A 43,381-nucleotide genomic window follows, 5' to 3' on the forward strand; every position below is an offset into this window, starting at 1 on the left:
GCTCTTAGCCTAGAGCGCAGCCAAGGCAAAACCCCTAACCCTTAAGTTCATCCTCACGGGTATAACGATCGACCACTACACTAATCATCATATCGCCCTGCACATTCACTACGGTACGCACGGTATCCAGCAAACGGTCAATCGGCAATAAAATCACGATGGCCTCGGCCGGTAAACCGACCGATTGCAACACCATAATCATGGTCACCATACCGGCACTGGGAATACCGGGTGCGCCCAAGGACGCAATCATGGCGGTTAAACAGACAATCACTTGTTGACCGATAGTTAAATCCAGTCCCATTAAATTGGCAATAAATAACGCCGCAGCCGCTTCATACAGTGCCGTGCCATCCATATTCAATTGTGTGCCCAAAGGAATCACAAAACCGGCGGTGGCTGGGCGCACACCTAAATTTTCTTGTGCACATTTTAACGATAGCGGTAAGGTGGCTGAACTGGAACTGGTGGCAAACGCGGTAATCAGTGCACTGCGCGCACCTTTAAAAAAGATGATCGGATTCATTTTGCCAAATATCCACAACAACAGTGGCAACACCACGGCGCCATGAAAAATAGTGGTGCCAGTAACCACCATGGCAAACTGCAATAACCGATTGAGCACGGAAATATCTTCGGTTGAGATCAGTTTGGCCAAAAGCGCAAAAATACCAATCGGGGCTAAGCGCATCACCCAGATAATCATAAACATCATCATGTCAAAAAACTGCTGACTGAGTTGACGCACTGTTTTAAAGCGCTCGCCGCCATGCACCAATGCCACGCCAAAAAATAAAGCAAACACCACCACGGCCAAAATATTGCCTTCAGCAAACGCTTTAAATGGGTTCATGAGCGTGTTTTGAATAAAATGGGTTAAAAATGAACTGGGCGTTAAAGTGTCTGGAGTCTGATGGCTGCTCATGGCCTCTTGAAACAGTGCAATGTCTACGCCTTTGCCCACATCAAATAAATGCGTACTACTGAGCCCCAAAATAAGTGCCAAAGTGGTGGTGGTCACACAGCAAGCCAAGGTAATTTTCCAGACTTTACCCAACTGGCCACCAGATTGTAAATTAGAGACACCAACCACAATTGAGCTGAAAATCAATGGAATTAACAGCATTTTCAGTAAGCCAATAAAAATACTACTGGCAATGCCCAAGCCATACAAACTGGCTGCAAAAAACGCCGTTTCAGGGTAAAGATTTAAAACAAAGCCAAAGGCCACACCTAAAATTGCAGCAATTAAAATTTGGGTATTTAAGCTCATGAGAACATGCTTATATGGCGAATACGTGCAGGCACTATGCCATGCCTTTTTTTGAGAATCGAGCCATTTTTTGTCATCTATTCAAGCAGGCGCTAACTGAGACCAAGAGCTCAGTGAATTCAATTTTCTAAAATTTATAGATTTTCATACACCATAATCCGCAAGATCGATTGGATGAATTATCACGGCTACACAGGAATAAGGCTTGTGCATAAAAATAAAGAGTCAGAGATCAAAAAACCGGAAATTACTCCGGTTTTTGATCTGACTTAAACGGTATTACTGTGTTTCAATTTCGCGCACGCGAATTAAACCTTCTTGTACCGTACTACACACCAACTCACCTTTTTGCCACATACGGCCGAAGTTTAGACCACGTGAACTGGCGCTGACCGTAGCATCCATATCATAGAGCATCCATTCATCGACACGAAAGGGCTTATGGAAATACATCACATGATCAATACTGGCACACTGCAAACTTGGCGATAAAAAGCTTAAACCTTGTGGACGTAATGCCGTGGTCATTAAAGTAAAATCGGAATAAAAAGCGGCAATGGCTTGATGTAAAGAGACGTCATCTAAATTTTCAGGCACGGCACTATGGGTGCGTAAATAGTGCGCATAAGACGGCGCTTCAGGCTGTGGCTGAAACGGATTGCTGGGATTAATCGGGCGAATATCAATATGTCGATCACGCATAAAGCTGGCACGGACATTTTCCGGCACAAACTCCACCATGCTTTTTTTCAGCTCTGCTTCAGATTTTAAGCTGGCCACATCCGGATAATCCGGTTCAGAGATTTGATAATTCAACCCCTCTTCTGGCTCTGCAAATGAAATCATGGCAGTAAAAATAGTCCGGCCATGTTGAATGGCGCGCACTTGACGACTGACAAAACTTTTGCCATCTCTTAAACGATCAATTTCATATAAAATAGGCGCGTTAACATCGCCGCCATATAAAAAATAAGCATGTAAAGAATGTGCAGGACGGTCGGTGGTATAAGATGCTGCGCGTAAAGCTTGACCCAAAACTTGCCCACCAAAAACCCGCTTACCGACCAAGTTCCGACTGATGCCGCGGTAAACATTTTCTTCAATTTTTTCAAGACTGAGTAATTCAATTAACTCTTGGGTTAAGGTATTCATACACGACCTGTTTAATAGAGGATAGCCAGCAGCTAGGCAAAATTTAAATCAATCAGCAACGCTATGCTGACTATTTTGCCATAAATCCAGACCAAAACCCTAGAGTTAGACTGACTGATGTGTCACACGATTACAGAATCGATGCCACTAAAAATACCTTTTTTAACGATAAAAGTTAACAATCACCATGCATTTTGACTGAAAATGACCGAGTGTTTTAAATTACAATAGTGCAAAATCATTTTCCCCCTCAGTAAATCTGCGCTGTCGGTCATTAATCAGGAGTGTGTATGTCCAAGAGTGGCTTTGGTCAAATCTATCGTCGGCTTTCCAGTAAGCTGCTTGACCTTGTGGTAACTCCACATGTTCTTGGTGAGGTTCCCAGTGAATCCGTATCGACCGCAACAGCGATAGGCACACAACCGCCCAGCACAACGAAAGTGGTGTGTTATGTGTTGCAGAATTATTCACGCAGTAATGCCCTATTGATTGATGCGGAAACGCGTCGTTTACAACTTGCACCGGCATTAAATCCTTTGCTGCTTGGCACACATAAAGAAAAGGCTTCGATTCTTTTTTTACAGCACCACAATGAAAATAATCTGCTCAGTCCACCTACGCATGCTTTTCCGCCGCGTTTATTGCGTTTAATTGAAGTGATTGAGCAGCATCCGGAGATGGATGTGGAATTTATTCCAGTGACTGTACTGTGGGGACGCGCACCGGATAAAGAAGATTCTTGGTTTAAATTATTGTTTACCGACACGTGGGCAACCCCCAGCAAGGTCAAGCAATTGATGAATATTGGTCTACATGGCCGACAAGCCTATTTAGAGTTTCATCAAGGGCAATCCTTACGTGCTTTGATTGAGCATGCCAAAGCCACACATGCCAATCTCTCCCCTGCAACCTATATTATTAACACCCTAAACAATTACTTAGATGGTCAACGTGCAGTGGTACTCGGCCCCGATCTTTCTGATCGCCGCAATGTCATGCATTCATTGATTAAGTCAGAAGATGTGCAAGAGGCCATTCGCCGTGAAAGTTTGCGCAGCAAAATCAGTATGCTGGATGCCGAACGCCGTGCCATTGCCTATTTAAATGAAATTGTGTCCGATTACTCGCATTCTGCCGTGCGTTTTGCCGATATGGCCTTAACCCGTTTATGGACACAGTTGTATGACGGTGTTGAAGTGCATAATTTTAGTACCGTGCGCGAATTGGCCAAAGATTATCAAATCATCTATACGCCGTGTCATCGTAGTCACATCGACTATTTACTCTTGTCGTATGTGATTTACAAACGCGGCATGATGGTGCCGTACATTGCCGCCGGTGACAATTTGAATATGCCGTTTGTCGGTCAATTGCTGCGCGGTGGCGGTGCCTTTTTTATTCGTCGCACGTTCCGTGGCAATGGTTTATATACCACGGTGTTTAAAGAATACCTATACAGTATTTTGTCGCGCAATACGCCGCTGGAATATTTCATTGAAGGTGGGCGTTCGCGTACTGGACGACTGCTGCCACCGAAAACCGGTATGTTGGCAATGACCGTACACAGTCATTTACGCGGTAAATCAAAACCGATTGTGTTTTTACCGACCTACATTGGCTATGAACGCTTGATGGAAGGCTCGACCTATGTCGGTGAAATGCAAGGCAAGCCGAAAGAATCGGAATCAGTGATTGGTATCTTCAAAACCTTACGTAAAATTGAGCGTATCTTTGGCAAAGTGCATGTGAACTTTGGTGAACCAGTCTTTTTAGATGAGATGCTGCAAAAATATGGTGCCGATCAGATCAAAATTGAAAAAAATGATGATCCGATTCCGCAAATTGTCTCCGATGCCGTCAATGATTCAGCGCATGCGATTTTAGAAAACATTAACCGTGCCGTGGTGATTAATCCGGTTTCACTGTTATCGCTGATTTTATTGGCCACACCCAAACACACTTTAGATGAAGAAATCTGTATTAAGCAGTTAGAGGTTTATCAAAATCTGGTCAAGGCGCTGCCCTATGATGAACGCACCCAAGTGACGGCGTTATCGGGTAAAGAAATTATTGCCTATGGCTTGAAACTAAAACTGATTAAACGTATTAAGCACGTCTTGGGCGATATTATTGCCATTGAAGACAATCAAGCAGTACTGCTGACCTATTTCCGCAATAACATTTTACATGCCTTTGTTTTACCGTCATTGATTGCTGCTTTGGTGGAACACAATGGTTGCATTCGTCGCAGTGACTTACTGAATGTGATTCGTACGCTGTATCCGTTCTTAAAAGCAGAACTGTATTTAAAATGGCAAGATGAGCAACTAAACACTCAAATTTGCGCTTATGTGGAAGCTTTAATTCAGGCCCATTTGATTGCTGTAGATGCAGAGAATAATTTGGTCTCACCGGCACCAAATACAGAAGACCACAATCAATTGATGGTATTGGCTGCACCAGTGATGCAAAGTCTAGAGCGTTACTACATGACTTTGGCGCTGATCACGCAGCGTGGTTCGGGTAATATTTCTACCCGTCAGGTCGAGGAACTCAGTCATTTGGTTGGCCAGCGTTTATCGGTGTTGTATGAGTTCAACTCACCTGAATTTTTTGATAAAGCCCTGTTCCAAAGCTTTATTAAAGTGCTGACCCAGCAAGGCTATATCAGCACCAATGACGACAACGCCATTGTCTTTGATGAGAATTTTCAAAACGTGGCGCAGTACGCCAATTTGGTGCTGGATGATGTGACCTTACAGATGCTGCAACATATCACCACCTTTAGTGATGATGAGCTAAAAGAAACGTTAGATGCCGTGGCAGCACAACAAGCAAAACGTCGCTTAAAACGTAAGAAAAAATAATATTCAAATCATCCTTGGATGACTAAAAAGAGTCAGTAGATGCAGGTATTTCACTGCATTTGCTGACTCTTTTTTTTGGCCTTACTGCTCTTTTTGACTCAAACACCGGCTTAATACAGCGAGCCTGTTATAGGTCTACTTCTGCCAATAACTGTTTATAATCCTCAAAACAATCTTGATGCTGTAACTCAAAACCGCTCTTGGGCATACGTGTGGCGTAAACGCGTTTGCCGGTAAGCGCTTCACTGTCTAAAACCAACAGCGGCAAATTCAGCTGGCGCTGGAACCACTGGATGGTTTCATGTAAAGCCAATGGCCGATTGTTGCTGATGATATAAGAGCTTTCAGCATGTTCCACGTGAACCAAGTGCGCTAAGAAGCCTGCCAAATCTTCAATATGAATCTGATTGCTATAGTGAATGTTAGGATAATGGGTCGTGCTGTGTGCCAACTTCAGCATTCGCGTTACCGAGTTACCGTAAATACCGGTAGGCCGGATGATAATGCACTGCGCCGGATAAGCTTGCTGATAGAGCTGTTCCATCTGTAACAATAATGCGCCTTGGGCATCATTTGGTACACACGCGGAATCATCATCAATCCGTGCACCATTATTTTCTCCATAGACCCGAGTCGAGGACACCAGCACCAATTTTTGTACCGGATGGGTTTTTAAGGCCTGTAGAATGGGCTGTACTGAATCGACATAGGCCTGTTGATAGCCCTCAATACTGCTTTCAGCGGGCGATAACAACACATAGACCCAATCAATGGCGGCCACTTGCGCTAAATTGAGTTGATGAACATCTTGAATAAGATGATTGGCATAAGGATCTGTTTTTGGAGTTTGACTAATTGTGGTAATTTGGTGGCCATGCTGAAATAGTTGTTTGGCAACGCGCTGAGATGTTTTACCATAACCAATAAATAAAATATGCATTAAGCACCTGATGATATAACTTAAGTTGAGGGGACATGGCTGCAGTCCATCAATTGCAAGGGGTAGGAACTGCCTCTACTGCTTTACTTGAAAAATTAAACATTTTCAGCACAGATGACTTGTTGTTTCATCTGCCGCGTGACTATGAAGATCGTAGCACGATCATCGCCATGAACCAATTGACCGTGGGGCGCAGCTATTTACTCGAAGGTGTGGTGAAAGGTGTCGACTTCCCACCCGGCAAGCGTAAATCAATGGCGGTGCTGTTGCAGGATGATTTTGGTAAAGTCACCTTGCGCTTTTATCATGTGTATAAAGCCTTAACCGACCGTGCCAAACTTGGGCATCGGCTACGGATTTTTGGTGAAGTTCGCGTCGGTGCGCGTGGCTTAGAGCTTTATCATCCGGAAATTCAGCTGATTACTGAACACACGCCGCTACCTAAAACTGAACTGACCGCAATTTATCCTGCCACCGACGGTCTAACGCAAAGCAAACTGCGTGACTATGTCAAACAAGCCCTCAAACAGCACAGTGAAGATTTGCCTGAGCTACTACCGGAAAAGTTCACCAATGGTTATGCGCTGAAACAAGCGCTGCACTATATTCATCAGCCACCGGTCGATGCCAATATGCTGCAACTGGCCCAAGGCGCACACCCTGCCCAGCAACGCTTAATCTTTGAAGAACTGGTGGCACATCAAATTAGTTTATTGGCCCGCCGTGCCTATATTCAGCAAATTGCAGCCCCTTCATTTGTGGCCAGTCAAAAGTTTGCCCAAGCCTTATTGGCCAGTTTACCGTTTAGTCTGACCGCCGCACAAAAGCGCGTTTCCACAGAAATCATGCAGGATTTACAGCAAAACAAACCCATGCTGCGTTTGGTGCAAGGCGATGTTGGCGCCGGTAAAACCTTAGTGGCTGCAATCGCCGCCTGTCATACTTTAGAAGAAGGCTGGCAAGTGGCATTAATGGCACCGACTGAAATTTTAGCCGAACAGCATTATCTAAATTTTAAAAAATGGTTTGAGCCGCTTGGCTTAAGTGTGGCTTGGCTGTCCGGCAAACAAAAAGGTAAAGCGCGACTGGCTGCAGAACAAGCCATTAAAAATGGCACAGCGCAGTTGGTTATTGGGACGCATGCCCTATTTCAAGACACAGTCGGCTTTGCTCAATTGGGTTTGGTGATTATTGATGAGCAGCATCGTTTTGGTGTTGATCAACGTCTGGCACTGCGCAATAAAGGCGGCAACAATATGACACCGCATCAATTGGTGATGACCGCCACGCCTATCCCGCGCACACTAGCCATGTCGGCTTATGGCGATTTAGATACTTCAGTGATTGATGAATTGCCTCCCGGTCGCACGCCCATTCAAACCGTGACCATTCCTTTAGAGCGCCGCGAAGAAGTATTACTGCGTACCGTGAGTAATTGTATGGCCGGCAAACAAGCCTATTGGGTCTGCACCTTAGTGGAACAATCGGAAACTTTAGATGCTCAAGCCGCCGAAGCCATGTTTCAAGATATTCAACTGCGCTTTCCCGAATTAAATGTCGGTTTGGTGCATGGTAAAATGAAGGCGGAAGAAAAACAGGCGGTCATGCAACAATTTAAACACAACACCTTACAGCTGTTGATCGCCACCACGGTGATTGAAGTGGGCGTCGATGTACCCAATGCCTCAATTATGGTGATTGAAAATGCCGAACGTTTGGGACTGTCACAATTGCATCAACTGCGTGGACGCGTCGGCCGTGGTGCCACCGCCAGTTTTTGCGCACTGCTCTATAAACATCCACTGAGTCAAAATGGGCAGGAACGCTTAAGAATCATGCGTGAAACCAATGATGGCTTTATGATTGCCGAAAAAGATTTAGAAATTCGTGGCCCGGGAGAATTACTTGGTACCAAACAAACCGGTGACATGGGTTTTCGGGTGGCCAAACTAGAACGCGACAACCATCTGCTTAATCAAGCCCATTATGTGGCACAGCAAATTTTAACAGCAGACCCTGCCAGTGCAGATGCCTTGTTAAAACGCTGGCTGCCTGAAGCACCGCGTTATGCTTATATTTAAACATCTTTTAACGCCATTTTATCGGTGTCAGTTGTGTGGGGTTGACTCACAGCAACAGCATTCTCTGTGCGGTGATTGTTGGCAACAATTGCCGTGGTTAAAAAACCACGTACAGCGTCAAGAAAGACAGATTCAGGTGGCTTGCCACTATGACTATCCTATAGATCGGATCATTCAAAAATTTAAATATGAACAACAGCTACATTTTCAGGACCTACTGGCTGGTAGCCTGATTGCGCTACGCTTACCCAAGGTGCAAGCCATCGTTCCAATGCCCATCTCGCATGAACGGCTTGCACAGCGCGGGTATAATCAAGCCTTGCTGATTGGCAAAATTGTCGCACGGCATTTAAACATTCCCATTTGGCAGCCTGTGTCGCGGCATGATTTACATGCACAAAAAGGTTTGAGCCGTTTAGAGCGCATGCAAAATATCCAATCGCAATTTCAAATCAAGCCGCAGCTAAAACTACGCTATCGCCGTGTATTGATTATTGATGATGTGGTCACTACGGGCAGCTCCATTAACGCGCTTAGCCTGCAACTGGAACAATTGGGTTGCCAGAAAATTTATGCAGCCTGTATTGCCAGTGCAGAGCATTAAACACTTTTCTAGATTTTGATTTTGCTATTTAAGACAGCCTTACTCAAAAAACCAAACCCAAGCTTAAAGCCGATTCAGTACAGTACTATGCACGCGCTTGATGCGCTAAAAACTGCCTTACCCACGGTATAACAATTTCTGTGGTTAACGGTGCCAGTGTGGTCTGATCATCGTCTAAATCGACCCACTGCATGGCGGCAATTTCCGCATCCATTTGAGGCGACTGATCCAAGGTTACATAATATAGATAACTGATGAGTTGATGATCAGGCTCATTGGCGGTGGCTGTTTCAAAACGCCCCACGAACTGTTGAATCGTGGCCTGACACCCAATTTCTTCTTGAATTTCTCGCAGCATGCTCTGTTCAGGTAATTCTCCTGCTTCAAGCTTACCGCCAACTTGCATAAAACAAGCAGTATGACGTTTACGCACCACCAAAAGTTGCTGCTGTTGATTTAAAATAATGGCCGCCGCCACGGTAATCGTTTTCATCTTTATTTTACTAACTCTTGCTGATCGGCCACACCCCATTTTGGCTGCGGCGCTTGGAAATGTTCAAATTGCTGCAAAATATCAGCAATACAATCTGAAGCAATCATACTGTCCATAAAACGTGTATGGGTAAAACCTTTGGCGGTGGTTAACTGAATAAATTTAAGCAGATCATCATAAAAACCAGCGACATTTAAAAAAGCATACGGTTTGCCATGAATACCCAATTGTGCCCACGTCCACTGTTCAAAAATCTCTTCCAATGTTCCCGAACCACCCGGCAAAGCAATAAAGCCATCCGACAACGCTGACATTTTGGTTTTACGTTCATGCATATTACTGACCACATGCAATTCGGTTAAATGCGGATGTGCCAATTCGCGGTCCATCAAGGCATGCGGAATCACGCCAATTACTCGACCGCCGGCCTGTAATGCGCTATCGGCCAAAACGCCCATCAGACCTGAACGACCACCGCCATACACCAGTGTTTTGCCTTGTTGTGCAAGCGTCTGACCCATTTTCTGCGCACTGTCTAAAAAAATGCGATCGGTACCCAAAGCAGAACCACAAAAAATTGCGATCGAAGTTGTCATTTTTTCACCCCGTTTTCAAGCTATGCCACTAATAAAGTAAATTTTCAGGAGATTTTTAACAAAAAAGTGAATCGATCCGTGTTTTTATTAGATTCCTTGTCTAAAATACACCCATCGATTCACCCATACTGCGCCATGGAGCAAAGACCACATGCTTGAAGCCTTTTACGCCACAGAGCGCGGCAGTTTGGAAGATGCGACCATTAATGGTGGCTTTGACCTGCATCCAGATTTGGTATGGATTGACTTAATTGCACCCTCACAAGAAGAACAACAATGGGTACTTGATGCCTATGGGCAAAACCTACCTACGCTAAAATCCTTAGAGGATATTTCCTCATCGGCACGATTCTACCGTGATGACGATGGGATTTTACATATCAGCACCTATTTTTTAACGAAAAATAAAAACTTTCAGGTCGATGGCGAACCGGATGACAGCTCCAACATTTTATCTACCGTGCAGACCGTGGCCTTTATTCTACATAAAGACCGCCTGTTTACTCTACGCGGTGAAAAACTGGTGGCCTTTCGCGCCTTTCGTGCTAGAGCGCGACGCAATGACTACGAGATGGAATACAAAGATCCCACTTGGGTGTTATTGGGCTTATTGGAAGCCAAACTGGATGAACTGGCAGATATTTTAGAAGACATCCATAAAGATTTAGAAAAATACTCCACCGAAGTGCTGAATAATCGACATCGTGAACAGATGCTCGACCTAGACGACATGATTACCCGTTTGGCACAATTAGAAGATGTACTTGGAAAAGCGCAATTGTGTTTAATTGATTTACGCCGTGTGCTGACTTTTTTAGCCCGTCCACGTGCATTGGGCAGTCATATTTACGATGCCGATATCCGCGAGTTAAGTGAAGATGTACGCTCGTTGGTGGAACATGATGCCTTCTTATTCCAAAAGGTGCGCTTCTTACTCGATACCACATCCGGCTTCATTAACACCGAACAAAATGACACCATTCGTCGCTTCTCGATTTTACCGAGTATGCTAGCACCTCCCATGTTGGTGGCCAGTATTTATGGCATGAATACCGATGTGTTGCCATTTGCTCAAGGCAGCAGCAGTTTTATGATGGTTGGGGCAATTTTAGTGGTGTTCTTCTTTGGCCCATTGATCTATTTCCGCTGGAAAAAATGGATTTAAGCCTTGCTCCTGCCTGTACGGGTTAGCAGATAAAATAAGTCTGTATGAACAAAAATTTTATTTTCCTTAAAATCAAAAAAGCACCCGAAGGTGCTTTTTTTTAACAGTTCTGGTTAAGCGATAAGCTGCAAATCATTTTGCAAATGACAGGCTTGAATAATTTTCAGCATTTTTTCAGGCACAGCTTTAAATTGCAGACCGCGCGCTTTTGGTGTGGCACGTAACCAACGAATCAACACCGCCAAAGCCAAAGTACTGCCATGCTCTAACTGCGCCAAGTTCACCACCATCGGAAACTGCGACTGCGCTTGAATCAATGCCAAACCTTGTTGATAGTAAGTTTCTGCATTGCGATAATCTATCTTTCCAGAAACCTGCAATTCTTGCTGAACAAGCTCAATCATCCTACACCTACCGCATTATTTTTTATTAACCGCTGCATCTGCATCAGGTTCGAAGTTAGCAATGGCTTTATCCAAGTTACCACCGTTAAGCTTTACCGTTGCAGCAAACTGATTGCGGAACTGTAAGCCCAAATCAATACCGGATACGTTGATATTTCGGATTTTCCATTGACTGCCTTTATCAACCAATTGGAACGAGACCGGAATTTTTTCGCCCTTGTTGTTGAAATCCAAAGTTACCACTGGATTTTTGCTATTGCTGTCTTTATACGGACGTATGCTATAACTTTGATTGGAGAACTTGGCAAAGGCACTGCCGTAGTTTTCAATTAAAGTTTCACGAAAATTACGTTCAAATTGTGCACGTTGTGCCGCGCTACTGTATTGATTGGTCGCATACGTACCCATCACAATACGGGTAAAAGCTTGTGAGTCGATATACGGATCAAGGTTTTGACGCACAACGGCTTTTACAGCAGTTGGATTATTCTGCAATTTAGCCTGATCCGCTTTTAAGCGTGAAATCAGCCCATCAGCGACTTTTTTAATGAACGCTGGTGGTGCCTCGGCCGGTGCTGCAAATGCAGTGCTCGCCAGCATGGTCGATAAGATACTTGCAGTCAGCGTTTGTTTCACTAAAGTATTCACTAGAATTTACTCTCCAATTTATTCAACGAATGAAGCATCTGCTGGTTCAGTTGATGTCTGTTCATTCGCTGATTTTTCTGATGATTTACCTGCACCACCAGTAATAAACTTACTAATTAAATCTTCTAAATCCATTGTACCTTGGGTATTGGCAATACGTTCACCACGTTTCACGTAGTTTAAACCACCGCCCGGTACAATTTTCAAATATTTTTCACCCAATAGACCATTGGTTGAAACCATAATATAAGCATCTTCATCAATACTGGTGATGGAGGTCATGTTATCCAGCAGTTGCTTTTCCATTTCTTTTTGTTGTGCAGGCGATGCTTGGGTATAGTCACTGCTATAGCGCAACTCATCTAAGGCATTGGCTTTAACCGTTTTCAATTGCTCCGCATTAAACGAGGTTAACTTACCATCCAACTCAAATTCTACGGTGGCCAAACGAGAGACAGGATCAAGGGTAATCTCGGTCACCCGACCCACAGTAACACCGCTCATGGTGACTTTGGCGCGTGTTTTTAAGCCATTGACGTTGTCAAACTGTGCGCTCATATCATACGCATCACGTAAATTGGTACCCGATAAGCCACTGACTTTCATCGCCAAGAAAAATAATGCGATGCCAAAAATAACCACAAAAGCACCGACGGTCAGCTCACTTGTACGTGATTTCATTAAACCCCTCCAAACATGACCGCAGTCAACACAAAATCAAAACCTAATACACACAATGACGAATACACCACAGTACGTGTGGTACAGGTTGCAATGCCTTCAGAGGTCGGCTCACAGGCATAGCCCTGATAGACTGCAATCCACGTACAAATAATGGCAAAAACGATACTTTTAATAATACCGTTGACCACATCATGATTAAACTGGACGGCACTTTGCATACCACTCCAGTAAGAGCCTTCATCGACCCCTAAAAAATCTACGCCCACCAATTTGCCGCCCAAAATTCCAATGGCAGCAAAAATTACCGTCAGCATTGGTAAACTGACAATACCGGCCCATAAACGCGGCGAGACAATACGCTTTAAAGGATCAACACCGATCATTTCCATACTGGATAACTGCTCTGTGGCTTTCATTAAACCAATTTCAGCTGTCAATGCTGAACCTGCGCGTCCAGCAAACAACAATGCCGCCACCACAGGAGCAAGTTCACGTAGTAAGGTTAAGGAAACCATAGTGCCCAACATGGCTTCAGAACCCACATTGACCAAAATAGAATAGCCTTGCAGACCCAGTACCAAGCCGATAAACAAACCAGACACAGCAATGATCAATAAAGACATCACGCCAATGCGATGCATCTGATAAATAAACAGCTTTACGCCCAGCCGCGTCGGCATAGAACATAAAATTTGGAATAACATTAATGTGGCTAAACCGATACCACGGACACGCTCAATAACGCGTCTACCCAATAAGGCAAGGGCATTCATGAACCTACCTCATCACTTAAATAAGCTCGATGGCTAAATTGATAATCGACAGGACCATCGATAGCGCCCGTTAGAAATTGACGCACAAAAGGTGATGCATGCTGTTTTAATTCAGCAGGACTACCCTGTCCTTGAATCTTGCCTTCTGCCACCACATAAATATAGTCAGCAATAGACAAGGTCTCGACCACATCATGCGAAACAATAATGGTGGTTAAATCTAAGGCTTCACGTAAAGAGCGAATTAGACGACTCAACACGCCCATCACAATCGGATCTTGTCCGGCAAAAGGCTCGTCATACATAATTAATTCGGGATCAAGCGCAATTGCACGCGCCAAAGCCACGCGGCGGTTCATCCCACCCGATAGCTCTGAAGGCATTAATTGTTCTGCGCCGCGTAAACCTACAGATTCTAATTTTAACGCCACGATTTCAGCAATAAGATGCTCAGGCAATTGCGTATGGGCGCGTAAGGGAAAGGCAACATTTTCATAGGTGGTCATATCGGTAAACAACGCACCACTTTGAAACAGCATTCCCATACGCGCGCGCGCAGCGAATAGTTCTGAACGCGTCATGCTGGCAATATCTGTTCCATCTAGTAATACTTGGCCTGAATCTGGAATCAGCTGACCGCCGATCAAACGCAATAAAGTGGTTTTACCCGTACCAGATGGCCCCATAATCGCCGTAATTTGACCCCGACGAATATCTAAACTGATATTGTCATAAATGATGCGATCCCCTCTTTTAAAGCTCAGATTCTTAATCTCAATCAAGGACTGAGATAGCGAGGGTATTGGATTATTCATAGCTGAGCGCTTTCCTACATATTTGCAGCCTGCATACTATAAAGGATTAGCATAAGAAATGTCACTTTTAGAGCAAAAGCAATCAATGAGATAATTTTCTAGTGAATTTTATTGTGGTTTTATTTTTTTAAAGCCGCGCTAAAGATACGAGCTTATCTTACAAAAAAAGATTATATAGATAGTATGCAGCATTACATAATACTAAGATCAGACCAATATACGGCATAACCAACTCTTGATTAAAATTATAGACATAATGACTTGAATGATTATTCATACTTATCGAATTTTTTAAAAACCATGATTTAGTATACATTTTTGATCGACAGGATCAAACATTAATTACATAAAAAAACCGGTGTTTCCACCGGTTTTTTTTAACTGCGTTTAATCAAAAACTTAGTCGTTGAATTTACGACGTGGACGATCTTCACCACCAAAAGCTGGACGCTCAGTACGTGGTTTGTCATCAAAGCTACGACGTGGACGTTCTTCTGTACCAAAAGTACGTTTAGGACGGTCATCACTGAAGCTACGTTGTGGACGATCACCGAAACCGCCTTCACGACGTGGAGTAGCAGGACGATCACCGAAATCACGACGTGGCGCTGGACGATCACCTTCACGACGTGGAGCAGAACGATCCCCTTCACGTGCTGGTTTGTAATCTACACGGTTGCCACGATTGTCATCGGCAGAACGCGGTTTGTCAGCAAAGCTACGTTGTGGACGGTCAGCGAAACCACCTTCACGACGTGGCGCTGGACGATCACCGAAATCGCGTTTAGGACGGTCATCAAACGAACGTTGTGGACGGTCAGCGAAACCACCTTCACGACGTGGCGCTGGACGATCACCGAAATCACGCTTAGGACGGTCATCAAACGAACGTTGTGGACGATCATCACCACCGGCATAAGCTGGACGCTCAGTACGTGGTTTGTCATCATAGCTACGACGTGGACGATCATCACCGCCACGACCGCCACCACCAAAACTGCTACCACGACCACCGCCATCACGACCACGACCACCACCGAAACCGCCACGACCGCCATCACGACCACGACCAGCTCCGCCGCCATCACGACTACCGCGTGCAGGAGGTGGAGATGGCTCAAGACCTTCAATTTCAGATACGTTTAAACGCGCATCTAAGAAGTCTTCAAGCGCACGAATCTTGCCACGTTCACGGTAAGTTGCCAAAGTAATGGCATTACCGGTACGACCAGCACGACCTGTACGACCGATACGATGTACATAATCTTCATTTTTCATCGGTAAACCGAAGTTGATTACGTGTGAAATTGTTGGTACGTCAAGACCACGTGCCGCTACATCGGTAGCCACAAGGATTTTTGCACGACCTTCACGAATACTACGTAAACGACGGTTACGAACGGTTTGTGGCATTGCACCATGAAGCGCAACAACAGATAGACCTGCTTCAGCAAGTTCTTCAGCCAACATATCTGTATCTTCTTGCGTAGATGCAAATACAACCGCTTGATCTACTGACTCATGAGACAACCAATGGGTAAGTAGTTTTTTCTTGTGTTCAAAACCATCAGTCCAATGCAATGTTTGGGTGATGTCTGTATTGGTAGAATGACCTGTTTCAATTGCAATACGCAGTGGATTATTCATCATGCGTTCAGCAAGAGTCACAATACGCGGTGCAAATGTTGCAGAGAACATCAAAGTTTGTTTACGGTTTGCCGCTAACTCACCAATAGCTTCTAAGTCTTCAGAGAAACCTAGATCAAGCATACGGTCAGCTTCATCGACAATTAACGCATCAACTTTATCAAGTTTAATTTGACGACGGTTTACAAGATCAAGTAAACGACCTGGAGTCGCAACGACAACTTGTGCGCCTTTTAATTGTTGAATTTGTTTAGCGAAAGGCATACCACCCATAATCGCAGCAACACGCACACCCTTCATATGACGAACCAATGCAATCGCATCTTGACATACTTGTTGTGCAAGTTCGCGAGTTGGCGAAATCACTAAGATATTTGGTTGAGTAACCGCTTTCATGCGATCTTTAAATGATGAAAGTGCTTCTTCAGTTGCCAAAGCATTTAGCGTTGGAAGTAAGAATGCAGCAGTTTTACCAGAACCAGTTTGGCTCGATACGAGAAGGTCTTTACCTTCAAGTGCAGCTGGAATAGCTTGTTCTTGTACAGGAGTTGGTGTAGTGAAACCTAAACCTTCGATTGCTTGAATAAGAGTAGCATCGAGGGAAAAATCAGCAAAAGTTTTGCTCATAGAGAGTGTTCACCCTAAAGTGGGTGCTCCATTTAATAAATTACAACATGGACATCGGCAAAAACCGGCACAGCAAATAGAGCTGAAAATTAAAAAATTCAGCAACGATCCGAATAACGACGATGTGGATATAACGCACGTATATGATTACGGCCGCAAACCTGAAGGAATCGCTTAAGCGATTGGGCGCGAAGGATATGTCCTCTCTATGGACAGAACGCGCAGACAATGATTAGAAGATAATGTTCAGGTAAAGAACGGAAATTTAAGTGCGTGCCAGCATGATAACAGAAACATTTTTAAAAGTAATCATTTTTTTCGATCAATTTCACACTTTAGACGGTTTTTTTCAGTAACTCACTCTTTTTTAAAATGAATTTTGTTTGTTTTTTAATCACATATATAGTGAGAAAATTAACGCTTAACCTATAAAGTCCTCAAAACTTGCAGCTTAGTTCTTCTTAAACGTGATTCATCTTTATTTATAGCAGACTATTTATTTGGTATTTATGCTTATAATTCAATAAAGTAAGATCGGACAAAGTTTAATAAAATGCTTAATGAGACATTAAGTCAATCATTGGCATTAAATCTTTAACTTTAGAGATAAAAAAATGAGCGTATTTTCATACGCTCATTGTCAAATTTAGTTTGTGTGCTTAGAGCAGAACAAGTGTTACTTCGCTGCATCGCCCCATGCCGGAACAACAGCACGCATTAAAGGTTTAAGCATTTTCATTGAACAGGCAATAACTTGGCCATTTTCCATTGAATCGCTACCACCACGCGCATCCACTACAGTACCGCCAGCTTCTTTAACCAATAGTTCACCCGCAGCGATATCCCACGGTTTTAAACCCAGTTCAAAGTAACCATCAAAACGGCCGGCAGCAACATATGCTAAATCTAATGCCGCAGAACCTGTACGGCGATATTGCGCACCGGCTTCTGTGACATTTAATAAGGTTTCAAAATGGTTTTTAGCATAAGAGACAATTTCACCGTTGCGCATCACACGATAAGCGTGACCGACGGACAAGAAAGTATTGTCTAAGCTGTCTTTAATATTTACGCGAATACGACGTTGATTCATCATCGCACCACGACCACGACTGGCAGAGAAAAGCTCATCTCTGACTGGATCATAAATCACGCCGTGTTGAACTACACCTTTATGCTTCACTGCAAGAGAGATACAAAAATGAGGGACGCCATTGATAAAGTTTAACGTGCCATCCAAAGGATCGATCACCCAACACCAATCAGCGTCGTTACCCTTACCTTCTTGTAGACCGAACTCTTCACCTAAAAAGCTATGATTTTTATAACTTTTACGCAACGTGTCGATGGTTAATTGTTCTAAATAACGATCTACGCGTGTCACTGGACCATCAATGCCTTTTTCTTCGACTTGTAGATCGAGTTTATGACGATTTTGATGCGCTTTTAAAAGCTCTTGACCAACTAACTGAGCCGCACGCGCAGCCATAACCACCATAGGTTCCATTGAACACCCACTACAAATTTGAGAAATTGATAAAGAATAATGCATAAAAGCCCGCACATTTTAGCAAATTTACGGGCTTTTAGGGAAAAAATGTTATTAAACTTTATCTCTTCACGATAAGCTGGTTTGCCCAAGCTTTAACCACGCGTGTTGTACTGATTTTTCAATACCTTGAGCATCTAATCCCGCATGTTGCAACATTTGTGCATGTGAAGCCTGATGCATAAACGTATCCGCCAGCCCTAAATTTAAGATTGGTTTCACCCAGTGTGCTTGTGCCAGATACTCATTCACCGCACTGCCCGCACCCGCCATCACGGCGTGCTCTTCAATCGTCACAAACAGATTGGTTTTTACGGCCAGCTCATTAAGCAGCTGTTGATCCAAAGGCTTAATAAAACGCATATTGACCACACAAATAGCCACCTCATGTAACAGTGCTAACTTTTGTGCCGCCTCCAGTGTAGCGCTGACGCGGCTTCCAAAGGCCAATAAAGTGATTTGCTCATCGCAGTGTTCATTAAAATACGCCAGCACTTCAGCTTTACCCAACTCTAAAGCGGTGAGTTGTTGTTGGATTTCAACCCCAATGCCATTGCCACGTGGATAACGAATCGCCGCAGGACCATTGTATAAATAACCGGTATGCAACATTTGTCGGCATTCATTTTCATCTTTCGGCGCCATAATCAGCATATTGGGAATGGTCCGCATAAAGGCATAATCATAAGCACCCGCATGTGTTGGTCCATCCTCTCCCACCAAGCCAGCACGGTCGATGGCAAAAGTTACATCTAGATTTTGTAGTGCAACATCGTGCACCAATTGGTCATAGCCACGTTGTAAAAAGGTTGAATAAATAGCCACTACTGGTTTTAAGCCTTCACAGGCCATGCCAGCTGCCAGCGTCACGGCATGTTGTTCTGCAATCGCCACATCAAAAAAGCGCTCGGGAAACTGTTTGGCAAACTGTACCATTCCCGAACCTTCACACATGGCGGGAGTGATCGCCAATAAGCGGTCATCTTGTGCAGCTTGATCACATAACCATTGACCAAAGACATCGGCATATTTAGGCGCAAGGTTTGCGGCTGCGGCTGAATTTATTTTACTGATGGCATGGTATTTAATTTGGTCGGCCTCGGCCGGTTCAAAGCCTTTGCCTTTTTTGGTATAGATATGAATTAAGCGCGGCCCTGAACGTTTTTTTAACGCTTGAAAGACTTGGGTTAATTGCTGCACATCATGCCCATCGAAGGGACCAAAATAGTCAAAACCAATGGCTTTAAACAAATTGTCGGCAGCGTCGGTTGCCGAGCGATGCAAACGCGAGTTGTACAACCACTCTGGATGCGGCTGTACAAATGCTTCACCACTTTCTGAAATATGAACCGATTGACCACTTTCCCAAATGGCAGCCAAATGCTTGGCAAAGCCACCGGTGCTACATGAAATTGACATATCATTGTCATTGAGCACCACGATTAAATTGGCTTGGTGTGCCACTGCATCATTCATGGCTTCAAAAGCCATACCGGCAGTCATCGCACCATCGCCAATAATAGCCACCACTTCACACGGGTCTTTTTGATAACGACGCGCCAAAGCCATACCCAGTCCGGCTGAAATTGCGGTGGAGGAATGCCCTACACCAAAGGTATCAAACACAGATTCTTCACGAGTCGGAAATGCGGCCAGTCCATCTTTACTACGAATCGTGATTAATTGTTCACGGCGACCGGTTAACGCTTTATGCGGATAGGCTTGATGACCAACATCCCAAATCAGACGGTCATGGGGGGTATTAAAACAGTAGTGTAATGCTACGGTCAGCTCAATAACCCCCAAATTGGCACCAAAGTGGCCACCGCTTTGTCCTGCTGCATACAAAATGTATTGACGTAACTCGTCTGCCACTTTTTCTAATTGGCCGCGCTCAAGTCGACGTAATTGCTGCGGATGATCAATTGTATCTAGCAGCGGTGTTACAGGGCGGCGAGTCGGTATTTGTGTATACAACATAAATGGCAAAGCCTTCTAAAGCCTGGCAAATCCTAAGCTAGGTAAATGGGTATTCGAGTCTAAGTGTCGAATTGTATCACCTTTAAATCAGCCACATTTCTAGCGATGCAGTTTAGAGGTTCATCTCTAACACTGGGTGTTTGTTCCAGAACAGGATTATCCTGAATAATCTTACTATTTATCAACTGTTATTGTGCGCTTTATACAAAAAAGAAAACCTTCTGTATAATTTCATCATAGCAATTCTAGCAATGTCCAAGCATTACGCTATACTTTAACCTATTAATGAACTATTTGACGGGTTAAACAGTGCCTATAGAGTTTGTCGCAACATCCAGATTACCCACGGCTTTTGGTGAATTTAAAATCACTGTTTTCCAAGATCCGAAAAGTGGCGAAGAACATGTCGCGCTGTCCAAAGGTCTAGAGCTTGCTCCCACTGAACCGGTATTGGTGCGTATTCACTCGGAATGCTTAACAGGTGATGCGTTTGCCTCATTAAAATGTGATTGTGGCCCACAACTGCAAGCCACCTTAAAACTGATCAATGAAGTCGGTCAAGGGGCGATTCTATATTTACGCCAAGAAGGCCGCGGCATTGGATTGACCAATAAAATTCGTGCTTATGCCTTACAAGATCAAGGACATGATACGGTCGATGCCAATTTAATGTTGAATTTGCCTGCTGACGCGCGCCGTTACGACATGTGCAGCATTATGCTCGATCACCTCAATATCAGTCAGGTGAAGTTAATTACCAATAATCCGTTAAAACTAAATGCATTGACTGAACTTGGTATTGAAGTCGTGACTCGCGTTCCTTTAACGGTCGGTTTAAATCCCTTTAATGCCGAATACCTACAAACCAAGCATGATCGTATGGCACATATGTATGACGAAGGCGATTTTTAATCAGCGTTACTATCTGCGATAAATCACAGGATTTAGGGATTTTTTATCTGATGTTAAAAAATCCCTTACTTTTTTTATGACTTTGTGTTTTGATGTATTTAGTCCTTAAAATCATGCAATAGAGGTCATCTATGCAGAACCCCACTTCAGCAGATATTCAACGCGTTCGTGAATTTCTTCTCGATTTACAAGCCCGTATTTGTGCAGGTTTAGAACAACAGGAATTCAATGGGGGCGGTACGGCTCAATTTGAGATTGATGATTGGCAACGTCCCGAAGGCGGCGGCGGTCGTTCACGTGTACTACAAGACGGCAGCGTTATTGAAAAAGGTGGTGTGATGTTCTCTCACATCAATATTTCAAAACTGCCCGCTTCGGCCACTGAACGCCACCCACAAATTGCTGGCGCTCAAGCGCAAGCATTAGGCGTGTCATTGGTGATTCATCCTAAAAATCCCAATGTGCCGACGTCTCATGCCAACGTGCGTTTATTTGTGGCAGAGCCTGAAGGACAAGCGCCAATTTGGTGGTTTGGTGGTGGTTTCGACTTAACCCCATTTTATCCGGATGATCAAGATGTACTGGCTTGGCATCAAAAAGCTCACGATCTGTGCGCTCCATTTGGTGACACGGTTTATGACGAACATAAAAAATGGTGTGATGATTATTTCTATTTAAAACACCGTGATGAACAGCGTGGTGTGGGTGGATTATTCTTTGATGATCTTAATCAATGGGATTTCGAAACTTGTTTTAAATATATTCAAGCGGTGGGCAATGGCTATTTAGAAGCAATTTTACCGATTTTCCAACGCCATCAAGATACCCCATATACCGAAGCGCAGCGCGAATTTCAATTGCACCGTCGTGGTCGTTATGTGGAATACAATTTGGTTTATGACCGTGGCACCTTGTTTGGCCTACAAACGGGCGGACGTATTGAATCAATTTTGGTGAGCTTACCGAATTTAGTCAGTTGGTCGTACCGTGCAGAGTGGGATGATGGTTCAGCGGAAAAACGTTTAACCGAATATTATTTAAAACCGCGTGACTGGTTAAATGAACTAAGCAAATAAATTAATCATGGTACGCTCTTAAATCCCTTTTTCTGTAATCAGAGAAAGGGATTTTTTAATAGCTAGACTTTTTATCAACAATAATTGCTAGATAAGTACAACAATTCAAAGAAATGGTCTCTGCCTTCACCGTTCCCTCCTTTAAAATATATTTTCTTACAGCATCGACACCTATAGTCAGCGTAAAATCGTTTAAACTGAGCGATTCAACAACCATGTTAAAGCCTGTCTATCTTGACCCAGAAGATGCTTTAAGGAGAACACCAGCCACTATGTTTCGCAAAATTTTAAAGCAAAAAGAGATCTTGTTTTGGTCAATTTTGACGCTTATTATTGGCTCTATTGCCATTACCTTAGCGTCACAGAACACACTTTTAGACAGCTTATCCATTACTTTTACCGTATTTGCGGCATTGGCGTTATTTTTTACCGCTGCCATGTGGTTAGAAGAAATGATTCACGAGATTTGCAATCCTTAAGTCACATCCTTGATGATTCATTGTTTTTAAAATCAAATTATTAGTCTGCAAATATTGTTTGTTTATTCTGACTTTAGCCTGTCCTTAAAATAACGTATATTGAATGCCATTTCCGTACAAGGATATTGTGAAATGCGCAAACAATTTGCGGTCATTGGTCATCCCATCGAACACTCGCGCTCTCCAGAGCTGCATCAGGCTTTTGCTCAAAAAACCGGCATTGAATTAGATTACCATAAGCGATTGGCCGCTTTAGATGGCTTTGAAACCAGCATGCAACGCTTTTTTGCTGAAGGCGGAATTGGCATGAACGTCACTGTGCCGTTTAAAGAACAAGCTTTTGCTCAGTGCCAAGTGCTCAGTCCGCGCGCACAAATTGCGCAAGCCGTAAATACTCTATGGATGCAAGATGGGCAATTGCATGGCGACAATACCGATGGCCAAGGCTTGGTGGATGCCATGACCGCCTTAGAATGGCCGCTTCAGAACAGTAAAATTTTAATTATCGGTGCAGGTGGCGCCACGCGTGGTGTGATTTATCCATTGGCACAAACGGGAGTGAAAGAAATTGTCATTGCCAATCGTACTTTGGCGCGCGCTGAACAATTGGTCGCAGATTTACACAGTGCTGTGCCGGACACCCAGCTAACAGCCATGGCTTTAGATGACCTGTGCGGTCAATTTGATATTGTCATTAATGCCACTTCTGCCAGTTTAACTGGCGATGCCGTGGTTTTACCGGAAAATTTACATTTTAAATATGCCTATGAAATGGCCTATGGCAAAGCTTCTCGCTTTTTACAGCAAGCCCAAGCGCGTCATGTGCCGACTGCTGAGGGTTACGGCATGTTGGTTGCTCAAGCGATTGAAGCATTCTTTATTTGGCATGGTATCAAACCAAAATTAAAAGATTTTTTATAAAAATAAATTAAGAGGCGATTGAAAGGAGGCAAGCAACTGTTTCTTTTCAATATACGCCTAGCATCAAAAGCAGAAGTGGATTTTATGACAGAGCTTTATGTGCCTGTATCGCTTTAGTCTATCGTATTATTTCACATCCACTTCACATGCTATAATGTGAAGTAACAGACTATTTTAACTGTTTATTTTATTTTTAAATCTCAACAAAATTGTAGCAAAAAAAATTGTTTAAGTATTAAAACCCGCCACAGCGTGGCCTTGCTGTTTAATTGGTAATTCGCCTTTCTGACATTTTTATAAGGCGACATCATCAATGTATTTTCTCAACCAATGTGAATAATTAAACTATCGATCCAGATAATCCAAAACTATTTCTAAATTAGGATTAAGACTATGCCAGCGTATAAAGCCCCACTCCACGACATTCGCTTCTTAATGAACGAAGTTTTTGATTACCCTGCCCATTACAAAACATTATCCAATGGTGAAGCTGCCGATGCAGATACCGTCGATATGATTTTGGAAGGTGCAGCAGATTTTTGTGAAAATGTGCTTTCACCGATCAATCAATCCGGTGATGAAGAAGGCTGTCATTTTGACAATGGCGTTGTTACCACGCCTAAAGGTTTTAAAGAAGCCTACAACCAATTTGTACAAGGCGGATGGCAAGGTTTGTCTTATCCGGAAGAATTTGGTGGCCAAGGTCTACCTATGTCACTGAATTTGATTAAATCTGAAATGATGGGTACAGCCAACTGGTCATTCACCATGTATCCGGGTTTGAGCATGGGTTGTATGAACACCATCATGCAATTCGGTACAGATGAACAGAAAAATACCTATATGCCACATCTGACTGCCGGCACTTGGTCAGGCACGATGTGTTTGACTGAGCCACAATGTGGTACAGATTTAGGTCAGATGAAAACCAAAGCTGAACCACAAGCAGATGGCAGTTATAAAATCACTGGCACGAAAATCTTTATTTCAGCCGGTGAACATGACCTGACTGAAAATATTGTGCATATTGTCTTGGCGCGCCTTCCCGATGCACCCGCAGGCACCAAAGGTATTACCTTATTTATCGTGCCTAAATTTTTGCCAAACGCAGAGGGCGGTGTCGGCGAACGCAATGGCGTAGCCTGTGGTTCAATTGAACATAAAATGGGAATCCGTGCGTCTGCAACTGCGGTGTTAAATTTTGATGCAGCCACTGGTTACCTGATTGGTGAAGAGAATAAAGGCTTACATGCCATGTTCACCTTTATGAACACGGCGCGTATTGGTACGGCGGTTGAAGGCGTGGCACATGCTGAATTGTCTTTCCAAGGTGCTTTACCTTATGCCAAAGATCGCATGTCAATGCGTGCACTATCTGGCAAAAAAGATCCAGAAAAACCAGCAGATGCCATTATTCATCATGCCGACGTACGTCGTATGTTGCTAACGCAAAAAGCCATTGCTGAAGGCGGTCGTGCCATGATTTATCATGCCGCACAAATTGCCGATAAAATGGCTGATGCCTTGAGCCAAGGTGATCAAGCTAAATTTGATGAGTATGATGACAAACTGGGTTTTTATACCCCAATCCTGAAAGGTTTCCTAACCGAGCTCGGTTTAGAAGCAGCCAATCACGGTATTCAAGTCTTTGGTGGTCATGGTTATATCAAAGAATGGGGTATGGAACAAATTGCCCGTGATGCACGTATTGCCACCTTGTATGAAGGAACTACCGGTGTACAAGCACTCGACTTAATTGGTCGTAAAGTGTTGCTGTCCTCTAAAGGCAAAGTGGTTCGTGACTATACTGCGGAAATTTTACGTTTCTGTGGCCGTCATGCGCGTAACAAATACATGCGCCGTTTTGCGTGGGACTTAACCAAGATTTGTGCACAGTGGAACGCTTTAACCGTGCGTATTATGTTGGCGGCGCGTAAAGACCGCGATATCGTATCCAGTGCATCGGTCGACTTTTTGATGTTCTCAGGTTATGCCATGATGGCGTATTACTGGGCGCAACAAGCCGCTGTGGCATCAGAGAAATTAGAGTCAGGCACGGGTGCAGAAACACCAGAGTTCTATAAAGCCAAAATCAAATTGGCTGATTTTTACTTTGAACGGATCTTGCCGCGTACGCAAGGTCATGCAGAAGCCATGGTTAATCCATCAAAAACCATGATCTCGCTTGCACCTGAGCACTTCAGCTTTGATTACTAAACTGTCCTGTTGCTAAAAGTATAAAAGGAGCGCTTCGGCGCTCTTTTTTACGCTTAGACCTAGATAAAAAATTCAAAAATAAGCAATCAAATCACGTCATTTTAAGCGCTAAAACTGAGCATCATTCAGCAATATAAAATGCTGCTGAGGCTTAAAATACAGCAGCTTGTTATCTACATCGATATTGTATCCATCGAATAAAAATAGCGTCGAGTAAAAAAATCTATCTTTGATTTCAACTCACCAAAAAATTAATCAGCAGCTTAAATACAATTTAAATAGTTGATAATCATATTTTTATTTGATTAAAAAAGATGGAAGATTTAGATCCAAAGTCAGTCCTTTTAATTCATTTCAGTGAAGAAATTAAAATCACTCACAAGGTAATCTATCGTTATTGCTCATTTACATTCGACTTACTTTGTAAGAATGATCGAGGAAACGCGTGATTATTTACACAATTAGAGTTCTATTTACTTTCAAGTACATTCGTTAACTCAAAACGGGCTTTTTGCCTCTATGCACTTACACAAAAGATTTATAAGCTAGATTCTATCAACACAATATAGAAGGAAATAAGCGCTACAGCTTCATTTCCATAATCATAAAAGTAAGATAAGGAGAATAATGATGACGACTTCCGATTATGATCGTGATCGTATTAAAAATGCACCAGATCAAGTTAAAAAAGATTTAAATGCAGATCCGATTACCGGTGAGCCAGGTTCACATCCTGTAGGTACAGGTTTAGGTGCAGCGGGCGGTGCAGCAGCAGGTGCAGCCATTGGTACTGCAGCGGGTCCAGTCGGAACGATAGTCGGCGGTGTTGTGGGTGCAGTGGTCGGTGGCCTAGCGGGTCATGCCGCAGGTGAAGCGATTGATCCAACCGTTGAAGATGCTTATTGGCGTGAAAATAGTGCCAATCAACCCTATTATACGACCAGTAAAACCACTTATCCTGATTTAGACTATGATCGAGATTACCGCGATGCCTATCGTGTAGGCTATGAAAACCGCGCTGAATATACGCCTGAAACACGTTTTGAAGATGTAGAACCAGATTTGCGTACCAAATGGGAAATCACCAAAGCAGAGTCTCGCCTGTCTTGGGAAGAAGCCAAACAAGCGTCACGTGATGCTTGGCATCGTAATCGTTAATTCATTTAACTTCATTTAAACAGCTCACTGGCTTGTGATAAGCCAGTGGGCTTTTTTACATGCGCTAATCAGCATCACTTTATTGAAAAGCGACGTTGACTTAAAGTAACTTACTTTTTCCAGCCAAATTGCTTAAAGATAGACTGACCTTGTTTAGAGTCCAAAAAGCTGACAAAGCTTTTTGCTTCAGTATTTTTTAAACTATGTTGCGTCAATGCCACGCCAGTGTCGCGGTAGATGACCAATTCTGGCTCGATAGGAATAATTTTTCCAATCTCTGGATTGCTCACACCCCAAATATTAAACACCAACCATGCATCATAACTGCTGTTTTCCTGCCAGTTTTTCTTGGCAGCGCCGGTATTCGGTGCATAAGTGGTAATGTTCTTACGAAATGCTTTGGTTAATTGGATATTGCCAGTTCTACCCGCAATATCTTCCCACATTCCTACTTGCCCTGCACCATGCGTCACCAACACTTTGGTGCCCGCTTTGGTTAAGTCTTTAAAGCCTTTAATATTTTTTGGATTACCCGGACGCACTAAAATAGCCGCTGGACGCAAATAAAGCGGCTCAACGGTATTTTTGATAATTTGCTCAGCAAAGGTTAATTCAAAATCAGACATCATGGCTTCTGAACCACTATAAATAACATCTGCATCCTGTTTGGCTTTTTCCGCCCATTGCGATGTTGGCCCTGCAGTCACGGTGACATCAATACCCGTTTTTTTCTGAAATTGCTTGGCCGCTTCTTGCATTGCGGGCGCAGGACCACCCGGCCCATAGACATTAATGGCCGCCATGGCAGGCATGGCAAAACAACTCAACATCAGTGGTATTACATAGTGTTTAATCTTAGATTTTTTAAGCATTTTTTTTGATTTCCATCAGGGATGAATAGGCATTGATCATAGCTTTTTCTATGGTGTTTCTATACAGCTGATCTGGTTTTTTGGTTATCAAAAATTTAGTCAGGTCAGTCGAATAAAATATCCATTCATGTACTGTTCGCGCTGACTTGGCCTGAGCCACATTTGGCAGCGTAGAGGTCAGCTGTACATACAGTCCAGCGCATTAAAAGCCTGTCCTGTTTAAGGAATTAAATTCTTACGGTATTGAATAAAGCCAACGTGATCGGCGACCTGATCATATAGGCTGCGCGCTGAGGTATTGCTTTCATGGGTTAACCAATACACGCGGCTACACTTTTGCGTTTCAGCTACACTGTACACCGCCTCAATCAGTTGTCGACCCAGCCCTTGGGCCCGATAAGCCGGACTGACAAAAAGATCTTGCAGATAGCAATAATCTTCTGGCGTCCACGTACTGGGATGAAAAACATAATGCACCAAAGCAACCAGCTGCTGCTCATGCTCAATCACCTGACAGCCCATAGCGGATTGAGGATCAAGCAAGCGGGAAAAAGTCCGTTGAGCCAGTTCAGGATTAAAGGCCACCTGATAAAAACCCTGATACGCCTGCCAAAGCTGTTGCCAATTTGCATGATCAGTAGATTGTAATGTTCTTAATTGCATAACGGTCTCTTTTATTATTGTGATGATTTACAGGATGCGGCTTTAATGTCAGCCCCTAGACAGATTGATTAAAAAAGTTCATGTATAGCTTGGGTTTATAGGGCCGGAGTCGCATCGCGCGAATAGCCATCGGCACGATTTAATCAATAAATTCTTGTAAGACTGAATTTAAAAACATATGACCATGTTCGGTACAGGCAATTCGGTTTTTATCTTGCAGCAATAATTGCCGTGCGCGTAGTGAATCTAAGGCTACCTCTAATGCAGCCAACTCTAAACCCGTGCGCTCAGAGTATAGTTTGGCCTCTACACCGGCATTTAAGCGTAGCGCATTCATCATAAACTCAAACGGTAGTTCATCATCTTCAATCTTTTTAAACTGTATATGTTCTGCCGGCACGTGGGCTAAATAATCTTTGGGTAAACGCGTTTTTTGAAAACGATAAATGCCATCGGCTTGGGTCACTTTGCCGTGTGCACCGGCACCAATCGCCAGATAATCGCCAAATTGCCAATAATTTAAATTGTGTGCCGATGGCTGCTCTTTACGCCAAGCAGACACCTCATAATTGATAAAGCCTTGCGCCATTAAATAAGCTTCACCTTGCTGCTGAATGTCTTCTAATACCTCATCAAGCGGTAAAACCGGCTGGGTGCGAAAAAATACGGTATTCGGCTCGATGGTTAATTGATACCATGAAATATGCGTTGCGCCCTGTTCAACTGCCAACTTTAAGTCGAGTAAGGCTTGTTCTAAGCTTTGCTCGGGTAAGCCATGCATTAAGTCCACATTAATGCGTTTAAAACCCGCCTCTTGCGCCAAGTGAATGGCATTCAGTGCATCTTCATTGCTGTGAATCCGGCCTAACTTTTGCAGATGTGCGCTATTGAAGCTTTGCACCCCAATCGACAGACGATTGATACCGGCCTGTAAATAACCAATAAACGGATCGTGCTCTAGCGTTCCGGGATTGGCCTCTAAGGTAATTTCACAATTGGGCTCAAAAACAATCAGCTGTTTAAGCTTAGCAAATAACCACTGATAACCTTGGGCGGAAATTAAAGATGGCGTACCACCGCCAATAAAAACACTATGAATTTGACGACCTTGCGCAAAATCAAGCTGAGTTTTGAAGTCCGCCACCAAGGCTTGTAAATAGCTCTCTTCTAAAGCCAGCGATAACTTCCCGTCTGGAACAGCATGCGAATTAAAATCACAATAAGGACATTTACGCACACACCACGGCATATGAATGTATAAAGACAAGGGAACCAGCGCAGGATTTAAATCAGCCAAGAGATAAGCTCAAAACAACAAAAAAGGAAGGTGCTTATTTTAACATGACTGCATCAATACACTGCTGAATTGTTGAATCAGCTAGGCTAATCTATTCAAAGTTAACAATAATTAGATGATAGAAATCATGAAAATAACCAGTCAACTGTTCGCGTTACTGCCACTGGCCATGGCCATTGGTGTTGCTATGGCGGTACAAACAGCGCTGAATACGCAGTTAAAAGAATATCTGCATTCCTCACTACAAGCTGCGCTTTTGTCCTTTTTGGTGGGTACAATAGCACTGGCTATTTTGGTGTTTTTTCAAAATAGCGATAAACCCACCTTCAGCACACTGATGCAAGTGCCTTGGTTTTTATGGTTAGGTGGCTTTTTAGGCGTCTATGCCATCAGTTTGAGTATTTATACTGCGCCTAAACTGGGCTTTTTAAGCCTATCTGGCTTGATTATTTTTGGTCAAGTGGCCACTGCTATGCTCCTCGATCATTTTGGTTTACTGGGTACCGAAAAACAGCCCATTCACTGGCAACGTCTGCTGGGTGGCATCGTCATTTTTATCGGGGTGCTGCTGACCTTACAGCGCTAAGTACTCCTTATTTTAAGCACAGGATGAGTAATTTTTGTGGCTAATGTTTTATCTCCCCCCACCACCCGTTATGAATTAAAAAAACTTTTTCATTTAATGATTCCCATTTTGCTGACCCAATTCTCCCAAGCAGGTTTTGGCTTAATTGATACCATTATGGCAGGTCATATCTCGGCCACTGACTTGGCCGCCATTGCGGTGGGCGTCGGTTTATGGATTCCGATTATGCTGCTGTTTAGTGGCATTATGATTGCCACCACACCACTCGTGGCTGAAGCCAATGGCGCACGTACGCCGGAAAAAATTGCCATTATTGCGCGGCAATCTTTATGGGTGGCACTAATTTTAGGAATTATTGCGGCACTAATTTTACAGCTGATGCCGTTCTTGTTGCCTATTTTGGGTGTGCCTGCGGTGTTATTGCCCAAAGCCAGCTTATTTTTGCACGCCATTGCCTTGGGTATGCCCGCCGTGACCATGTATGCAGCACTGCGTGGTTACTCCGAAGCCATTGGTCATCCTCGACCCGTGACGGCCATTAGCTTACTGGCATTATTGCTGCTCATTCCGCTTAACTTTATTTTTATGTATGGCATCGGGCCGATTCCGGCCTTGGGCAGTGCCGGCTGTGGTTTTGCCACCGCCATTTTACAGTGGATCATGTTCTTCGCTTTAGCCGCCTATGTCTTTAAAGGCAAAGCCTATCAAACAACCCAAATCTTTACGGGATGGGAAAAAATTAATCCCTATTGGGTCAAACGTATTTTACAGTTGGGTTGTCCCATTGGACTGGCGATCTTTTTTGAAGTCAGTATTTTTAGCACGGCGGCCATTGTATTAAGCCCGTTGGGTGAAACCTTGGTGGCGGCGCATCAGGTGGCTATTTCTGTGACCTCACAATTGTTTATGATTCCGATGTCATTGGCGATTGCCCTAACCATTCGAGTCGGCACCTATTATGGTGAAAAAAACTGGGCTGCGATGCGTAAAGTGCAATATTTAGGCTTGATCACCGGCACCATTTTTGCAGTGGTGACCATGCTGCTGATTTGGTTCTTCCGCGCTGACATTGTGGCCATTTACACCACGGATTATGCTGTGGCTGAAGTGGCGATGTATTTATTGCTGTTCGCGATTGCTTATCAATTAATGGATGCATGGCAAGTCAGTGCAGCCGGCTGTCTGCGCGGTATGCAAGACACGCAAGGCCCGATGTGGATCACCATGATTTCTTATTGGGTGATTGCCTTTCCCGCCGGCGTCTATTTGGCCCGCTTTACCCAAATGCAAGCCGCTGGCGTCTGGGTCGGCTTGATTATTGGATTAACCGTGGCCTGTATCTTGCTGTTAAGTCGTTTATATATGATTAATCGCCAGCTTAATCGGGCTTAAGCTGCTAGTTATTTTTATCTGTGCTGGCTTTTAAAGATAAAGTCAGCGCAGATATATCTAGGATGCTGTTCTCGCTTGAATACTCGCAACCCTGTCACGTGAAAGGATTAAAACGAGACCACCTCAGCTGATGGCCAACATAGCACACATGCTTCTTAACAATTTAAAGTAGGCAATAAGGGCTTTAACGCCTATGATCATAAAAACCCATCTGTGATGATCTTGAGGAATAACGCATGGCAAAAACGGCTAGCACACCGGGTCGCCGCTTTATGAAACTTGCCAGTATGACGGCAAGTATTGCAACGAAAACAGTATCCAATTCAATTAAAAACTTTAATGCAGATGAAGAACAAAAAAATGCGTCGCGCAGCAAACTCTTTCAAGACATTGGGCTGCAAATTGCCGACACCTTAGGGGAAATGAAAGGTGCAGTCATGAAAGTGGGACAAATTGCCTCACAATATAAAGATGTTTTTCCGCCTGAAGTCTCTCGTGCCATCAGTAAATTACAGCGTCAAGCCCCTGCTATGCCATTTGCTGAAATTAAAGCGCAAGTGGAAAAAGAATTGGGTAAACCGCTGCATCAAATTTTTAAAAGCTTTGATGAGCAGCCTTTTGCTGCCGCCTCGATTGGTCAAGTGCATAAAGCCATCTTGCCTAATGGCCAACAGGTGGTGGTCAAAGTACAGTATCCGGGCATTGATGAAGCCTGTGAAAGCGATCTCAAACAAGTGCGTTTGGCCTTACGTTTAATGGGTGTGCTCAAAATTGATCGTAAACTACAAGATCAATTGTTTAAAGAAATTCAAGAAAGCCTAGACAACGAATTAAATTATGAAATTGAAGCGCAAAATTTAGAAGTGGCGCGCACCTTTCATCACAGCCTAGACAGTAAAATTATTATTCCTTTGGTCTATCCCGATTATTCTTCACGGCATATTTTGACCTTAAGCTTAGAAATGGGTGAAAGCATTGAAACTGCCAGTACGTGGTCGCTGCAAACGCGCAATGAACTGGGACGACGTTTATTTCGTGCCATTGGACAAGAAATTTTTTATTTAAAACGCTTCCACTGCGATCCCCATCCCGGAAACTTTGCTTTTCGTGAAGATGGCTGTGTCATTATTTATGATTACGGCGGTGTGAAAGCGCTGTCTAGCATGACTTTACAGCATTTTAAACAGCTCATTCATGCCGCGCGTGAAGGCAACATTGCAGAATTAGAGCAACAATTAACGGAACTGCATGCGCTGTCCGAATCGGGTAAATTTCCTGAAAAACTCTATCGTCAATGGTTAGAAGTGCTGCTGCGCCCACTGACCACAGACTATGATTTTGCCGAAAACTCGGCCCATCACGATGGCATGGAGTTGGTCAAACCGTCTTTAAAATATTGGGACGTGTTTAAACCGTCACCTGAAACCTTAATGGTGAACCGTACCGTATCGGGACATTATTGGAATATGATCCATTTAAAAATGCATGACAACATTCATGATCTATTTGATGAGTTGGTGCCACCGCGTCAATAAGTCACTATTTTAGTTCGCTGCGGCATAAGCACAAAATAGATCACTTACAGTGGTAAAAGTCTAACGCTGTATGTAGATCGGCTGACTCGGTCTTAAGCCCAAGAATTAAATATTGCTTGGGCTTTTTAAATTGAGATTAATAAAACCATTGGCGCAATAAAGCTTGAACGCTATAAAAGCCCACAGCCAATAGCAACACGCCCAGTATCACACTAGACAGGACATACGCCACAGCCAGCATCACTTGACCTTGTTTTAACAAATGAAAGGTTTCTAAACCAAAACTGGAAAATGTGGTAAAGCCGCCCAAAATACCGACCATCAACAAGAGTCGTGCTTCATTTTGTAAGAATGGAAATTTTTGACTACAGGCAAAAAAAATGCCGGCCAATAAACAGCCAAACAGATTAATCCACCACGTCGGCCATGGAAAATCCGCTATCGGTTTCAGTAAAAAAACACCCGCGCCATAACGCAAACTGGCACCGATTGCACCGCCTAAAGCCACTAAAATCCAGCTCATTGCGCTAAGCCGTTAGATGGGCTGTTGTTCATAGCTGTTCCACATCTTGATCACATTCAAGTGCTTACTTTTGCATAAATAGACAATTTTTACAAAGAAATAATACCCAATCAAGTAGGTAAAAATTGCTATAGTCGAAGCATTCAATTTTACATTTTTTGGACAATCACAGATATGACACAAGATTTATTCACCCAACTACAAGCTGGCAAGATACATTTTTCAGATGTGTTGGCTCATATCGAAGCGCTTTATCAACATACGCCGACTGCATTTAGCAATGGCCAACAGCACAATGCCGCAAGTGAAAACCAAGGCAGTGCTAAAGTGTTCGCTTTTGCGCAATTAAATCACTTCGATCAAGCGCAAACTTTAAGCTTATTTGCTGAACATTATGCCGCGGTATTGGCCACACCGGATGGCGTCGATCATCAAAATATTCGTCAATTTATGCAGCACGGTTGGTCAGGAATTCAATTTAATGGCTCAGCCTTAACCGCTAAATAAATTTGCCATGTGTTTATTTATTTTGGTCTATTACTGAGAAATTTAACCCAGATTCACCTGCTTGAGGCTGTTCACTAAAGCAGGTGAAAAAGCACATTGCGTTCAAAGCAAACAATCTGCAGATTGAGCCAGCAAATAGCTTCAACAATTCAGTGATGTTTCACGTGAAGCCCATGTTAATAATCTGCTCTGCGCAGTAAACATCAGACCGCTAATTCAAAGGGCTATTGAACAGGCTTTGTTAAAGCTTAACTTTTTACTTTTTCAATCCATTCAATCGAGCTAACCCGAAACAATTCACATGCCCCGTCTCCGGTATCTGTTGGGGTAAGCGAAGACGTCCAGACCAAATCTTTGTCTTTAATTTCTACCAACTCACCTTTTAAGCGCACCAAATCACCGCGTTTTACATGTTTAATTTGTTTGGCAATATCCGGATTGGCAGGAATAATGTGCATATTCGATACCATCTGCATGGCCTGTTCTTTGGGTACCGGTAAGCGATCAATTTTCCAATTTAAATAGCGATCATATTGATTCACCGAAATATGACGTGCAATTTCAGGTTCAGCAAACAATCCCCAACTGACGGCGTAATCAATCGGCGAGAATTTGGCTTGCTCGTCATTGCGATACACTTTTGAACCCAAAATACGAAAATCACCTTTAAAGGCTTGAAGGGTCTTAATGGATTGGTCTTTCACCACCGGCGGCAAACCTTTGGAAATATTATGATCGACAGATGTGCTGGCGCGAACTTGTAATATGCTGCTGGCCAATAAAGCACTCAAGAGTAATTGTCTAATCATCTGCCCACCTCAAAATAATGTCTTCTTTCATGTTTTATCTTAAAGGCTGCCAATAAAATCACCATAGACAGTTGGTAACAATAGCACGCTATTTGGTCACTTTTTTGTCTTATGAATTCAGCGAAATATCCTTTAATCTAAAGCCATACCGCCCTTAAAAAAAAATGAATCGCCTTATGCTTTATCGATTGTATCAGCAACATATTTTCCCGCATGTGCTCAATCACGTGATGCAAACCCCTAGTCTAATCCAGCAACGTGAAAAGTTACTCGCACCGATTCGTGGACAAGTCTTGGAAATAGGCTTTGGCACAGGCATCAATTTGCCCTTTTATCAACAGGTCGATACTGTGTATGCGCTTGAACCGAATGCTGCGGTATATGCCTTGGCCGCAAACCGTGTGCATGAAAGCGCCATTGCTGTACAGCACATTCAAGCTCGTGCAGAAAAGCTGCCCTTTGCTGATAACAGTATTGACCATATTGTCAGTACGTGGACACTGTGCAGCATTGAAAATTTACCACAGGCATTAAATGAATTACACCGTGTTTTAAAACCCGCCGGCACTTTGCATGTGCTCGAGCATGTGCAATATCACGATCAACCGCAGCTTAAATATCTACAAAATTTACTCACACCGCTGCAAAAACGTCTGGCAGATGGCTGTCATCTTAATCGTAATATTGAGCAAGCCTTAAAACAGGCGCATTTTAGCTTCAACGAACTGCATTATTTCGATGCCGCTGGCGTGGTCAAAATTGCACGGCGTATGTTGTTTGCTCGCGCGGTTAAAATAGCAAAGTGAGGGTTTAAATCATGCACTGTCAATTAAAAAAACTGCACGATATGCATATAAATGTTAATCCAATGCAGAGCATTTAAAATCTATTGAAGGGTCATTAAGTTTAAATCTAGGCAAACTGCGCTTAATCATCGAATTGAATGCGCAAGGTTTCAAAACGCACTCGACCTTCGGCCACCGCTTGAGCAATTGCCTGCTGACCTTTGGTTAATCGTGCGCCACCACTTTTAATATCCATCAACACCACTTCAATATCCTCAGCACGTCCTTCACCATCGCGAAAATGGCTATAGCCATTGAAAACCACATAATCAATGGGATCACCTAAAAACTTGGCATCGCTGGGCAAGTATTGAAACTGCGGCATAATCGGCGCCATTTGTTCAGCCATTTTGCCTTTTAGCACCGCACGACTGGTATTGACACTGCGTTTTTTTGCTGCAATTAAGGCCAGCTCATGCTCTCGGGCTAATTCAGTAATGTACTGCTCATACTCAGCTTTAATTCGTCCATTACGGGTTTGGGTTAAAATGAGGGTGGTCAGTACCACACCAATACAACCGCCAATTAACATCGCCATCCAAATGGACATGGTTTTCCTCAGAGTTAAAATAGTAGCAGCGCCCTATGAAGGCTTTAGCTTACAGCCCTATTTGCGCCAGCAAACAATGATATGCTAGCAGCAAGCAGAATAAAATCGTCAGGCTCATGAAAACAATTTTAATTGCAAATCAAAAAGGTGGCTGCGGAAAAACCATGACCGCCATTAACTTAGCTGCAGCTTTAGCACAAAAAGGCTATCCGGTGGCCTTGGCCGATAGCGATCAGCAAAAATCCACTTTGCACTGGCTCAAATTACGCCCTGAGCAGCAGGTCAAGATTCAAAGTTTAGATTGGCGCAGCACAAAAAACCGCCTGCCACCCGCGGATCTACAATATTTAATTATTGATACGCCCGGCATTGCTTTAGATGCCTCGTTACAACACCTGATGGCAGAAGCGGATACCATTATTGTGCCGCTGCAACCGTCCTTTTTTGATATTGACAGCACACGGCGTTTTTTAAAAAAAATTCAAAATCTTAAGCGGATTCGTAAAGGTAAAATACAGGTTTTACTGCTGGCCAATCGGGTTCGTGCCAACAGCGCCAATGCCAAAGATCTACAGGATTTTTTTAATCAAATTGAACAACAGCCTGTGGCTTGGATTACCGAACGCAGCGCCTATAGTCAATTGGCCATGCACGGTTTGAGCATATTTGATCAAAATCAAAAAAACTATATCAGCATGCAACAGCAATGGCAGCCGCTGTTAAATGCCATTATTGAAGATCCGAGTAAATGGTTCTAAGCACACATTCAGCCGCCCTGTAGCACTAAAAGCAGAGTGGTTTAAATATTATTCATGCCAAGTTACTGAGCTTTCATTTTCGCCAGCTTACTTTTTCAGTTAAGATGAGATCGACCTTCGATACCGATCAGTGAATGCAGTGCAACAATACGCGCCAACCTTACAGAAAGTATTATTATTTGGATTGTTCTTTATCCTGATTTTTTTGAGTTTTAATATTCTCAAATACTTTATTGTGCCGGTATTATGGGCAGCCATCATTGCCTATATGACTTGGCCTTGCTATCAATATATTTATCGTTTGTGCGGTTCACGTGCAACCTTAAGCGCCACGATCATGATCAGTCTGATTATTCTATTGATTGGTATTCCTCTGACCTTCGGAATCTTTATGCTGCAACATGAAGGTCGCAATGTTTATTACGAATTACAAAAACAAGTCTTCTCTGGCCATCTAAATGTGCCGCAATTTATTCGTGACTTGCCGTTTATTGGCAAAGAAGTCAGCCGCACCTTGCATGACATCAACACCGATCCCAACAGTATTATTCAAACCGTTTCCACGTGGATTCAAGGCCATCTTAACTACGGTCGCTTCGTGCTCAATGAAATTGGTAAGAATATCGTTAAGCTGTGTTTTGCCATTATGTCGTTGTTCTTTTTCTACCGCGATGGTCAAACCATTTTAAATCAGGTCAGCAAAGCCTTAGAGATGGTGATTGGGCCACGAATTCATCATTATTTAGACACTATTTCGGAAACCACACGTGCCGTGGTTTATGGCGTTGGTCTGACTGCGGTGGCACAAGCGGTATTGGCCGGTTTAAGTTATTTTGTGGCGGGTGTTCCTAACCCGATGGTCCTGACCATTGTCACCTTCTTACTCGCACTGATTCCCTTTGGCACACCGCTGGCGTATGGTGCAGTGTCTTTGTGGCTATTCTCACAAGGTCAAACGGTTGAAGCCATTGGGGTAATGGTCTGGGGCGTTGCCATCGTCAGTACCTCCGATAACGTGATTCGCCCTTTGGTGATCTCTGGTGCCACACAAATCCCATTCTTGCTGATTATGTTCGGGGTGTTGGGTGGGATTGCCAGTTTTGGCTTGGTCGGTCTGTTTATCGGCCCTGTAATTTTGGCCGTGTTACTGGCCATTTGGCGTGAATGGCTGCATGAAACCAATGAAATTGCTGTATTGATGATGCCAGATGCGAGTATGGCTTATGATTTAGACGAGCCCAAGCTGCCCCCTGAGTAACGAAAATCACCGATAATCAGCTCAATGCTACATTTAGACACTCAACTGCTATTGCGCTATATCTAAGAGCTTGCTTGAATAAGTCAAGTTGATTATAAAATACAAGGATGTAACGCTATGTCATTGTCATTCTTAAAATCCAGCACGCTGGCCGCGGTGGCCAGTTTAACCCTTGCCGCCTGTAGCCATATAGCGACTTTTACCGGCACATCCGGCGCGCAAATTACAGAAAAAGTTACTGTACATGCCGTCTCTGCACAAGGGATTGGTCAAGCCATTGGCACCATCGAATTTAAAGACAGTGCCGCCGGCTTGGTCATGATGACTCAGTTATCTCAACTGCCGTCTGGGCCACATGGGTTTCACATCCATGAAAAAGGTTCCTGTGATCCGGCTGTAAAAGACGGCAAAATGGGGGCTGCCTTGGCCGCAGGTGGTCATTTCAATCCAATGCATATACAACATCACGGCACACCGCTGAATGGCCACTTAGGTGATTTGCCACTGTTAAACGTAGATGCGCAAGGCAAAGCCAATCTGACCTTAATTGCACCGCGCTTAACCTTAGCCGATATTCACGGTTTGGCGGTGATGATTCATAGCGGCGGCGATAACTATGCCGATCAGCCTAAACCCTTAGGCGGTGGCGGCGAACGTATTGCCTGTGGCGTGATTCAATAAGCATGTATAGAATAAATCCTGAAGACAGGCAGATTAAAAATCTGCCTTTTTTATGTCTCAGATTTAAATTGAATGCCATCCATCAATCTATTTAAAAACAAACAAAGATTTACCTTGTTTAAGGTTGCGCGCTTTTAATCAGTATTTTGCCTAGCACGGATAAACGGACACTTCGCCCCATCAATTTGCATGCAAAGTTAATGCTGTTATTCCATACAATCTGTAAGAGATTTAGTCTACACTGACGCTTGATTCATTTTGTTAATATGACCATGGATATTAAAGCATTACGTTTAGTCGGATTTTTAGAAGGCCTTTCCTTTTTACTGTTGGTGTTTATTGCAATGCCGATGAAATATATCTGGGATCAACCGCTGTTAGTGAAATACGTCGGTATGGGGCACGGCGTATTGTTCATTGTATTTTTATTGGTGTTGTTTGCGGTATGTGAAAGACAAAAATGGTCGCTTAAAATGTTTTTATTGGGCTTTATGGCCTCTATTTTACCGTTTGGGCCGTTCTTTTTCGATCATAAATTAAAAGCATTTCAACGTCCTGTAGCTGAATAAAATCCGTACAACTGCATGCTCAAGCAGTTGTTGTGGTTTTAATCCGCGTTAAAAAAGGCCTTTCAAGGCCTTTTTTTTGACTATATTTTAAAAACTTAAAACTGACCTTGCTCGACCCGCTCACTCATGACTTTTTTAAGCGCAGCACGCGGCAAACTAAACCACAGCGCAATTAAAATAAAGCAAGATAAGCTGTAACCAGCCAACTGAAATTGCTCATACAGCATTCGCACCAATTCAATAATAAAGAAGAAGCTAAACATCATCAGCATCGAAACCGCGGCAGCAACCGTTCCTTTGGATACAGAAGAGGACATCAGTGCAAAGCGAAACAGAATAGAGAAACTGATGCCTTCACCAAAGCTGACCAAGGTCATACCAATAATCAAGCAATAGACCAAATAAGCCGGCCAAATAATACCGGCCACCAAAACCAGTGTGCCGAATAACATAATCGGCAAACCAATCAAGACCGATTTACCCAAAGGCAATTTATCAATAATTTTTATGAGTACAATATTACCCAAAATTAAGCCGCCCAAGACCGGAAATTGCGCCAAACCATATTGCATGCTGCTAAAGCCTAACTCTTCCACCAACATCACCGGTGACAGTGCAATCCACAGCATTAGTGGCATGGCCACCATTGGTAGAGCCACACTTAAAGCCAGAAAGCGTTTATTTTTATACACCTGCTTAAAATCATCAAAAATATAACGTAACGGTTGTTTCGGAATGCTCAGTTTGGTGTTCGGCATTTTGGCGTTTAAACCAAACCAACTGAGAAAAGCTAAAAAGGCAATCCCAATAAAGCCCCAATGCCAAGAGACATGATCAATTAAGAATGCCCCCACCACCGGCCCCAGTAACGGCGCAAGCAGAGAGATATTGGCCATCAGTGCCATGACTTTAATGGCATCGCGCTCTTCAAAAGTTTCTTGAATAGCGGCATATCCCACCGCTGAAATTACGGTTAAGCCAATGCCTTGTAAAAAGCGCAGTGCTAAAAAAGATTGAATATTTGTGGTTAATAAAATCAATAAGCAAGTTACCACAAAAAATAATACGCCCGTCAATAACACTTTTCTGCGCCCTAAACGGTCAGACAAAGGCCCCAGCAGCCATGCCACACATGCACCGCCCAGCAAATAAAATGACATAGAGGATGGCGCCCAACTGCTGCTCACGCCAAAGTCTTTGGTAATGGCCAGCATGGCCGGTTGCACCAAGTCATTGCCGATATAAACGGAAAATTCGAAGAGCACTAAAGCCAATGGGAACATCAATGTGGCACGATTTAAAGTCGTGGTTTGAACTTTTTGCATGGTTTTCTACATAGAGTTATAGGCTTGTGGAGCGGTACTATATTTTTCAGGGAGAATAGCATTCGCCCAATGACAAGCACTGAGTTTTTAAATTAAATTTCAAGAAATGCGCTGAAGTAATCAGTGACTAAGAACAACGGTGTTACACGCTAGCTGAATAGACAAAAATAATGACAGGAAGATGAGCATCGCTCAAATAACCCTACCGAATTATTTGAGTTGCTCTAGTTTAGCAGAGACGGTTAAACGAAAGACATCAAGCTTTTGCAATTTTTGGTAATTCAACTGGTTGTATCTTATTAAGCTCTGCAAGATGGGGATTAGGTTCAAATTTAAGCCATTACCGCTCATTAAAATATTCATTATTTTTCTATTTCCAAATAAAAAAGCGCATCAACTGATACGCTTTTTATGAGTTTAGATTGCTTAATTTCAAGTCAAATCAAATCAAATTTTTATTATGGACATAATGCCGTTTGAAAGCCTTTATTTTTACCACGTGCACACTGGTAAGTTTTTTGCGTATCTTGCAATTTCCACTGTTCTTTTACATTTTTAAAGCTATATGTGGTGCGAATCGCATGCACCGAATCATCCATTAAACCGGTTTGTGTCACAATCACTTGTGCCGCTGTAGGCGATTCTGCACGGTTAAACACCTGACGCACATCCATATTAGAGGATGCTTTTTTTAAGTCTGGATGAATGTTTAACACCTGTTGTAATGGCGTGGCAGAATCAGATGAACCGATATGGACTTTATCCATCAATTTTTCCGTCGTGGCACAGCCCGACATTAAGCCTACACATAGGACAGCAGTAGATAATAGACGTAACATTGAGAAATTCTCCCCATAAAAAAAGGCATCGCAATAATAATGCCATGCCTTTATTTTTTACACGATGAACTTTATGTAGTTACTCGTTTAAGCGGTCTTTATAAATCGAATAATTTACCCGGATTCATAATACCATTCGGATCAAAGACTTTTTTCAAGGCTCTCATATATTCAATTTCTTCAGCAGAGCGACTGTAACCCAAATAAGGTTTTTTGGTCATACCCACGCCATGTTCAGCAGAAATTGAACCGTCATATTTTTTGACCGTTTCAAAGACATATTTATTCACCACCTGACACTTCGCAAAGAACTCATCTTTGCTTAAGTTGGCTGGTTTTAAAATATTTAAATGCAAATTACCGTCACCAATATGACCAAACCAACACACTTCAAAGTCAGGGTAATTGGCTTCTACAATGGCATCTATTTCTTTAATAAATGCTGGCACATGGGTAATCAAAACGGAAATATCATTTTTATACGGGGTAAACGGTGCGATAGATTCAGAGATATCTTCGCGTAAACGCCATAAGCTCTGCACTTGGTCTAAGCTTTGGCTCATCACGCCGTCCAACACCCAACCCTGCTCCATGCAATGCTCAAAGATTTCCATCGCCGTATCCATAATCGGCTCATACGGCGCTTCAAATTCAAGCAACACATAAAATGGACACGGCGTTTCAAATGGACGTTGTACATGCCCATGATCCAGAACTTTTTGCATCGCCAGTTCACCAAAGAACTCAAAAGCGGTTAAATCAATTTTGCTTTGGAAGGCATGTAACACCGGCATAATTGAATCAAAATCTGGAATGCCCAGCACCAACACTTGAAGATTATGCGGTTGACGTTCCAGTTTAATTTCAGCTTCAGTCACCAAGCCTAAAGTACCTTCACCACCAATAAATAGATGTTGTAACGCATAGCCAGTGGCATTTTTCACCATGCCTTTATTTAAGCGCAGTACATCGCCTTTACCGGTCACCACGGTTAAACCCAGCACCCAGTTACGCGTCATACCGTATTTAATAACTTTAATACCGCCTGCATTGGTACCGATATTACCGCCAATTTGTGATGAACCTGAAGAGGCAAAATCCACTGGATAATACATGCCGTGTTCAAGCGCATAATTCTGTAATTGTTCCGTCACCACACCGGCTTGTACACGTACCATGCGATCTGCGGGATAGAAGTCCAAAATCTGGTTCATGCGATCCATACTGACCACAATTTCACCGGCCGCCGCTACAGCACCAGCGGATAAACCGGTACGACCACCGGATGGCGTAATGGCCACATTAAACTGA

At 43.3% G+C, this 43,381-nt stretch carries 41 protein-coding genes; 19 read left to right on the forward strand and 22 right to left on the reverse strand.

The genetic code is table 11. From position 1 onward, the window contains the following. Positions 1-34: 34 nt before the first annotated feature. Both SE27_RS00365 and SE27_RS00370 read right to left on the reverse strand, forming a co-directional pair. Entirely contained in the window at positions 35-1,273 is a 1,239-nt protein-coding gene (locus SE27_RS00365; protein ID WP_039619857.1) for a dicarboxylate/amino acid:cation symporter, read from the reverse strand. A 279-nt stretch (positions 1,274-1,552) separates the two neighbouring features. After that, positions 1,553-2,425 carry an acyl-CoA thioesterase gene (locus SE27_RS00370; RefSeq protein WP_039619859.1) on the reverse strand — a complete coding sequence of 291 codons (873 nt, stop codon included), beginning with the start codon at positions 2,423-2,425 and terminating at the stop codon, positions 1,553-1,555. A gap of 290 nt (positions 2,426-2,715) precedes the next feature. On the opposite strand from SE27_RS00370, the gene plsB reads away from it, so the two are divergent. Beyond that, a complete protein-coding gene (gene plsB / locus SE27_RS00375; protein WP_039619861.1) occupies positions 2,716-5,292 on the forward strand; it encodes a glycerol-3-phosphate 1-O-acyltransferase PlsB in 2,577 nt (858 codons plus the stop codon). A gap of 127 nt (positions 5,293-5,419) precedes the next feature. On the opposite strand, the gene SE27_RS00380 is transcribed toward plsB, so the two are convergent. Continuing rightward, entirely contained in the window at positions 5,420-6,232 is an 813-nt protein-coding gene (locus tag SE27_RS00380; protein ID WP_039619863.1) for an NAD-dependent epimerase/dehydratase family protein, read from the reverse strand. A 35-nt stretch (positions 6,233-6,267) separates the two neighbouring features. Here SE27_RS00380 and recG point away from each other — a divergent pair, with 35 nt between their 5' ends. Together recG and SE27_RS00390 are read left to right on the forward strand one after the other, a co-directional pair. Beyond that, positions 6,268-8,313: an ATP-dependent DNA helicase RecG gene (gene recG, locus SE27_RS00385; protein ID WP_039619865.1), complete on the forward strand. Its 2,046-nt coding sequence runs from the start codon at positions 6,268-6,270 to the stop codon at positions 8,311-8,313. After that, on the forward strand, positions 8,300-8,917 hold the full coding sequence (locus SE27_RS00390; protein WP_039619867.1) for a ComF family protein: 618 nt from the start codon (positions 8,300-8,302) through the stop codon (positions 8,915-8,917). Before recG ends, SE27_RS00390 begins: the two co-directional genes overlap by 14 nt. Positions 8,918-9,002: 85 nt before the next feature. On the opposite strand, the gene SE27_RS00395 is transcribed toward SE27_RS00390, so the two are convergent. Both SE27_RS00395 and SE27_RS00400 read right to left on the reverse strand, forming a co-directional pair. Then, entirely contained in the window at positions 9,003-9,410 is a 408-nt protein-coding gene (locus SE27_RS00395) for an NUDIX hydrolase (protein WP_039619868.1), read from the reverse strand. 2 nt (positions 9,411-9,412) lie between these two features. After that, the gene (locus SE27_RS00400) at positions 9,413-10,006 is read right to left on the reverse strand and encodes an LOG family protein (protein ID WP_039619870.1); all 594 of its coding nucleotides are present in this window, start codon (positions 10,004-10,006) and stop codon (positions 9,413-9,415) included. 151 nt (positions 10,007-10,157) lie between these two features. Here SE27_RS00400 and SE27_RS00405 point away from each other — a divergent pair, with 151 nt between their 5' ends. Continuing rightward, positions 10,158-11,171, forward strand: coding sequence for a magnesium and cobalt transport protein CorA (locus tag SE27_RS00405; protein ID WP_039619871.1), 1,014 nt, complete (start codon positions 10,158-10,160; stop codon positions 11,169-11,171). A gap of 113 nt (positions 11,172-11,284) precedes the next feature. Here SE27_RS00405 and SE27_RS00410 read toward each other — a convergent pair whose 3' ends face one another. The 8 genes from SE27_RS00410 to dxs all read right to left on the reverse strand — a co-directional run bounded on the left by SE27_RS00410 (position 11,285) and on the right by dxs (position 20,298). After that, complete coding sequence (locus tag SE27_RS00410) at positions 11,285-11,575, reverse strand: STAS domain-containing protein (protein WP_039619873.1); 291 nt, start codon at positions 11,573-11,575, stop codon at positions 11,285-11,287. Between the two features lie 15 nt (positions 11,576-11,590). Beyond that, positions 11,591-12,223, reverse strand: coding sequence for an MlaC/ttg2D family ABC transporter substrate-binding protein (locus SE27_RS00415; RefSeq protein WP_039619875.1), 633 nt, complete (start codon positions 12,221-12,223; stop codon positions 11,591-11,593). A gap of 18 nt (positions 12,224-12,241) precedes the next feature. Next, on the reverse strand, positions 12,242-12,904 hold the full coding sequence (gene mlaD, locus SE27_RS00420) for an outer membrane lipid asymmetry maintenance protein MlaD (RefSeq protein WP_039619877.1): 663 nt from the start codon (positions 12,902-12,904) through the stop codon (positions 12,242-12,244). Beyond that, a complete protein-coding gene (gene mlaE / locus SE27_RS00425) occupies positions 12,904-13,680 on the reverse strand; it encodes a lipid asymmetry maintenance ABC transporter permease subunit MlaE (protein WP_039619880.1) in 777 nt (258 codons plus the stop codon). The genes mlaD and mlaE overlap by 1 nt, the downstream gene beginning before the upstream one ends. Further along, entirely contained in the window at positions 13,677-14,495 is an 819-nt protein-coding gene (locus SE27_RS00430) for an ABC transporter ATP-binding protein (RefSeq protein ID WP_039619882.1), read from the reverse strand. The genes mlaE and SE27_RS00430 overlap by 4 nt, the downstream gene beginning before the upstream one ends. Before the next feature lie 399 nt (positions 14,496-14,894). Beyond that, entirely contained in the window at positions 14,895-16,769 is a 1,875-nt protein-coding gene (locus tag SE27_RS00435; RefSeq protein WP_039619884.1) for a DEAD/DEAH box helicase, read from the reverse strand. Positions 16,770-17,445: 676 nt separating this feature from the next. Further along, entirely contained in the window at positions 17,446-18,276 is an 831-nt protein-coding gene (locus tag SE27_RS00445; protein ID WP_039619887.1) for an inositol monophosphatase family protein, read from the reverse strand. A 111-nt stretch (positions 18,277-18,387) separates the two neighbouring features. Beyond that, entirely contained in the window at positions 18,388-20,298 is a 1,911-nt protein-coding gene (gene dxs, locus SE27_RS00450) for a 1-deoxy-D-xylulose-5-phosphate synthase (protein ID WP_039619889.1), read from the reverse strand. A gap of 309 nt (positions 20,299-20,607) precedes the next feature. Between dxs and ribA the strand changes: the two genes are divergently transcribed. The 6 genes from ribA (at position 20,608) to SE27_RS00480 (ending at position 27,061) form a co-directional block, all read left to right on the forward strand. Beyond that, on the forward strand, positions 20,608-21,210 hold the full coding sequence (gene ribA / locus SE27_RS00455; RefSeq protein WP_039619891.1) for a GTP cyclohydrolase II: 603 nt from the start codon (positions 20,608-20,610) through the stop codon (positions 21,208-21,210). A gap of 131 nt (positions 21,211-21,341) precedes the next feature. Continuing rightward, on the forward strand, positions 21,342-22,286 hold the full coding sequence (gene hemF / locus SE27_RS00460) for an oxygen-dependent coproporphyrinogen oxidase (protein ID WP_039619893.1): 945 nt from the start codon (positions 21,342-21,344) through the stop codon (positions 22,284-22,286). 215 nt (positions 22,287-22,501) lie between these two features. After that, positions 22,502-22,765: a hypothetical protein gene (locus SE27_RS00465; protein ID WP_227504619.1), complete on the forward strand. Its 264-nt coding sequence runs from the start codon at positions 22,502-22,504 to the stop codon at positions 22,763-22,765. A gap of 132 nt (positions 22,766-22,897) precedes the next feature. Next, a complete protein-coding gene (gene aroE, locus SE27_RS00470) occupies positions 22,898-23,686 on the forward strand; it encodes a shikimate dehydrogenase (protein WP_039619895.1) in 789 nt (262 codons plus the stop codon). Between the two features lie 393 nt (positions 23,687-24,079). Then, positions 24,080-25,903: an acyl-CoA dehydrogenase C-terminal domain-containing protein gene (locus SE27_RS00475; RefSeq protein WP_039619897.1), complete on the forward strand. Its 1,824-nt coding sequence runs from the start codon at positions 24,080-24,082 to the stop codon at positions 25,901-25,903. A gap of 630 nt (positions 25,904-26,533) precedes the next feature. Continuing rightward, positions 26,534-27,061 carry a glycine zipper domain-containing protein gene (locus SE27_RS00480; RefSeq protein WP_039619899.1) on the forward strand — a complete coding sequence of 176 codons (528 nt, stop codon included), beginning with the start codon at positions 26,534-26,536 and terminating at the stop codon, positions 27,059-27,061. Between the two features lie 110 nt (positions 27,062-27,171). On the opposite strand, the gene SE27_RS00485 is transcribed toward SE27_RS00480, so the two are convergent. From SE27_RS00485 to hemW, 3 genes are all read right to left on the reverse strand, one after another. Beyond that, complete coding sequence (locus SE27_RS00485; RefSeq protein ID WP_370686749.1) at positions 27,172-27,891, reverse strand: substrate-binding domain-containing protein; 720 nt, start codon at positions 27,889-27,891, stop codon at positions 27,172-27,174. Between the two features lie 261 nt (positions 27,892-28,152). Then, positions 28,153-28,596 carry a GNAT family N-acetyltransferase gene (locus SE27_RS00490; RefSeq protein ID WP_039619903.1) on the reverse strand — a complete coding sequence of 148 codons (444 nt, stop codon included), beginning with the start codon at positions 28,594-28,596 and terminating at the stop codon, positions 28,153-28,155. Positions 28,597-28,735: 139 nt separating this feature from the next. Then, positions 28,736-29,893: a radical SAM family heme chaperone HemW gene (gene hemW, locus SE27_RS00495; protein ID WP_039619905.1), complete on the reverse strand. Its 1,158-nt coding sequence runs from the start codon at positions 29,891-29,893 to the stop codon at positions 28,736-28,738. Positions 29,894-30,017: 124 nt separating this feature from the next. On the opposite strand from hemW, the gene SE27_RS00500 reads away from it, so the two are divergent. From SE27_RS00500 to SE27_RS00510, 3 genes are all read left to right on the forward strand, one after another. Beyond that, on the forward strand, positions 30,018-30,479 hold the full coding sequence (locus SE27_RS00500) for a DMT family transporter (protein WP_039623703.1): 462 nt from the start codon (positions 30,018-30,020) through the stop codon (positions 30,477-30,479). 96 nt (positions 30,480-30,575) lie between these two features. Beyond that, the gene (locus SE27_RS00505; RefSeq protein WP_319802646.1) at positions 30,576-31,871 is read left to right on the forward strand and encodes an MATE family efflux transporter; all 1,296 of its coding nucleotides are present in this window, start codon (positions 30,576-30,578) and stop codon (positions 31,869-31,871) included. 236 nt (positions 31,872-32,107) lie between these two features. Continuing rightward, positions 32,108-33,406: an ABC1 kinase family protein gene (locus SE27_RS00510; protein WP_039619911.1), complete on the forward strand. Its 1,299-nt coding sequence runs from the start codon at positions 32,108-32,110 to the stop codon at positions 33,404-33,406. A gap of 136 nt (positions 33,407-33,542) precedes the next feature. On the opposite strand, the gene crcB is transcribed toward SE27_RS00510, so the two are convergent. Then, entirely contained in the window at positions 33,543-33,929 is a 387-nt protein-coding gene (gene crcB / locus SE27_RS00515; RefSeq protein WP_039619913.1) for a fluoride efflux transporter CrcB, read from the reverse strand. A gap of 174 nt (positions 33,930-34,103) precedes the next feature. Here crcB and SE27_RS00520 point away from each other — a divergent pair, with 174 nt between their 5' ends. Further along, positions 34,104-34,436, forward strand: a complete 333-nt coding sequence (locus SE27_RS00520; protein WP_039619914.1) for a HopJ type III effector protein — start codon at positions 34,104-34,106, stop codon at positions 34,434-34,436. A 248-nt stretch (positions 34,437-34,684) separates the two neighbouring features. Here the strand turns inward: SE27_RS00520 and SE27_RS00525 are convergent, their stop codons facing one another. Further along, complete coding sequence (locus tag SE27_RS00525) at positions 34,685-35,245, reverse strand: hypothetical protein (protein ID WP_039619915.1); 561 nt, start codon at positions 35,243-35,245, stop codon at positions 34,685-34,687. A gap of 176 nt (positions 35,246-35,421) precedes the next feature. Between SE27_RS00525 and SE27_RS00530 the strand changes: the two genes are divergently transcribed. After that, positions 35,422-36,051 carry a class I SAM-dependent methyltransferase gene (locus SE27_RS00530; RefSeq protein ID WP_039619917.1) on the forward strand — a complete coding sequence of 210 codons (630 nt, stop codon included), beginning with the start codon at positions 35,422-35,424 and terminating at the stop codon, positions 36,049-36,051. A gap of 121 nt (positions 36,052-36,172) precedes the next feature. Here the strand turns inward: SE27_RS00530 and SE27_RS00535 are convergent, their stop codons facing one another. Next, positions 36,173-36,640, reverse strand: coding sequence for a Holliday junction resolvase-like protein (locus SE27_RS00535; protein ID WP_039619919.1), 468 nt, complete (start codon positions 36,638-36,640; stop codon positions 36,173-36,175). 116 nt (positions 36,641-36,756) lie between these two features. On the opposite strand from SE27_RS00535, the gene SE27_RS00540 reads away from it, so the two are divergent. The 4 genes from SE27_RS00540 to SE27_RS00555 all read left to right on the forward strand — a co-directional run bounded on the left by SE27_RS00540 (position 36,757) and on the right by SE27_RS00555 (position 39,906). Beyond that, positions 36,757-37,398, forward strand: coding sequence for a ParA family protein (locus SE27_RS00540; RefSeq protein ID WP_039619920.1), 642 nt, complete (start codon positions 36,757-36,759; stop codon positions 37,396-37,398). A 139-nt stretch (positions 37,399-37,537) separates the two neighbouring features. Then, positions 37,538-38,656 (forward strand): AI-2E family transporter, encoded by a 1,119-nt coding sequence (locus tag SE27_RS00545; RefSeq protein WP_162481313.1) that lies wholly within the window; start codon positions 37,538-37,540, stop codon positions 38,654-38,656. Positions 38,657-38,773: 117 nt separating this feature from the next. Next, complete coding sequence (gene sodC / locus SE27_RS00550) at positions 38,774-39,337, forward strand: superoxide dismutase family protein (RefSeq protein ID WP_039619923.1); 564 nt, start codon at positions 38,774-38,776, stop codon at positions 39,335-39,337. A 272-nt stretch (positions 39,338-39,609) separates the two neighbouring features. Next, complete coding sequence (locus SE27_RS00555; RefSeq protein WP_039623705.1) at positions 39,610-39,906, forward strand: DUF3817 domain-containing protein; 297 nt, start codon at positions 39,610-39,612, stop codon at positions 39,904-39,906. A 95-nt stretch (positions 39,907-40,001) separates the two neighbouring features. On the opposite strand, the gene craA is transcribed toward SE27_RS00555, so the two are convergent. From craA to SE27_RS00570, 3 genes are all read right to left on the reverse strand, one after another. After that, positions 40,002-41,231, reverse strand: a complete 1,230-nt coding sequence (gene craA / locus SE27_RS00560) for a chloramphenicol efflux MFS transporter CraA (RefSeq protein WP_039619924.1) — start codon at positions 41,229-41,231, stop codon at positions 40,002-40,004. A 458-nt stretch (positions 41,232-41,689) separates the two neighbouring features. Beyond that, complete coding sequence (locus SE27_RS00565; RefSeq protein ID WP_039619926.1) at positions 41,690-42,070, reverse strand: hypothetical protein; 381 nt, start codon at positions 42,068-42,070, stop codon at positions 41,690-41,692. Between the two features lie 98 nt (positions 42,071-42,168). Next, the coding region (locus SE27_RS00570; RefSeq protein ID WP_455549948.1) for an FAD-binding oxidoreductase at positions 42,169-43,381 on the reverse strand (1,213 nt) is incomplete at its 5' end.

The organism is Acinetobacter harbinensis, assembly GCF_000816495.1.
In the GTDB taxonomy this organism is placed as follows: domain Bacteria; phylum Pseudomonadota; class Gammaproteobacteria; order Pseudomonadales; family Moraxellaceae; genus Acinetobacter; species Acinetobacter harbinensis.

Bases quoted from the DNA above. Each gene is read 5' to 3' on its own strand.
- SE27_RS00465 (WP_227504619.1), top strand. From the start codon at position 22,502: ATGTTAAAGCCTGTCTATCTTGACCCAGAAGATGCTTTAAGGAGAACA.
- SE27_RS00485 (WP_370686749.1), bottom strand. From the start codon at position 27,891: ATGTTGAGTTGTTTTGCCATGCCTGCCATGGCGGCCATTAATGTCTAT.
- SE27_RS00505 (WP_319802646.1), top strand. From the start codon at position 30,576: ATGATTCCCATTTTGCTGACCCAATTCTCCCAAGCAGGTTTTGGCTTA.
- SE27_RS00490 (WP_039619903.1), bottom strand. From the start codon at position 28,596: ATGCAATTAAGAACATTACAATCTACTGATCATGCAAATTGGCAACAG.
- SE27_RS00530 (WP_039619917.1), top strand. From the start codon at position 35,422: ATGCTTTATCGATTGTATCAGCAACATATTTTCCCGCATGTGCTCAAT.
- SE27_RS00535 (WP_039619919.1), bottom strand. From the start codon at position 36,640: ATGTCCATTTGGATGGCGATGTTAATTGGCGGTTGTATTGGTGTGGTA.
- SE27_RS00390 (WP_039619867.1), top strand. From the start codon at position 8,300: ATGCTTATATTTAAACATCTTTTAACGCCATTTTATCGGTGTCAGTTG.
- SE27_RS00510 (WP_039619911.1), top strand. From the start codon at position 32,108: ATGGCAAAAACGGCTAGCACACCGGGTCGCCGCTTTATGAAACTTGCC.
- SE27_RS00480 (WP_039619899.1), top strand. From the start codon at position 26,534: ATGACGACTTCCGATTATGATCGTGATCGTATTAAAAATGCACCAGAT.
- aroE (WP_039619895.1), top strand. From the start codon at position 22,898: ATGCGCAAACAATTTGCGGTCATTGGTCATCCCATCGAACACTCGCGC.
- SE27_RS00400 (WP_039619870.1), bottom strand. From the start codon at position 10,006: ATGACAACTTCGATCGCAATTTTTTGTGGTTCTGCTTTGGGTACCGAT.
- SE27_RS00430 (WP_039619882.1), bottom strand. From the start codon at position 14,495: ATGAATAATCCAATACCCTCGCTATCTCAGTCCTTGATTGAGATTAAG.
- SE27_RS00395 (WP_039619868.1), bottom strand. From the start codon at position 9,410: ATGAAAACGATTACCGTGGCGGCGGCCATTATTTTAAATCAACAGCAG.
- SE27_RS00445 (WP_039619887.1), bottom strand. From the start codon at position 18,276: ATGGAACCTATGGTGGTTATGGCTGCGCGTGCGGCTCAGTTAGTTGGT.
- SE27_RS00380 (WP_039619863.1), bottom strand. From the start codon at position 6,232: ATGCATATTTTATTTATTGGTTATGGTAAAACATCTCAGCGCGTTGCC.
- SE27_RS00525 (WP_039619915.1), bottom strand. From the start codon at position 35,245: ATGATTAGACAATTACTCTTGAGTGCTTTATTGGCCAGCAGCATATTA.
- dxs (WP_039619889.1), bottom strand. From the start codon at position 20,298: ATGTTGTATACACAAATACCGACTCGCCGCCCTGTAACACCGCTGCTA.
- recG (WP_039619865.1), top strand. From the start codon at position 6,268: ATGGCTGCAGTCCATCAATTGCAAGGGGTAGGAACTGCCTCTACTGCT.
- SE27_RS00370 (WP_039619859.1), bottom strand. From the start codon at position 2,425: ATGAATACCTTAACCCAAGAGTTAATTGAATTACTCAGTCTTGAAAAA.
- SE27_RS00555 (WP_039623705.1), top strand. From the start codon at position 39,610: ATGGATATTAAAGCATTACGTTTAGTCGGATTTTTAGAAGGCCTTTCC.
- SE27_RS00405 (WP_039619871.1), top strand. From the start codon at position 10,158: ATGCTTGAAGCCTTTTACGCCACAGAGCGCGGCAGTTTGGAAGATGCG.
- mlaE (WP_039619880.1), bottom strand. From the start codon at position 13,680: ATGAATGCCCTTGCCTTATTGGGTAGACGCGTTATTGAGCGTGTCCGT.
- SE27_RS00435 (WP_039619884.1), bottom strand. From the start codon at position 16,769: ATGAGCAAAACTTTTGCTGATTTTTCCCTCGATGCTACTCTTATTCAA.
- SE27_RS00565 (WP_039619926.1), bottom strand. From the start codon at position 42,070: ATGTTACGTCTATTATCTACTGCTGTCCTATGTGTAGGCTTAATGTCG.
- SE27_RS00365 (WP_039619857.1), bottom strand. From the start codon at position 1,273: ATGAGCTTAAATACCCAAATTTTAATTGCTGCAATTTTAGGTGTGGCC.
- crcB (WP_039619913.1), bottom strand. From the start codon at position 33,929: ATGAGCTGGATTTTAGTGGCTTTAGGCGGTGCAATCGGTGCCAGTTTG.
- craA (WP_039619924.1), bottom strand. From the start codon at position 41,231: ATGCAAAAAGTTCAAACCACGACTTTAAATCGTGCCACATTGATGTTC.
- hemF (WP_039619893.1), top strand. From the start codon at position 21,342: ATGCAGAACCCCACTTCAGCAGATATTCAACGCGTTCGTGAATTTCTT.
- SE27_RS00520 (WP_039619914.1), top strand. From the start codon at position 34,104: ATGACACAAGATTTATTCACCCAACTACAAGCTGGCAAGATACATTTT.
- mlaD (WP_039619877.1), bottom strand. From the start codon at position 12,904: ATGAAATCACGTACAAGTGAGCTGACCGTCGGTGCTTTTGTGGTTATT.
- plsB (WP_039619861.1), top strand. From the start codon at position 2,716: ATGTCCAAGAGTGGCTTTGGTCAAATCTATCGTCGGCTTTCCAGTAAG.
- SE27_RS00475 (WP_039619897.1), top strand. From the start codon at position 24,080: ATGCCAGCGTATAAAGCCCCACTCCACGACATTCGCTTCTTAATGAAC.
- SE27_RS00410 (WP_039619873.1), bottom strand. From the start codon at position 11,575: ATGATTGAGCTTGTTCAGCAAGAATTGCAGGTTTCTGGAAAGATAGAT.
- sodC (WP_039619923.1), top strand. From the start codon at position 38,774: ATGTCATTGTCATTCTTAAAATCCAGCACGCTGGCCGCGGTGGCCAGT.
- SE27_RS00540 (WP_039619920.1), top strand. From the start codon at position 36,757: ATGAAAACAATTTTAATTGCAAATCAAAAAGGTGGCTGCGGAAAAACC.